Source organism: Lysinibacillus sp. BPa_S21, assembly GCF_023337795.1.
Taxonomy (GTDB): Bacteria; Bacillota; Bacilli; order Bacillales_A; family Planococcaceae; genus Lysinibacillus.
Window position 1 is genome coordinate 1 of the sequence record NZ_JALIRS010000010.1, and the last position, 57,671, is coordinate 57,671.

The 57,671-nt window shown below is 36.4% G+C and carries 54 protein-coding genes; 40 read left to right on the top strand and 14 right to left on the bottom strand.

Translation table 11 applies throughout. From position 1 onward, the window contains the following. Nucleotides 1–430 precede the first annotated feature (430 nt). The 7 genes from MOK21_RS17615 to dnaA all read right to left on the bottom strand — a co-directional run bounded on the left by MOK21_RS17615 (nucleotide 431) and on the right by dnaA (nucleotide 10,386). A complete protein-coding gene (locus tag MOK21_RS17615; protein WP_249075294.1) occupies nucleotides 431–1,513 on the bottom strand; it encodes an HD-GYP domain-containing protein in 1,083 nt (360 codons plus the stop codon). A 146-nt stretch (nucleotides 1,514–1,659) separates the two neighbouring features. Further along, nucleotides 1,660–4,137 (bottom strand): DNA gyrase subunit A, encoded by a 2,478-nt coding sequence (gene gyrA, locus MOK21_RS17620; protein ID WP_249075295.1) that lies wholly within the window; start codon nucleotides 4,135–4,137, stop codon nucleotides 1,660–1,662. 25 nt (nucleotides 4,138–4,162) lie between these two features. After that, nucleotides 4,163–6,097 carry a DNA topoisomerase (ATP-hydrolyzing) subunit B gene (gene gyrB / locus MOK21_RS17625; protein ID WP_249075296.1) on the bottom strand — a complete coding sequence of 645 codons (1,935 nt, stop codon included), beginning with the start codon at nucleotides 6,095–6,097 and terminating at the stop codon, nucleotides 4,163–4,165. A gap of 92 nt (nucleotides 6,098–6,189) precedes the next feature. Beyond that, on the bottom strand, nucleotides 6,190–7,305 hold the full coding sequence (gene recF / locus MOK21_RS17630) for a DNA replication/repair protein RecF (protein WP_249075297.1): 1,116 nt from the start codon (nucleotides 7,303–7,305) through the stop codon (nucleotides 6,190–6,192). A 3-nt stretch (nucleotides 7,306–7,308) separates the two neighbouring features. Continuing rightward, entirely contained in the window at nucleotides 7,309–7,533 is a 225-nt protein-coding gene (yaaA, locus tag MOK21_RS17635) for a S4 domain-containing protein YaaA (RefSeq protein ID WP_249075298.1), read from the bottom strand. A 197-nt stretch (nucleotides 7,534–7,730) separates the two neighbouring features. Continuing rightward, nucleotides 7,731–8,867: a DNA polymerase III subunit beta gene (gene dnaN / locus MOK21_RS17640; RefSeq protein ID WP_249075299.1), complete on the bottom strand. Its 1,137-nt coding sequence runs from the start codon at nucleotides 8,865–8,867 to the stop codon at nucleotides 7,731–7,733. A gap of 169 nt (nucleotides 8,868–9,036) precedes the next feature. Continuing rightward, nucleotides 9,037–10,386: a chromosomal replication initiator protein DnaA gene (dnaA, locus tag MOK21_RS17645; RefSeq protein WP_068985823.1), complete on the bottom strand. Its 1,350-nt coding sequence runs from the start codon at nucleotides 10,384–10,386 to the stop codon at nucleotides 9,037–9,039. A 558-nt stretch (nucleotides 10,387–10,944) separates the two neighbouring features. Here dnaA and rpmH point away from each other — a divergent pair. From rpmH to MOK21_RS17700, 11 genes are all read left to right on the top strand, one after another. Further along, nucleotides 10,945–11,079 carry a 50S ribosomal protein L34 gene (gene rpmH / locus MOK21_RS17650; protein WP_004233310.1) on the top strand — a complete coding sequence of 45 codons (135 nt, stop codon included), beginning with the start codon at nucleotides 10,945–10,947 and terminating at the stop codon, nucleotides 11,077–11,079. Between the two features lie 101 nt (nucleotides 11,080–11,180). Then, nucleotides 11,181–11,525 (top strand): ribonuclease P protein component, encoded by a 345-nt coding sequence (rnpA, locus tag MOK21_RS17655; protein WP_249075300.1) that lies wholly within the window; start codon nucleotides 11,181–11,183, stop codon nucleotides 11,523–11,525. 387 nt (nucleotides 11,526–11,912) lie between these two features. After that, nucleotides 11,913–12,683 carry a membrane protein insertase YidC gene (gene yidC, locus MOK21_RS17660; protein WP_249075301.1) on the top strand — a complete coding sequence of 257 codons (771 nt, stop codon included), beginning with the start codon at nucleotides 11,913–11,915 and terminating at the stop codon, nucleotides 12,681–12,683. After that, on the top strand, nucleotides 12,680–13,489 hold the full coding sequence (gene jag, locus MOK21_RS17665) for an RNA-binding cell elongation regulator Jag/EloR (protein ID WP_249075302.1): 810 nt from the start codon (nucleotides 12,680–12,682) through the stop codon (nucleotides 13,487–13,489). Before yidC ends, jag begins: the two co-directional genes overlap by 4 nt. Before the next feature lie 666 nt (nucleotides 13,490–14,155). Next, on the top strand, nucleotides 14,156–15,541 hold the full coding sequence (gene mnmE / locus MOK21_RS17670; protein ID WP_249075303.1) for a tRNA uridine-5-carboxymethylaminomethyl(34) synthesis GTPase MnmE: 1,386 nt from the start codon (nucleotides 14,156–14,158) through the stop codon (nucleotides 15,539–15,541). 28 nt (nucleotides 15,542–15,569) lie between these two features. Next, nucleotides 15,570–17,465: a tRNA uridine-5-carboxymethylaminomethyl(34) synthesis enzyme MnmG gene (gene mnmG, locus MOK21_RS17675; protein ID WP_249075304.1), complete on the top strand. Its 1,896-nt coding sequence runs from the start codon at nucleotides 15,570–15,572 to the stop codon at nucleotides 17,463–17,465. 291 nt (nucleotides 17,466–17,756) lie between these two features. Beyond that, the gene (gene rsmG / locus MOK21_RS17680; RefSeq protein WP_249075305.1) at nucleotides 17,757–18,473 is read left to right on the top strand and encodes a 16S rRNA (guanine(527)-N(7))-methyltransferase RsmG; all 717 of its coding nucleotides are present in this window, start codon (nucleotides 17,757–17,759) and stop codon (nucleotides 18,471–18,473) included. A 179-nt stretch (nucleotides 18,474–18,652) separates the two neighbouring features. Then, on the top strand, nucleotides 18,653–19,552 hold the full coding sequence (noc, locus tag MOK21_RS17685) for a nucleoid occlusion protein (RefSeq protein WP_249075306.1): 900 nt from the start codon (nucleotides 18,653–18,655) through the stop codon (nucleotides 19,550–19,552). A 727-nt stretch (nucleotides 19,553–20,279) separates the two neighbouring features. After that, a complete protein-coding gene (locus MOK21_RS17690; RefSeq protein ID WP_249075307.1) occupies nucleotides 20,280–21,041 on the top strand; it encodes a ParA family protein in 762 nt (253 codons plus the stop codon). Further along, the gene (locus MOK21_RS17695) at nucleotides 21,034–21,882 is read left to right on the top strand and encodes a ParB/RepB/Spo0J family partition protein (RefSeq protein WP_249075308.1); all 849 of its coding nucleotides are present in this window, start codon (nucleotides 21,034–21,036) and stop codon (nucleotides 21,880–21,882) included. Before MOK21_RS17690 ends, MOK21_RS17695 begins: the two co-directional genes overlap by 8 nt. Before the next feature lie 78 nt (nucleotides 21,883–21,960). Next, a complete protein-coding gene (locus MOK21_RS17700; RefSeq protein ID WP_249075309.1) occupies nucleotides 21,961–22,677 on the top strand; it encodes a DUF554 domain-containing protein in 717 nt (238 codons plus the stop codon). On the opposite strand, the gene yyaC is transcribed toward MOK21_RS17700, so the two are convergent. Next, complete coding sequence (gene yyaC / locus MOK21_RS17705; RefSeq protein WP_249075310.1) at nucleotides 22,594–23,226, bottom strand: spore protease YyaC; 633 nt, start codon at nucleotides 23,224–23,226, stop codon at nucleotides 22,594–22,596. The genes MOK21_RS17700 and yyaC overlap by 84 nt on opposite strands. Before the next feature lie 93 nt (nucleotides 23,227–23,319). Here yyaC and MOK21_RS17710 point away from each other — a divergent pair, with 93 nt between their 5' ends. From MOK21_RS17710 to MOK21_RS17725, 4 genes are all read left to right on the top strand, one after another. After that, nucleotides 23,320–24,204, top strand: a complete 885-nt coding sequence (locus MOK21_RS17710) for a mechanosensitive ion channel family protein (RefSeq protein WP_249075311.1) — start codon at nucleotides 23,320–23,322, stop codon at nucleotides 24,202–24,204. Nucleotide 24,205: 1 nt separating this feature from the next. Continuing rightward, nucleotides 24,206–24,406 carry a DUF951 domain-containing protein gene (locus MOK21_RS17715; protein WP_249075436.1) on the top strand — a complete coding sequence of 67 codons (201 nt, stop codon included), beginning with the start codon at nucleotides 24,206–24,208 and terminating at the stop codon, nucleotides 24,404–24,406. A gap of 154 nt (nucleotides 24,407–24,560) precedes the next feature. After that, on the top strand, nucleotides 24,561–25,661 hold the full coding sequence (ychF, locus tag MOK21_RS17720) for a redox-regulated ATPase YchF (protein ID WP_249075312.1): 1,101 nt from the start codon (nucleotides 24,561–24,563) through the stop codon (nucleotides 25,659–25,661). A gap of 76 nt (nucleotides 25,662–25,737) precedes the next feature. Beyond that, the gene (locus MOK21_RS17725; protein ID WP_249075313.1) at nucleotides 25,738–26,778 is read left to right on the top strand and encodes an acyl-CoA dehydrogenase family protein; all 1,041 of its coding nucleotides are present in this window, start codon (nucleotides 25,738–25,740) and stop codon (nucleotides 26,776–26,778) included. Nucleotides 26,779–26,834: 56 nt separating this feature from the next. Here the strand turns inward: MOK21_RS17725 and MOK21_RS17730 are convergent, their stop codons facing one another. Then, complete coding sequence (locus tag MOK21_RS17730) at nucleotides 26,835–27,401, bottom strand: DUF3267 domain-containing protein (RefSeq protein WP_249075314.1); 567 nt, start codon at nucleotides 27,399–27,401, stop codon at nucleotides 26,835–26,837. Nucleotides 27,402–27,569: 168 nt separating this feature from the next. On the opposite strand from MOK21_RS17730, the gene rpsF reads away from it, so the two are divergent. From rpsF to MOK21_RS17770, 8 genes are all read left to right on the top strand, one after another. Next, complete coding sequence (gene rpsF / locus MOK21_RS17735; protein WP_249075315.1) at nucleotides 27,570–27,857, top strand: 30S ribosomal protein S6; 288 nt, start codon at nucleotides 27,570–27,572, stop codon at nucleotides 27,855–27,857. Nucleotides 27,858–27,902: 45 nt separating this feature from the next. Then, nucleotides 27,903–28,472, top strand: a complete 570-nt coding sequence (gene ssb / locus MOK21_RS17740; RefSeq protein ID WP_249075316.1) for a single-stranded DNA-binding protein — start codon at nucleotides 27,903–27,905, stop codon at nucleotides 28,470–28,472. 38 nt (nucleotides 28,473–28,510) lie between these two features. Further along, nucleotides 28,511–28,747, top strand: coding sequence for a 30S ribosomal protein S18 (gene rpsR, locus MOK21_RS17745; protein WP_004233359.1), 237 nt, complete (start codon nucleotides 28,511–28,513; stop codon nucleotides 28,745–28,747). 706 nt (nucleotides 28,748–29,453) lie between these two features. Next, nucleotides 29,454–30,395 carry a YybS family protein gene (locus MOK21_RS17750; RefSeq protein WP_249075317.1) on the top strand — a complete coding sequence of 314 codons (942 nt, stop codon included), beginning with the start codon at nucleotides 29,454–29,456 and terminating at the stop codon, nucleotides 30,393–30,395. A 12-nt stretch (nucleotides 30,396–30,407) separates the two neighbouring features. Further along, a complete protein-coding gene (locus MOK21_RS17755; RefSeq protein ID WP_249075318.1) occupies nucleotides 30,408–32,381 on the top strand; it encodes a DHH family phosphoesterase in 1,974 nt (657 codons plus the stop codon). Continuing rightward, complete coding sequence (gene rplI / locus MOK21_RS17760) at nucleotides 32,378–32,824, top strand: 50S ribosomal protein L9 (protein ID WP_249075319.1); 447 nt, start codon at nucleotides 32,378–32,380, stop codon at nucleotides 32,822–32,824. Before MOK21_RS17755 ends, rplI begins: the two co-directional genes overlap by 4 nt. Nucleotides 32,825–32,837: 13 nt before the next feature. Continuing rightward, on the top strand, nucleotides 32,838–34,199 hold the full coding sequence (gene dnaB / locus MOK21_RS17765; RefSeq protein ID WP_249075320.1) for a replicative DNA helicase: 1,362 nt from the start codon (nucleotides 32,838–32,840) through the stop codon (nucleotides 34,197–34,199). 342 nt (nucleotides 34,200–34,541) lie between these two features. Beyond that, nucleotides 34,542–35,831 carry an adenylosuccinate synthase gene (locus MOK21_RS17770; RefSeq protein ID WP_249075321.1) on the top strand — a complete coding sequence of 430 codons (1,290 nt, stop codon included), beginning with the start codon at nucleotides 34,542–34,544 and terminating at the stop codon, nucleotides 35,829–35,831. Nucleotides 35,832–36,472: 641 nt separating this feature from the next. Here the strand turns inward: MOK21_RS17770 and MOK21_RS17775 are convergent. Further along, nucleotides 36,473–37,285, bottom strand: a complete 813-nt coding sequence (locus tag MOK21_RS17775; RefSeq protein ID WP_249075437.1) for a YitT family protein — start codon at nucleotides 37,283–37,285, stop codon at nucleotides 36,473–36,475. Nucleotides 37,286–38,283: 998 nt separating this feature from the next. On the opposite strand from MOK21_RS17775, the gene yycF reads away from it, so the two are divergent. The 9 genes from yycF to MOK21_RS17820 all read left to right on the top strand — a co-directional run bounded on the left by yycF (nucleotide 38,284) and on the right by MOK21_RS17820 (nucleotide 47,259). Next, complete coding sequence (gene yycF / locus MOK21_RS17780; RefSeq protein ID WP_053482923.1) at nucleotides 38,284–38,997, top strand: response regulator YycF; 714 nt, start codon at nucleotides 38,284–38,286, stop codon at nucleotides 38,995–38,997. Between the two features lie 6 nt (nucleotides 38,998–39,003). Beyond that, nucleotides 39,004–40,869 (top strand): cell wall metabolism sensor histidine kinase WalK, encoded by a 1,866-nt coding sequence (gene walK / locus MOK21_RS17785; RefSeq protein WP_249075322.1) that lies wholly within the window; start codon nucleotides 39,004–39,006, stop codon nucleotides 40,867–40,869. After that, the gene (locus MOK21_RS17790) at nucleotides 40,866–42,182 is read left to right on the top strand and encodes a YycH family regulatory protein (RefSeq protein ID WP_249075323.1); all 1,317 of its coding nucleotides are present in this window, start codon (nucleotides 40,866–40,868) and stop codon (nucleotides 42,180–42,182) included. Before walK ends, MOK21_RS17790 begins: the two co-directional genes overlap by 4 nt. After that, nucleotides 42,169–43,002, top strand: a complete 834-nt coding sequence (locus MOK21_RS17795; protein WP_249075324.1) for a two-component system regulatory protein YycI — start codon at nucleotides 42,169–42,171, stop codon at nucleotides 43,000–43,002. Before MOK21_RS17790 ends, MOK21_RS17795 begins: the two co-directional genes overlap by 14 nt. Then, nucleotides 43,002–43,790 carry an MBL fold metallo-hydrolase gene (locus MOK21_RS17800; RefSeq protein WP_249075325.1) on the top strand — a complete coding sequence of 263 codons (789 nt, stop codon included), beginning with the start codon at nucleotides 43,002–43,004 and terminating at the stop codon, nucleotides 43,788–43,790. Before MOK21_RS17795 ends, MOK21_RS17800 begins: the two co-directional genes overlap by 1 nt. A gap of 245 nt (nucleotides 43,791–44,035) precedes the next feature. Further along, nucleotides 44,036–45,337: a S1C family serine protease gene (locus MOK21_RS17805; RefSeq protein ID WP_249075326.1), complete on the top strand. Its 1,302-nt coding sequence runs from the start codon at nucleotides 44,036–44,038 to the stop codon at nucleotides 45,335–45,337. 342 nt (nucleotides 45,338–45,679) lie between these two features. Next, nucleotides 45,680–45,844, top strand: coding sequence for a CxxH/CxxC protein (locus MOK21_RS17810; RefSeq protein WP_249075327.1), 165 nt, complete (start codon nucleotides 45,680–45,682; stop codon nucleotides 45,842–45,844). Between the two features lie 90 nt (nucleotides 45,845–45,934). After that, nucleotides 45,935–46,414, top strand: a complete 480-nt coding sequence (gene rlmH, locus MOK21_RS17815; protein ID WP_249075328.1) for a 23S rRNA (pseudouridine(1915)-N(3))-methyltransferase RlmH — start codon at nucleotides 45,935–45,937, stop codon at nucleotides 46,412–46,414. A gap of 191 nt (nucleotides 46,415–46,605) precedes the next feature. Then, complete coding sequence (locus MOK21_RS17820) at nucleotides 46,606–47,259, top strand: PD-(D/E)XK nuclease family protein (RefSeq protein WP_249075329.1); 654 nt, start codon at nucleotides 46,606–46,608, stop codon at nucleotides 47,257–47,259. Nucleotides 47,260–47,500: 241 nt separating this feature from the next. Here MOK21_RS17820 and MOK21_RS17825 read toward each other — a convergent pair whose 3' ends face one another. Continuing rightward, nucleotides 47,501–48,016 (bottom strand): hypothetical protein, encoded by a 516-nt coding sequence (locus tag MOK21_RS17825; RefSeq protein WP_249075330.1) that lies wholly within the window; start codon nucleotides 48,014–48,016, stop codon nucleotides 47,501–47,503. A 267-nt stretch (nucleotides 48,017–48,283) separates the two neighbouring features. Between MOK21_RS17825 and MOK21_RS17830 the strand changes: the two genes are divergently transcribed. Continuing rightward, complete coding sequence (locus MOK21_RS17830; RefSeq protein WP_249075331.1) at nucleotides 48,284–50,158, top strand: leucine-rich repeat domain-containing protein; 1,875 nt, start codon at nucleotides 48,284–48,286, stop codon at nucleotides 50,156–50,158. 199 nt (nucleotides 50,159–50,357) lie between these two features. Here the strand turns inward: MOK21_RS17830 and MOK21_RS17835 are convergent, their stop codons facing one another. Beyond that, entirely contained in the window at nucleotides 50,358–50,780 is a 423-nt protein-coding gene (locus MOK21_RS17835) for an exosporium protein C (RefSeq protein WP_249075332.1), read from the bottom strand. 193 nt (nucleotides 50,781–50,973) lie between these two features. Then, entirely contained in the window at nucleotides 50,974–51,300 is a 327-nt protein-coding gene (locus tag MOK21_RS17840) for a BRCT domain-containing protein (protein ID WP_249075333.1), read from the bottom strand. Between the two features lie 239 nt (nucleotides 51,301–51,539). Here MOK21_RS17840 and MOK21_RS17845 point away from each other — a divergent pair, with 239 nt between their 5' ends. Next, nucleotides 51,540–52,337: an MBL fold metallo-hydrolase gene (locus tag MOK21_RS17845; RefSeq protein ID WP_249075334.1), complete on the top strand. Its 798-nt coding sequence runs from the start codon at nucleotides 51,540–51,542 to the stop codon at nucleotides 52,335–52,337. Between the two features lie 210 nt (nucleotides 52,338–52,547). Continuing rightward, the gene (locus MOK21_RS17850; RefSeq protein ID WP_249075335.1) at nucleotides 52,548–52,817 is read left to right on the top strand and encodes a hypothetical protein; all 270 of its coding nucleotides are present in this window, start codon (nucleotides 52,548–52,550) and stop codon (nucleotides 52,815–52,817) included. Between the two features lie 157 nt (nucleotides 52,818–52,974). Here MOK21_RS17850 and MOK21_RS17855 read toward each other — a convergent pair whose 3' ends face one another. Further along, nucleotides 52,975–53,466: a hypothetical protein gene (locus tag MOK21_RS17855; RefSeq protein ID WP_249075336.1), complete on the bottom strand. Its 492-nt coding sequence runs from the start codon at nucleotides 53,464–53,466 to the stop codon at nucleotides 52,975–52,977. A 210-nt stretch (nucleotides 53,467–53,676) separates the two neighbouring features. Between MOK21_RS17855 and MOK21_RS17860 the strand changes: the two genes are divergently transcribed. From MOK21_RS17860 to MOK21_RS17880, 5 genes are all read left to right on the top strand, one after another. Further along, entirely contained in the window at nucleotides 53,677–53,826 is a 150-nt protein-coding gene (locus MOK21_RS17860) for a hypothetical protein (RefSeq protein ID WP_249075337.1), read from the top strand. 146 nt (nucleotides 53,827–53,972) lie between these two features. Beyond that, on the top strand, nucleotides 53,973–54,287 hold the full coding sequence (locus MOK21_RS17865) for a hypothetical protein (RefSeq protein ID WP_249075338.1): 315 nt from the start codon (nucleotides 53,973–53,975) through the stop codon (nucleotides 54,285–54,287). A 9-nt stretch (nucleotides 54,288–54,296) separates the two neighbouring features. Beyond that, nucleotides 54,297–54,701 carry a MerR family transcriptional regulator gene (locus MOK21_RS17870; RefSeq protein ID WP_249075339.1) on the top strand — a complete coding sequence of 135 codons (405 nt, stop codon included), beginning with the start codon at nucleotides 54,297–54,299 and terminating at the stop codon, nucleotides 54,699–54,701. Nucleotides 54,702–54,915: 214 nt separating this feature from the next. Next, nucleotides 54,916–55,683 (top strand): nucleotidyltransferase domain-containing protein, encoded by a 768-nt coding sequence (locus MOK21_RS17875; RefSeq protein WP_249075340.1) that lies wholly within the window; start codon nucleotides 54,916–54,918, stop codon nucleotides 55,681–55,683. 448 nt (nucleotides 55,684–56,131) lie between these two features. Further along, a complete protein-coding gene (locus MOK21_RS17880; protein WP_249075341.1) occupies nucleotides 56,132–57,613 on the top strand; it encodes a malate:quinone oxidoreductase in 1,482 nt (493 codons plus the stop codon). The last annotated feature ends 58 nt before the right edge of the window (nucleotides 57,614–57,671 follow it).

Consider the following 57,671-nt stretch of genomic DNA (forward strand, 5'->3'; position numbering starts at 1 on the left):
AGCCAGGATCAAACTCTCCATAAAAAGAAATTTGATTAGCTCAAATTGTTTTGCTGGCATCATGTTTGATGTCCAAAATTTTGTTTTGTTCACTAACTCAAAGTTAGCTACTAAAAACTTTATTGATTACGTTTTGCTTGTTCAGTTTTCAAGGTTCATTACTTTGTTTTAAGTGTCACCTCTTGGCGACTCATTAATAATATCAAGAATACGAAACTATGTCAACACTTTCTCAAAAAAAATCGATAGTTTTTATAAACTTATTATTCTCCTCCTCATCCATTATATTTAGAGGATTTAGTTAAGTAGTTTTTGTACCTAGCTTATTACATCAATCATTGGACTCTTTGCTAATGCCTTGATTTTGTAACTTAAATTTTTTTCAATTAAAAAAGGCAACTACCAATGTTAATGGGTTGCCTTTTAACTATTATAAATTTGTTATAATACGTGAAATATAGAAGGTACGATTTTTACCTAAATCAAATATCTCCCCTGAGTGGCTTAATTTGATAAGTGGTCGAGTTGGTGCAAACTTATTTACAAACATCACTTCGCCTTGTTCCAGATTAGATAGTTCAACAATTGTCCCTATAGGAAGATCGGCAACAATATCTATCAGAGCACGAACTACTTTAATATCAAACTTACCAAATTCAGATTCATTAATCATCTCTATAACCTTAAAGGAAGATTGTTTTGCTCTATACACTCGCTCACATGTCATAGCATGGAATACATCTGCAACAGCGATAATTTGTGCGAAAGTGGAAATATTCGCTATTCCTTCCCCTTTCGGATAACCACTACCATTTAAACGTTCATGATGCTGGAAAATAGCCTCTTTCATTGTATCCTTTAATATAGTTAAGTCTTTAACCATATTATAGCTATAAATTGGATGCTTATAAATTTCATCAAACTCTAGCTCTGTTAAGGTTGTTTTTTTATCGCGGATACGTGGATGAATTTTCGCCATCCCACAATCAGCTAATAATCCTCCAATTGCAATTTGAATTGTAATTCCTTTGTCATAACCTAATTTTTGTGCAATCACGGAAGAAATCAATGCTGTTGCTACGCAATGATGGTACAAATAGTCTTTAGGATTTGAATACTCATTTAAATCAAAAATTATTGTACGATCTTCTAAAACCATTTCTACTAATGGCAAAATAATTTTACGTGCTTTCGTAATATCTACCTTTGCACCAGCTTCCCAATTTTTAAATTCCTTTTTGAATTGTTCAATAGAATGATCATACATTCTTTTAAAGGTTGGGACAGCCTCTATTGGAACAACTACTCCTGTTTCTTTTATCTCTGGTTGAGCCTCTGTATCATCTTTATAAATTGGGGCTCTCGAAATATTAAAAGCAAAAAAAACTTGTAAATGCTCATGGGAAATTACCGTATTTTTCAAAATGATTGGATATTGTGTATTAGCAAAAATATCTTCAGAAATTACTTTACCAACGCGTAACTCTGAAATTGGGACATGTATAGTTTCCACGCAATTAACTCCTCTTCACTATTTCACTTGCTAAAATATAAGGCTTAAGTTTATTTTAGCACGGAATTCAAAATAATTACTTATTTTTCATGATTTATGCTAAAAAACCGATGAACGGCAAACTAGCTGTCGTCATCGGTTTTTTGTTATTCTTCTACTTGATCATTTTCTTCGTTAGATTCTTCATTAGATTCTTCTTCTTTTTCAACCTTCGCTACAGTTGCAACAAGCTCTTCATCGCCTAAACGAATTAAACGAACTCCCTGTGTACTACGGCCAATTAACGAAATATCATTGACATCCATACGGATTAGCATGCCGTTAATTGTAATAAGCATTAAATCTTCAGAACCATCTACAGTTTTTACAGCTACCATTGGACCGTTTTTATCAGTAATTTGAATTGTTTTTAATCCTACACCACCACGGCTCTGTAAACGATATTCTTCTTCAGAAGTACGTTTACCATAACCTTTTGCAGTAACAACTAAAATTTCCTGTCCTGGTTCTATGATTTCCATACCAACTACTTCATCACCATCACGTAGTTTGATACCTCTTACACCACCTGCAGTACGACCCATTGAACGAATATCGTCCTCTTGGAAACGTACAAGCATTCCATCACGAGTACCGATAATCACTTGTTTATCGCCATCAGTTAAACGAACAGAAATGAGATCGTCATCTTCTCGTAAGCTTATAGCTATTAAACCGTTTGTGCGGATGTTAGCAAATTGAGATACTGGTGTACGCTTCGAAATACCTGTTTTAGTAGTGAAGATAAAGTATGCATCTTCATCGAATGAACCAACACGGATCATAGCTGTTACTTTCTCACCTTTTTCAATATTGAGTAAGTTAACTATCGGTAAGCCTTTCGCTGTACGACCAAATTCCGGAATCTCATAGCCTTTTGCTCTAAATACTTTCCCTTTTGAAGTGAAGAATAAAATTGTATCGTGTGTAGATGTATTCATAAGATGCTCTACAAAATCATCTTCATTTGTGCCCATACCTTGTACACCACGACCACCACGTTTTTGACTGCGATATGTATTAGCAGCTAAACGTTTGATATAGCCATTGTGCGTTAAAGTTACGACCGAATTTTCAACTGGGATCAAATCCTCGTCCTCAATCATTTCTATACCGCCAGAAGTAATTTCAGTACGACGTGTATCATTAAAACGTTCTTTTAGTTCTAATATTTCAGTACGAATAATATCAACAATTTTAGCCTCATCTGCCAAAATTGCTTTTAATTCAGCAATTAAAATTTGAAGCTCTTGATATTCTGCTTCAATTTTTTCACGCTCTAATCCACTTAAACGAACTAAACGCATATCTAAAATCGCTTGCGCTTGACGTTCAGATAAATTGAATCGTTCCATTAATTGAGGCTTCGCTTCATCACCACTACGTGAACCACGAATAATCGCAATAATTTCATCGATATGATCGAGGGCAATACGTAAGCCTTCTAAAATATGTGCACGATCTTCAGCTTTCCTTAAGTCAAATTCCGTACGACGACGGATAATAACTTTTTGGTGCTCTAAATAATGATGCAACATTTCTTTTAAGCCCATTACTTTAGGTTGACCATTTACTAAGGACAGCATATTAATACCGAAACTCGATTGCATTGCTGTTTGTTTATATAAATTATTTAAAACCACATTGGCATTTGCATCTTTACGAACTTCAATAACTACTCGCATACCACGGCGGTCAGATTCATCACGTAGGTTTGTAATACCATCAATTTTTTTATCGCGTACAAGCTCTGCTATTTTTTCAATAAGCTTAGCTTTATTTACTTGGTATGGTAATTCATGAATAAGTATTGTTTCTTTACCATTTGATTTTTGTTCAATCTCTACCTTTGCGCGAATAATGATGGAGCCACGACCTGTTTCATAAGCACGGCGAATACCGCTACGTCCTAAAATTAATCCCCCTGTTGGGAAATCAGGTCCTGGAATAATTTCCATCAATTCTTCTGTTGTGATAGCAGGATTTTCTGAAAGTGCTATCACTGCATCTATCGTTTCCCCAAGTTGATGTGGCGGAATATTCGTCGCCATACCAACCGCAATTCCTGCCGCTCCATTTACTAATAAGTTTGGATAGCGACTAGGAAGGACAATAGGCTCTTTTTCTGAACCATCATAGTTATCCGTATAGTCAATTGTGTCTTTATTGATATCACGAAGCATTTCCATTGCAATACGGGACATACGTGATTCTGTATAACGCATTGCTGCCGCTCCATCGCCATCGACAGATCCAAAGTTACCATGACCATCGACTAGCATGTAACGATAGCTGAAATCTTGCGCCATACGTACCATTGCATCATAAATAGATGAGTCACCATGTGGGTGGTATTTACCCATTACATCCCCAACAATACGCGCTGATTTTTTGTACGCTTTATCTGCTGTATTTCCTAGCTCTTGCATGCCATATAAAATACGGCGATGTACAGGCTTTAATCCATCCCGCACGTCTGGTAATGCACGAGAAACGATTACACTCATCGCATAATCGAGGAAGGATGTTTCAATTTCTTTTGTTATATTAACTCCTTTAACACCGGAGCGTTCTTGTTCTGACAAAGTGTAGACCTCCTCTCAAGAAAAATTAAATATCTAAATTAGCGTATACTGCATTTTCTTCGATAAATTGACGACGAGGTTCAACTTCATCGCCCATTAAACGTTCAAATGCTTGGTTTGCTTTAATTGCATCATCTAATTCTACTTGTAACAATGTGCGGTGCTCAGGATCCATTGTAGTTTCCCAAAGCTGCTCTGCATTCATTTCCCCAAGACCTTTGTATCGTTGTACATTTGGTTTTGGCATTTTCGGTAACCGTTCTAAAATTGCTTGAAGAGTAAGATCATCATAGCAATACTCAACATGTTTACCTTGCTTAACTTGATAAAGAGGCGGCTGGGCAATATAAATATAACCTGCCTCTACAAGTGGTCGAAGGAAACGGAAGAAGAATGTTAATAGTAATGTGCGGATGTGGGCACCATCAACATCGGCATCTGTCATAATAACGATTTTATGATAACGAGCCTTTTCTAAAGTAAACTCTTCACCAATACCTGTACCAAACGCTGTAATCATTGCACGAATTTCTGCATTCGATAAAATTTTATCTAAACGTGCTTTTTCAACGTTAAGGATTTTACCACGTAACGGTAAAATTGCTTGGAAGTGTCGGTCACGACCCGATTTCGCAGATCCTCCGGCAGAGTCACCCTCAACGATATAAATTTCACATTCAGATGGATTTGTTGATGAACAGTCAGCTAATTTACCTGGTAAGCTTGATACCTCAAGTGCGTTTTTACGACGTGTAAATTCACGTGCTTTTTTAGCTGCGACACGTGCACGAGCAGCCATTAAACCTTTTTCAACAATCTTACGAGCGGTAGTTGGATTTTCTAACATAAATCGTTCAAAACCATCTGAGAATAAGGAGTTAGTAATTTGGCTAACTTCAGAGTTACCTAGCTTTGTTTTTGTTTGTCCTTCAAATTGTGGATCAGGATGCTTAACCGAAACAATAGCTGTTAAACCTTCTCGAACATCTTCACCAGTAAGATTTGTATCAGATTCTTTCAATAGCCCATTTTTTCGCGCGTAATCATTAATAACACGTGTTAGAGCCGTTTTAAAACCAGACTCATGTGTACCGCCTTCATACGTATTAATGTTATTAGCAAATGAAAAAATATTTGATGAGAATCCAGCATTATATTGCATAGCAATTTCAACTGAAATACCATCTTTTTCTCCAAGAACATCTATTGGATCATGGATGGGCTCTTTAGATTGATTCAAATGCTCTACGTAAGAACGAATACCACCTTCATAATGATACGTAGTAGAACGTTCCTCACCTTCGCGTTCATCAGCAATTGTAATTCTGATACCACGATTCAAATAGGCTAATTCACGAATACGATGTGCTAAAATATCATATTCATAAACCGTTGTTTCTTTAAATATTTCAGGGTCTGCTTTAAAACGCGTAGTTGTTCCATTATGATCTGAATCGCCGATAACCGTTAGTTCTTGAACAGTTTTTCCACGTTCAAATTTAATTTCATGAATATGACCCTCACGATGAACTTGAACAATCGTCTCAACTGATAGAGCATTTACAACAGATGCCCCTACACCATGAAGACCACCTGAAACTTTGTATCCTCCACCGCCGAACTTACCACCAGCATGGAGCACAGTCATAATAACTTCAACAGCAGGCTTACCCATTTTCTCTTGAATACTTACCGGAATACCACGACCATTATCCTCTACACGAATCCAATTGTCTTTTTCTATCGTTACGTTTATATCTGTACAAAATCCTGCAAGCGCTTCGTCAATACTATTATCAACAATTTCCCATACTAAATGGTGCAGCCCTTTAGAGCTTGTTGAACCGATATACATCCCTGGTCTCTTACGTACTGCTTCTAAACCTTCTAATACCTGTATCTGATCGGCTTCATAAGCTTGATTTTGTAAACCTTCGTTCTCTATAGCCACGGCTTTCATCTACTCCTTCATAACATCATTGTGTGTAAATGAATGAACAGTCAACCGAGCTGACTATTACCATTCTTTTATAATCTAAAAAACTCCCCGGGCTAACTTTCTTCAATCGCTCCTTGTTTCACGTGAAACAGCTGTGCATGCTCCATCGTTTCATGGTGAATTCCATCAACACTTGTAGTCGTAACAAAGGTTTGCACTTCACCTTGAATGGTATTTAATAAATGCGATTGGCGATAATCGTCGAGTTCCGACAATACATCATCTAAAAGTAGTATGGGTGTTTCATTTGTTTCTTGTTTAATTAACTCGATTTCAGCAAGTTTTAATGAAAGAGCGGTTGTACGTTGCTGTCCTTGTGAACCGTATGTCTGAACATCATAGCCATTGACTAAAAACTGCAAATCATCACGATGTGGACCAACTAGTGTTACGCCTCGATCAAATTCACGCGCCTTAGCTTCTAATAGCTTTTTATGCAAGAAGCTTTCAATTTCACTGGAAGTATGTTCTTTTTCAATACCAGCTACTGTGCGGTATTTAATAACTAACGTTTCTTTCCCTTGTGAAATACCTGCGTGAATTGGCTCTGCCCACTCCTGCAATAAATCCATAAATTGAAATCTTTTTCGAATAATTTGGGTAGCTGCGTGAATATATTGTTCATTATAAACTTCATACATCACGTCATCTGGCATTGTTTTACCTTGATTCATTTTTAAAAAGTGGTTACGTTGCTTTAATATTTTTTGAAAGGTTAATAAATCATGTAAATAGACAGGCGAAATTTGCCCAATCTCCATATCAATAAAACGTCGCCGTATTTGCGGACTTCCCTTTACAACATTTAAATCTTCGGGTGCAAACATCACGACATTCACTTGGCCAATATAATGACTGAGGCGACTTTGTTCTATGTGATTTATCTTACCTTTTTTACCTTTTTTCGTAATCGAAAGCTCGATTGGTAAAATACCATGCCTTTTTTGAACGGCCCCTTCTATTTTACCATAGTCTGAATCCCAACGTATTAATTCTTTATCGTTCGTTGTGCGGTGAGATTTAGCCATCGCTAATACGTAAATAGATTCCATAACATTTGTTTTTCCTTGAGCATTTTCACCAATGAAAACATTAATTTTTGGAGAGAAGTTTAAAGCTAAGGCATCATAGTTACGGTAATTTGTAAGTTTTAATTGCTCTATATGCATAATCTACTGTCCAGCGGTACCAACGATACGAAATCGACCACACCCAGGAATATTTATAATGTCACCATCACGTAATTTACGACCGCGGCGATCATCTACTTCTCCATTTACATATACATCATTTTCGTGTAAAAACCACTTGGCCATGCCACCAGAGCTAATAGCATCGGTCATTTTTAAAAGCTGCCCTAACGTGACAAACTCTACATCAATTTCAATGTCCTTCATAGCTGAGTTCCCCTCCAAATACAGACTGTCTATCTCTCTATCATACCTAATAATTCACCATAAGTAAAAAAAGATAGCCGCAATTAGCGACTATCAGTATTATTTTGAGTTTAAATTATGGAGTTTGTACTCTCCATCAAAAATTGTTTATTTTTCAGCCAATTTTTAACGTATTAGGCAGCAGCATAATTGATTTCTTAATACGTACGTACTGGTAATATTAACTGTAAAATAGCATCGTCATGAACAGAACGTAAAATAAACGGTCTCATTGCTCCTGTAAATTGAATGACTACCTCTTGACCATCAATTGCTTTTAATGCTTCCATCATGTATTTCGCACTGAATGAAATTTTCAAGTTCTCCCCTTCTAATGACTCAACAGGAATTTCCTCTTGGACTTTACCGATTTCTGGAGAATTAGAAGAAACTTCGACAGCTTGATTATCTAAAATCTCAAAACGAACAACATTATTTCGATCACCACGAGCAACAAGAGATGCACGATCAATTGCTTGTAATAATGATTTACCATTAATCGTTAGATTTGTTTGGTACTCTTCTGGAATTAAACGTGATGTATCTGGGTAGTTACCTTCCAGTAAACGAGAGAAGAATAATACTTCACCAGTTTTAAATAACACTTGCTGACTTGTAATAACAATTTGCACAAGATTTGTAGAATCCTCTAAAACTTTATTTAACTCATTTAAGCTTTTACCAGGAATGACAACACTATGTTCAACTTCAGGTAAATTTTCCAGTTGAACTTTACGTCTTGCCAAACGATGGCTATCTGTTGCAACACAGATTAAAGTTTCGTTTTTTATCTGCCAGTTTACACCTGTCAACACGGGTCTACTTTCTGAAGTGGCAACAGCAAATACTGTTTCACGGATAATTGACTTTAATAAATCTGCAGGAATAGTAAATTTTTGATCCTCTGTTAATTCAGGTAACAAAGGATATTCAGCAGCATCAGAGCCAATTAAGTGGAATTCAGATTTACCTGAACGGATATGAGTTTGGAAACCAGTTGTTACTTGAATTTCAACCTCATTTGTTGGTAACTTACGTACAATTTCATTAAACATACGAGCTTGTACTACAATTGATCCTGTTTCTGTAATATGAATTATTTGTTGGCCATCTTCTTCAACTGGAATAAATGTTTGGATTGTAATATCAGCATCACTACCTGTTAAGCGAATACCCTCATCTGTTACATCAATTTTAATCCCCGTTAAAATCGGAATAGTTGTTTTTGAACTTACGGCTTTCATGACATCATTTAAACCTTCTAATAAACGGTCACGTAAAATATCAAATTTCATTCGTTTTCCCTCACATATTTATATTATTTATTTATATAAAATAAAAAAGATATAGTAATAGGCCCTGTGGATTTGTGGATAAGTGGTTTTAGGTGAATAAAATCAGTCTATCCACATGTAGATAGACTGTGTATAAGTTTGTGTTTAAATCTTTGTGTTGTCCACAGAGTTATTTCCCTAGCATGCTTCGAATTTGTTTAATATCTTGCTGTAGTTGAACGTCATTTTTCAACATAGAAGATATTTTTTCGTGTGCATGAATAACAGTAGTATGGTCACGTCCACCAAATTCTTCGCCAATTTTCGGCAGCGAAAAATCTGTTAATTCGCGCGATAAAAACATGGCGATTTGACGTGGAAAGGCAATTAACTTAGTACGTTTTTTCGCGGCAAAATCCTCTAAACGAATGTTAAAGTGCTCTCCTACTGCATTTTGAATGTCTAATATCGTGACAGTTCGTGGCTTTGAATTAGGAATAATATCCTTTAATGCTTCAGCAGCCAAAGTCGCATTAATATCCTTGTTAACAAGTGATGAATAGGCTACGACGCGAATAAGCGCACCTTCAAGCTCCCGAATATTGGAGTCAATCTGGTTCGCAATATAGAGCATGACTTCATTTGGCACTTCTAGACCATCAGCCTTTGCTTTTTTTCGAAGAATGGCGATACGAGTTTCCAAATCAGGAGGCGCAATATCTGTAATTAGTCCCCATTCGAATCGAGAACGTAAACGATCTTCCAATGTCGGTATTTCCTTAGGAGGACGGTCACTGGAAATAACAATTTGTTTCGATTCTTCATGCAATGTATTAAAAGTGTGGAAAAATTCTTCCTGAGTTGATTCTTTTCCAGCTAGAAATTGAATATCATCAATTAGCAGTACATCTACATTGCGATATTTATTGCGGAAATCAAGTGCCTTGTTATCTCGAATTGAGTTAATAAATTCATTTGTAAATTTTTCAGATGATAAATAGACCACTTTTGCATTCGGATTATGTTCCAGTACATAATGCCCAATCGCATGCATTAAGTGTGTTTTACCAAGCCCTACTCCCCCATAGATAAAAAATGGGTTATAAGCCTTTGCAGGGGCTTCTGCGACTGCTAGCGAGGCAGCATGTGCAAAGCGGTTACCAGAGCCAATAACAAACGTATCAAAAGTATACTTCGGGTTTAACATACCTGGTGAAATATCATGGTGATCGTTATTTTTTGCTTGGATAATCGGCGCTGGCAAATCAAAATCGTCCGAATCCTGGTTTTTTTGAACAACAAACTTAATAAGCAAGTCTTCGCCTGTAAGCTCCGTTAATATACCTGTAATCAAATGAATATAATGATTTTCAAGCCAGTCTCGAGCAAACGAATTTGGCGCAGCAATTGTCACAGTAGAACCACTACCATTGTAGGAAAGTAGTTTAGTAGACTTTAGCCACGTTTCGAAGCTTGGTTTAGAAATTTTTTGTTCAACTTGAGCCAGGACATTATTCCATAGTTCTTCTAAATGTTCCAAGCTGCTAATCTCCTTTACAGTTCAATACAATAAAAAACAGCGAATTTATAGAAACGGTAAATACGTTCATTTTACAACTAGTCCACAAACTCACAAGTTGTGGATAAAAGTTAACCAAAGGCTGTGATAAAAATTATCCACAGCATATCAACAGTTGTGGATAAAATAAAAGTTCATTTCAGTTTTCAACAAAGTGAAGCACAGATATCGTATCAGAAAAACAACGCTATTTCAATAGTTTATGAAACTTATCCACACACCTTTTATTTATGCACTTCCAAGTTGTCCACAAGGTCTGCTTATGTGAAAAAGGTGTAGATAAATGTTGTGGATAAAAAATAATGCAAAAAATACTATACACAACTCTGTGTAAAAAAAACAAGCATTCTGTGGATAATTTATTTTTATTCAATAGATGATGATAGTAGTAAATAATAGACATAGATTTGCAAGCAGAAAGAAATTTATAAAACTCATTGACAAAATAACTAGTTACTTTATATAATATTCAAGTCTGTATGTTGAAAAATTCAACTCATTCAGGAGGTGTCTATATAAATGAAACGTACTTACCAACCAAAAAAACGTAAGCACAGCAAAGTTCACGGTTTCCGCGCACGTATGAGCACGAAAAACGGTCGCAAAGTTCTTGCTGCTCGTCGTCGTAAAGGAAGAAAAGTATTATCAGCATAAAATAAGTCCACTGAGACACATCAGTGGTCTTTTTTTTCTTTATTTTTGGTAAACCTAGAAATAAGGATCGAATGATAATAATCGAGTAGCAGGTGAAAGTAATGAAAAAACGCCAACGAGTGAAAAAAAACGATGATTTTCAAAAGGTGTTTAAAAAGGGGAAATCTTTCGCTAACCGTCAGTTTGTCGTATATTTTTTGGAAAAAGAGGGACAAACAGAATTTCGTGTAGGATTATCGGTTAGTAAGAAGCTTGGGAATGCGGTAACACGCAACCAGATCAAACGCTATATTCGACAAAGTATTCATGAATTAAAGGATGAACTTAAGCCGAATATGGACTATGTTATTATCGCCAGACAACCGGCGGCCACTATGGATTTTCAAGAAGTAAAACAAAGTTTGCAGCATGTACTACGAATCGCAAAAGTATTGAAGAAAGCGTAATATGGATGGCAACCAAAGTGGTGAAATAGAAGCGTTTCTGTGCGAAAGTGAAACAATATAAAATACGTGCAGGGGTATTTTAACTTCTTTCAGCAACTGAAAAAAGTTAAAGCCTCAGGCGTATGTCACCGAAATCGGAGTGGAGTGCGTTGTGCAAGCACAAAGCCAATTCCGATTGGATGATGAAGTTTCACTGCAATATATGAATAATTAGTAACATTACTTAGCAAATATGTGCGCAATGTTAGAATATTTAGTAGAGTGAAACGATATATACATGATAAAATAACTCATAACTTTATTCAGTAGCAGGAAACTGTAAATGTATAAAGAAGAGAACGCATATAGTTTTAGAAAAAGTGAATAGTATTTGTAGGGGGAAAAAGGTTGAAGAAACAACTTTGGGTAATTTTGTCGCTAGTATCAGTAGTATTACTACTATCTGGTTGTACAGAATTCAAAGAACCAATCTCCAAAGAAAGCACAGGCTTCTGGAATGAATTCATTGTTTGGCCGTTAGTATCAGCGATTAAATACTTTGCTGATTTACTTGGTTCATATGCATGGGGGATCATTGTTGTAACGATTATTATTCGTTTAGCTATTCTTCCATTGATGATTAAACAAACAAAGAGCTCTAAAAAAATGCAAGAAATTCAGCCGAAATTGAAGGAATTGCAAAAGAAGTATGCTTCTAAGGATGCACAGACACAGCAACAGTATCAAAAAGAGATGATGCAGCTTATGAGTGAGTCTGGTGTTAATCCACTTGCTGGATGTTTACCTGTATTCATTCAAATGCCAATTTTAATGGGTTTCTACCATGCGATTAATCGTATGAATGCTACACCTGCTTTTGATTTAGGGAATTTCTTTATTTTCCCGTTAGCTGAAGTTGCACCAGCACTAGCAATCACTGCTGGTTTAATGCAATTTATCGTTTTACGTACGGGCCCAGCGATGGATAACCCTCAAATGAAAATAATGATGTACATTATGCCATTTATGATTATTGCTTTCGGTATGGCATTACCAGCAGCACTATCATTATACTGGGTAATCGGTAACATTATTTCGATTATTCAAAACCTGCTTATTTACAAACCTTGGGAAAAAAATAAAACACAACCTGCTCAAAATGGAGGGGCTAAAAAGTGAAACAACTTACGCAAATAGGCGCAACAGAACAAGAAGCGATCTCATTGGCGTTACAGAAACTTGGCAAAACCCGTGAACAAGTAGATGTTGAAGTTTTACAAAAAGGTAAAAAAGGATTTTTAGGTTTTGGGGCACGATCTGCAGAAGTTCGTGTAACAGTAAAGGAAGTACTGGTTCAATCAACAATTGAAGTAGAAAAAGCGGCACAGCAAAATGCGACTCAATTTGTCGAACCAACAGTAATAGATGATGTTGAAACAATAAGTTCACAAGTTTCTGAACAACCAAGTGATATCGAAGCTGTTCAACAAATCGTAGAGGAACAAAAAGAGGAAGAAGAAACCTCGGTAAACCCAATTGAAGATGCAAAGAATTATTTAAACAATATAGCTGAACAATTGGGTATTCAGGATCTTGAGATTGAAACGACACGTGAAGGGAAAAACGTATTATTTCAACTGAAAAGCGAGAAAGCTGCACTGCTTATAGGGAAGCGTGGACAAACATTGAATTCCTTGCAGCAATTAACACAACTTGTGTTAAATAAAAGTGCCAAGCAGTTCTTAATGGTGAAATTAGACGTAGAAAACTATCGTGAGCGGCGTCAAGTAGCATTGGAGTTACTGGCAGATCGTATGGCGGATAAAGCACTTCGCTTAAATCAGCGTGTAACATTTGAACCGATGCAGTCGTACGAAAGAAAAGTTATTCATAATCAATTGGCAAATCGCCTTGATATTGAAACATACTCAGAAGGAACGGAGCCTAATCGTTATTTAGTCATTGAACCTGTAAAAAACGACTAAACTTCGTAAAAACATACAGACAAAGCTAAAAGTCATTTTATCGTCATGATAAAATGACTTTTTTATGTTGTTGAAAAACAATTATGCTAATGAAATTAAGGTGTCCTATTAAATAAAGTATGGTTCTTCGGCAAAATGAGTGGTTGATTTCCGTTCCGACTGGGCGCTTTCCTAGGGGCGTCCGATGAGCCGCTTCACTCGCGTTGCTCGCTCCAGGGTCTCATCTGTGACGCAAATCCCCAAGGAGTCGCCCAGCCTCCACTCCAATCAACCATTTTACACTTGCATATATCTTCTGGCATGTCACTGAAACTTCAGCAACAATGTTTTATCTATGCGGAAGGAGAGTGCCTGGAACGGAAATCACCCTCATTTAAAGCGCCACAATATTTACAAAGATTTCAATGACCATTTTAATTTTATATATGTTAAAGCAACTAACTATAAGATTTTAACTGTGGACAACAAAGGTATAGTTTTCGTCTACGTCCAAGCATTTGCAATTTTTGTCGAAGTCCGTGCTATAATGTAAAACTTTCTTATTATCCACAATTGGAAATTATCCTTACTTTAGATTTTGCAAAAAATATGTTAGTCTAAGGTGTTAGTAAGTATTGGTCGGTTTTTTAATTATCCACATGTGGATAACGTTAAGGAGGTCATTAAATGGAGTTCGATACAATTGCTGCAATATCCACACCTATGGGTGAAGGAGCTATTGCTATTGTTCGTTTAAGTGGGGACGAAGCAGTCGCAATTGCAGATAAAATATTCAGATCGCCTGGTGGAAAAAGTTTAACAACAAAGGCTTCTCATACAATTCATTATGGACATTTGGTCGATCCAAAAACTAATGAGGTTGTAGAGGAAGTAATGCTATCGTTAATGCGCGGACCTAAAACATTCACTCGTGAGGATGTAATAGAAATTAACTGCCACGGGGGACTAGTTTCAGTGAACCGTGTATTAAAGCTAGTATTAACAAATGGCGCAAGACTCGCGGAGCCAGGTGAATTTACAAAACGCGCATTCTTAAATGGACGTATTGATTTATCACAGGCTGAAGCAGTCATGGATTTAATAAGAGCAAAAACTGATAGAGCGATGAATGTTGCGTTGGGACAAATGGATGGGAAATTATCGCGTTTAATTGGTGACTTACGCCAAGCATTACTAGAGACATTAGCGCAAGTAGAGGTTAATATAGATTATCCGGAGTACGATGATGTAGAAGAGATGACAGTACCAGTATTAGTAGAAAAATGTACATGGGTACGAAATGAAATTATTAAACTTCTGCAAACATCTTCTCAGGGAAAAATATTACGAGAGGGTCTATCAACTGTTATTTTAGGCCGTCCAAACGTTGGGAAATCTTCACTTTTAAATAGTTTAGTACAGGAGAACAAGGCTATTGTGACAGATATAGCAGGTACAACTCGTGATATTATAGAAGAGTACGTGAATGTACGTGGTGTTCCGCTTCGTTTAGTCGATACAGCTGGTATTCGAGAGACAGAGGATATCGTTGAACGAATTGGTGTTGAACGCTCACGTGAGGCGTTGCGTGGCGCAGATTTAATTTTATTTGTTTTAAACTACGCAGAGGAATTGACTGCCGAAGATGAGCGTCTATTCGAAACAATCCAAGCGATGGATTACATCGTTATTGTCAATAAAACAGATTTACCGCAAAAAATTGATGTCGCTCGCGTCAAAGAGCTAGCAGGCAATCGTCGCGTTGTGACAACATCTCTTTTACAAGAAGAGGGTATCGCAGAGCTAGAGGAAGCAATTGCAGCGTTATTCTTTGAAGGGCAAATTGAAGCGGGCGATTTAACATATGTTTCAAATGCAAGACATATTGCATTACTTCATCAAGCACAGGCAACAGTTGAGGATGCATTAGCTGGAGCACAAGCTGGTGTACCTGTTGATATGGTGCAAATTGATGTCACTAGAACTTGGGAAATACTTGGTGAAATTATCGGCGACACAGTACAAGAAAGCCTAATCAATCAGTTATTTTCACAATTCTGCTTAGGAAAATAATTTTACTAAAGAAAGGAAGATACGAGCTATGCCAACAAATTATGAGGCAGGCACGTTTGATGTTATCGTAATTGGCGCAGGTCACGCAGGGTCTGAAGCTGCACATGCTGCTGCCAAAATGGGTGCTAACACACTGATGCTAACAATCAATTTAGATATGATTGCATTTATGCCATGCAATCCTTCCATTGGTGGTCCTGCCAAAGGAATCGTAGTACGAGAAATTGACGCATTAGGTGGCGTCATGGGGAAAGTTATTGATAAAACGCATATTCAAATGCGTATGTTAAATACAGGGAAAGGTCCTGCTGTGCGTGCATTACGTGCACAAGCGGACAAAGTTTTATACCAACAAGAAATGAAACGCGTGTTGGAGGAAACTGAAAATTTAACAATTCACCAAGGAATGGTGGAAGAGCTAATAATTGAAGACGGGGAAGTAAAAGGTGTTATTACACAAATTGGTGCTATTTACCGCGCCAAAACAGTTGTTATCACAACAGGTACATTCCTTCGCGGTGAAATTATTATTGGCGACGTGAAATATTCAAGTGGTCCTAATAACCAACAGCCGTCTATTCGTTTAGCAGATAACTTAAAAGAGCTTGGTTTTGATCTTGTGCGTTTTAAAACAGGTACACCACCACGAGTGAATAACCGTACCATTGATTATGATAAAACAGAGATCCAACCAGGAGATGATGTTCCTCGTGCATTCAGCTTTGAAACAACTGAATATATCATGGATCAGCTACCTTGCTGGTTAACTTATACAAGCCTAGAAACACATGAAATTATCGAGGCAAACCTACATCTTTCACCGATGTACTCAGGGATGATTAAAGGTACAGGTCCACGTTATTGTCCTTCTATTGAAGACAAGGTTGTGCGATTTAACGATAAACCACGCCACCAAATTTTCTTAGAGCCAGAAGGTCGCAATACACGTGAAGTATATGTACAAGGTTTATCAACTAGCTTACCAGAGCATGTTCAAACAAGATTACTAAAATCAATCCCAGGCTTAGAAAAAGCAGAAATGATGCGTGCTGGCTATGCCATTGAGTACGATGCGATCGTGCCAACACAATTATGGCCAACTTTAGAAACAAAACGTATTAAAGGCTTATATACAGCTGGTCAAATCAACGGAACATCTGGTTACGAGGAAGCGGCTGCTCAAGGTTTAATGGCAGGGATGAACGCTGCTGCTAACGTGCTTGGTAAACAAGAATTAATCTTAAGTCGTTCAGATGCTTATATTGGTGTATTAATTGATGATTTGGTAACAAAAGGAACAAATGAACCGTATCGCTTACTAACATCTCGTGCGGAATATCGTTTACTACTTCGTCATGATAACGCTGATTTACGTTTGGTAGAGCAAGGTTATAATATGGGAATGATTACTGAAGAAAGATATGCAAAATTCAATGAGAAAAAAGAGCTGATTGATAACGAAATTGCACGTCTTCGTGAAGTTATTATTAAACCAAATGAAACAACACAAGCTGCGATTCGATCTGTAGGTGGCAGTGAGTTAAAAGATGGTATTCGTGGAGCGGATTTATTAAAACGTCCAGAAATGCATTATGAATTAATTTCTTCGTTAATTCCAGCAGACATAGAGCTTTCAGATGAAGTGAAGGAACAAATTGAAATTCAACTTAAGTATGAAGGCTATATTGAAAAAGCATTGCAACAAGTTGAAAAGCTTCATAAAATGGAGAATAAAAAAATCCCTGAAAACATTGATTATGATGCTATTTCAGGTCTAGCAACAGAAGCTCGACAAAAATTAAAACAAGTTACACCACTTTCTATTGCCCAAGCATCGCGAATCTCTGGTGTTAACCCAGCAGATATTTCAATATTACTTGTTTATATTGAGCAAGGTAAAATCGCACGCGTCAGCGGGGAATAATTAAGGGTAAAGTGAATAAGAGGCGGGCATACCATTGTGCCCGCTTCCTATTTTTAACTTCTTGTCGCTACGCTTTCGCACAAAAAACATCTGTTGGCCTAAAGTTCGGCGGATGGCAAAGAATCGGAAAGGAGTTCTTTGTGCTTGCACAAAGCTGATTCCGGACGCAATTATGCTGAGGTATAATTGGTGGCTATGCTATTTTTACAAAGTTGATTTTAGGAGAGAGTAAATAGTTGCTTACAAATCAATATAGGGATAGTAAAGCCATATAGAAAAAGGAGACTTTACATGAACGAACAACAATTTATAGAGGCTCTAAAGAAAAAGGGCATTGAACTTTCTGAAAAGCAGATTGCTCAATTTAAAAAATACTTTGAGTTACTTGTTGAGTGGAATGAAAAGATGAACTTAACGGCTATTACGGATTTAGAAGGTGTTTATTTAAAGCACTTTTATGATTCGATAAGTGCCTCTTTCTATTTTGATTTTTCAAAAGTGACGACAGTTTGCGATGTTGGAGCAGGTGCTGGTTTCCCAAGTATTCCAATTAAAATCTGCTTCCCGCATTTACATGTAACAATTGTCGATTCATTAAATAAAAGAATTACATTTTTAAATCATTTAAGTAATGAGTTACAATTAGAAAATATGCATTTTGTACATGCTCGTGCAGAGGAATTTGCACAAAATGTGAAATATCGTGAACAGTTTGATGTTGTAACAGCTCGCGCGGTAGCCAGATTATCAGTTTTATCGGAGTTATGTGTACCACTTGCAAAGCAAGGTGGCTATTTTGTTGCTTTAAAAGCAGCAGCTGGCGCGGAAGAATTAAAAGATGCCAAAAAAGCATTAACGACATTAGGGGTTGCACTAAAAGAAGAGTTTTCTTTCCTACTACCAGTTGAAGAAAGTGACCGCATTTTATATATCTTTGATAAAATAAAAGGAACACCAAAAAAATACCCGCGTAAACCAGGTGTACCAAATAAATCACCGATTCAATAATTAGTGTTCCATGTGAAACTTCTCAAAGTAGAAAATATTTTTTCTATTTTGAGCATACATACTAGTTATGGATGGTTCACGCAAATGACATCTACGAACTATATACATTTTAAGAAATATAATAAATAATAATAGAATGAGACAGAGCAAGATAGTTACTTAAAGGTGGTGCCACTTGGATGAAAAGTCCTTTTTCACGTTTTTTTGGAGGCGGAAATAAAACTGTGCCTATTGTGAAAAATGAAGTAGAACAAGCAGAGACGGTTCATGCAGCAGAAGAAGTTATAAAGCTGCCTATTGATCAAATTGTGCCTAACCGTTTTCAGCCACGTACTATTTTTGATGATGAAAAAATTGAAGAATTATCAAGAACCATTCATACGCATGGTGTAATTCAGCCAATTGTTGTACGTAAAACAGCAGAAAATCAATATGAAATCATTGCTGGTGAGCGTCGTTATCGAGCAATGAAAAAGCTACAATGGACAGAAGTTCCGGCAATTATAAGAAATTTAACTGATAAGGAAACAGCCTCTATCGCGTTAATTGAGAACTTACAGCGTGAGGAGTTAACAGCAATTGAAGAAGCTGTTGCCTATCAAAAATTATTGGAGCTTCACGAGCTGACACAAGAAGCTCTGGCCCAACGACTTGGAAAAGGACAATCCACGGTAGCCAATAAATTACGTTTATTAAAGCTTCCTGAAGAAGTGCAGCAAGCTATTTTGAAGCGTGAAATCTCGGAACGACATGCACGTGCATTAATTGCAATTAAAGATCAGCCATTACAGCTAGAAGTTTTACAACAAACGATTGAAAATGATTGGAATGTTCGTCAGTTAGAAGAGCAGATTTATTCTCTATTGCATCCGGAGGCAGAAGCTGAAGAAGAAGCGGAGCCGAAGAAAGCAAAGCCGAAGCGTAAGGCCATTAGTAAAGACGTTCGCATTGCTTTAAATACCATTAAACAATCGTTATCTATGGTAACAAAGAGCGGTATAACAGTTAAGACTGAAGAAGAAGATACAGAGGAATATTATCAAATTACAGTGAAAATACCTAAAAAGAAAAAGTCTTAAGTCATGATTGAAGTTATTTTAGAAAAATAAAAAATGACCTACGTTATGATGATGAGCCACTTTTAAAGCTCTGTACGAAGGAGGCATCTCAGTAATATTTCTGAGATGTCTCCTTTTTTGCATATATTCTAAATATTTTATACAACTATTTTCTGTTTTTTTGATAGAATAAAAGTAAGATAGAGGTATTTAACTTCTTTTAGTAATTATTTTCTGTAGCGAAAGCAAAGTGTCAGCTACAAGTTTTTCAAAGTGAAACGGCAGTTACAAGTGTTTTTTGTACCAAAAGCGTAGCGACAGGTACAGAAGTCTGGTAATGAATGCGGGTTTAAGTTACTTTTCGGCGGGTGTCCAAACATCCGCTGAAATAGAGGAACTCAGTCTAAGAACGCCACGTCCTGTGGTAATGACTGAGTGACCAACATCAGTGCTGTTGCTGACGCTTCGCTTTAGCACAGACAGAACCAGTTGCTGGCGCTGCGTTAGCATTACGCTTTCGCGCAAAAAACATCTGTTGGCCTAAAGCCTCCGGCGGATGTCACGGATTCGGAAAGGAATTAATAAAAGGATGTTAGTTTAAAATCATCGCATTCATGTGATGACGGCTAACTGACCTGTATCCCACAAAGCCGAATCCGGACACAATTATGCCGAGGCATAATTGATCAGTGATTTTACAAATGATTTGTCAAAGTGAACTTTGGTAGATGAAAGCAGGTGCTTTTAAATGGGTAGAATTATAGCAATCGCCAATCAAAAGGGTGGCGTAGGAAAAACAACGACATCGGTCAATTTGAGCGCTTGTCTAGCATATCTAGGGAAGAAAGTGCTCCTTATCGATACGGATCCGCAAGGAAATACAACAAGTGGACTGGGTGTTAACAAAGGAGATCTTCAGGGCTGTATTTATGATGTGTTAATTGATGATGAAAACGTTGAAAATGTCATTCAACAAACAAATGTTGAAAACCTAGCAATTGTTCCAGCAACCATTTCACTAGCAGGAGCAGAGATTGAATTAGTTTCGACAATTTCCAGAGAAGTACGTTTAAAGCATGCACTTCAAGATGTAAAAGAAGAATATGATTATATTATTATTGATTGCCCACCTTCATTAGGGCTTCTAACAATTAATGCTTTAACTGCTTCGGATGCGCTTATTATTCCTGTGCAATGCGAATATTACGCATTAGAGGGGCTAAGTCAGTTGTTATCAACTGTCCGTTTAGTGCAAAAACATTTAAATCAGCAATTATATATTGATGGAGTATTGTTAACGATGCTTGATGCACGAACAAACCTAGGCCTACAAGTTATTGATGAAGTAAAAAAATATTTTCAAGATAAAGTATACAAAACAATTATTCCTCGTAATGTGCGATTAAGTGAGGCTCCAAGTCATGGGCAGCCAATTATCATTTATGACGCAAAATCAAGAGGTGCGGAAGTGTATTTAGAGATGGCGAGGGAAGTGATCAAAAATGGCTAAAGGTTTAGGAAGAGGCATAAGTGCGTTATTTCCTGGGGAGTCTTTAGAACAAAGTGGGCAAGTGGAAGAAATACAATTAGAACTTATCGTTGCAAACCCATTTCAGCCTCGTAAAATTTTCGATGAAGAAGCGTTGCAGGAATTGGCTGACTCTATACAGGAACATGGTATTTTACAACCAATTGCCGTACGGAAAAAAGGACGTAAATATGAAATCGTTGCTGGGGAACGCCGATATCGTGCAACTCAATTAGCAGGGTTAGAGGTTATTCCAGCTATTATAAAAGAGCTATCAGATGCGCAAATGATGGAACTAGCGATTTTAGAAAATCTACAGCGTGAAGATCTGACAGTTATTGAAGAGGCTGAGGCCTATCAAAGCTTGATGGAAAACTTACATTTAACACAAGAGGAGCTATCCAAAAGATTAGGGAAAAGCAGACCGCATATTGCTAATCATGTTCGTTTACTTGCACTACCTGAGGATGTTCGTGAGTTTATGAACGATGGAACATTATCGATGGGACAAGGACGAGCCTTACTTGGTTTGAAAAATAAAAGAAGAATATCCGAAGTGGCTAATAAGGTCATTCAACAAGGTTTAAATGTGCGGCAAGTCGAAATGTTAGTGCACAACTTAAATGAGGAAGTTTCACGTGAAACAACTCAACCAAAGAAAAAGGATATATATGTTGCAGCTAAGGAATCACAATTACGTGATTATTTCGGTACAAATGTACAAATTAGGAAAACGAATAATAAAGGGAAAATAGAAATTGAATTTTACTCTGAAGATGATTTAGAACGTATTTTAGAAATACTAAATTTGCAGGAAGAGTAAGAGAAATATCGATAATATAATCTGAGCGCCGAATTGCAGGGCGCTCTCTATTTTTATAGAGAGAAGGAAGGTTGGGACGTGGTATTACTAGGAGCATTCATTAACGCCTTGCTTATTATGGCTGGTGCATTGGTAGGACGCATTTTTAAAAATATTCCTGAATCGATGAAGACCACTGTATTATCGATTATCGGTTTAGCAGTTGCACTTTTAGGGATTAAAATGGGCTTTGAAAGTGATAATTTTATTATTTTAATGATAAGTTTAGTCATAGGTACTGTAATTGGTGAGTGGTTAGATTTAGATAAGCAAATGAATAGAGTTGGAAAATGGGTAGAATCTCTATTCAGTAAAAATCGTACTAATAACAATCAAATTGGCATAGCAGAAGGTTTTGTATCAGCTTCTTTAATATTTGTAGTTGGCTCGATGGGCGTCATTGGTGCACTCGATAGTGGTCTGCGTAACGATCATAATGTACTGATTACGAAAGGATTAATCGATGGATTTATATCGATCATATTAGCATCTACCTTAGGGATTGGCGTGCTATTATCTGCATTACCTGTATTCGTCTATCAAGGATTAATTGCACTTTTTGCAGGTGTTATCAGCTCTTTTATACCAGATGACGCATTACAAATGTTTATTCATGAAATGACTGCAGTGGGTGGTGTTATGATTTTTGCTATTGGTTTAAATATAGCAGGCTTAACTAAGATCAAAGCTGCTAACTTGTTGCCAGGTATCATCGTTGTCGGTATTGTGGTTGCTATCTTCTATACTTTTCAGTGAGTAACGATGTGCAGCGAGCAAAAGAGCTCTTGAAAGTTTTTCAGCCATTGCATAGGAAATATGCAGTCTTGTATTTTGTAAAACGAGCATTTCCATAAAGCCTCCAACATTGACGATCCCCTTAATGGAAATGTCACCGATTGGGGGTAATTGTTTTTTTACAGCTTTTCCTGGAAAAATAGGTCCATTCTGTACAGAAATATGTCCAACATTTTGTTCACTACCAAGACATGCATCAATCGCAATAATGAAAGGTTTTATAGTATGATTGTGTAGCTGTTGCATTGTAGTGTCTAAATTAAGAGCATGCAAAGGATTGTCTAAAGAGCCTACAATCTCATATGGAAAACTAACTGACTTTTTTAGAAAGCTACCTGTTAACGGCCCAAGCGTATCACCTGTACAACGGTCACTTCCAATACAACAGAAAATAAGGCGTTTATGATGAAAGGGTATATGTTCTAAAAATAATGTACTTAATTGCCAAACGGTATTTTTACTTTCATGATGAAGAGAATAAGGAAGTAACAATTTTGGTATAGTATTCATAAAAAAACTCGCTTTCCTTTTTATTTGTAAGAAGTGCTCGATTTTTATGCAGTATACGCAAATTTTTAGCAAGTTATTCAAGAGGTGGTAATAATGGATTGGTTTAGTGAAAGAGTATTAAAAAACAGTTGGAACAAGCTAATGTCAGAGGAGCTTTGGATAAATGTAACAATAGTTTCTGTTAAGATTATTATTATCTTGATTGCATCGTGGCTAGCTGTACGATTAGGAAAAAAGTTTATTAAAAAAGTGTTTTTAATGCGTATGCGTTCACCTTTAGACCATTCGGAACGTCGACAAAAAACAATTTCGAAATTATTACAAAGCGTCATTACCTATGTGGTTTATTTTTCAGCAATTGTTGCTATTCTCTCGCTCTTAGAGATTAGGATAGCAGGGTTATTAGCTGGAGCAGGGATTGTTGGTTTAGCAATTGGTTTTGGTGCACAAAGCTTAGTGAAGGATGTCATTACTGGATTCTTTATTATTTTTGAAGATCAATTTGGTGTTGGCGATTATATAAAAATAAATGCAGCTGAAGGAACGGTTGTAGAAATTGGTTTACGTACGACAAAGATTAATGGTTCTACAGGAGAGCAGTTTATTATTCCGAATGGTTCGATTGGTGATGTTGTCAATTACTCTGTTAACAACTCTAAAATTTATATAGATTTACAAATGACGACGGATGCCAATTTTGAAAGAGCGGAATCTATTATTAAAAAGTATTTAGAAACTTTACCTGATATTCATAAGGAACTTGTAGCAGTACCTGTCTTTTTAGGTGTACAAAATGTTAAGGGTACAGAGGTAACGATTCGTATAGCCGCAGAAACATTACCACAACAACAACATGGAGTGGGCCGTACTATTCGTCGTGATGTTACAAAACTCTTTGAAGAAAATAATATACCAATGGCTCAGCCGAAAATGATGTTCTACGGTGTTAATGGAAAAGACGAGGGGAATGGTGAATAAAATGGAAGCGAAGCAATTTGGTCTAAATGATATTGTTGAAATGAAAAAGCAACATCCATGTGGCACAAATAAGTGGAAAATTATTCGAATGGGTGCAGATGTGCGTATTAAATGTGAAGGCTGTCAGCATAGCGTCATGATTCCACGCCGAGAATTTGAGAAAAAAATGAAAAAGGTTTTAATGTCGGCTAGTGAAGACTAGTTTCATGTGTATTAGACTTTTTATGAGTGAATCAATATAATAGATAGGGTTATACAGTGATTCATCAGTGAGGGCGTTCTGAAACCTCACAGTATCCGTTAGTACGGGAAATAAGAGCAAATTTGAACAGATCATAGAAAGGTTGTGTCCATTCATGGCATTAACAGCTGGAATCGTTGGTTTACCTAACGTCGGAAAATCAACATTATTTAACGCAATTACAAAAGCGGGCGCATTGGCTGCAAACTATCCATTCGCAACAATCGATCCGAACGTCGGTATTGTTGAAGTACCAGATGCACGTTTAGATAAATTAACAGAATTAGTAACACCTAAAAAAACAGTACCTACAGCATTTGAGTTCACAGATATTGCTGGGATCGTAAAAGGCGCTTCAAAGGGTGAAGGGTTAGGGAACAAATTCCTTGCGCATATTCGTGAAGTAGATGCAATTTGCCAAGTTGTACGTTGTTTTGTTGATGAAAACATTACGCACGTATCAGATGAAGTGGATCCGATTGATGATATTGAGGTTATTAACTTAGAGCTTGCACTAGCCGATTTAGAATCTGTTGATAAGCGATTACAACGTGTCGGCAAAATGGCAAAGCAAAAAGACAAAGAAGCAATGATTGAAGAACCAATTCTTTTAAAAGTTAAAGAACAATTAGAAAACGGTCGACCAGCACGTGCTGCAGAGCTTTCTGATGACGAGCTAAAGGTTATTAAAGGACTTCATCTTTTAACAATTAAACCTATGCTTTATGTGGCAAACGTTTCAGAAGATGAAGTAGCTGACGCAGATAATAACGAATTTGTGCAAAAGGTACGTGAGTATGCAGCTGCTGAAGGAGCTCAAGTTATCACAATTTGTGCAAAAATCGAAGAAGAAATTTCTGAGCTTGATGATGAAGAAAAAGCAATGTTCTTAGAAGAACTAGGCATTAAAGAATCTGGTTTAGATCAATTAATCCGTACGTCATATGATTTACTAGGACTAGCAACTTATTTCACTGCTGGAGTACAAGAGGTACGTGCATGGACGTTCCGTAAAGGTATGAAGGCACCACAATGTGCTGGAGTTATTCATACAGACTTTGAACGTGGATTTATTCGTGCAGAAACAGTTGCTTTCGATGATTTAGTTGAAGCTGGTTCTCAACCTGCTGCTAAAGAAGCTGGTAAAGTACGTCTTGAAGGTAAAGAGTATGTTGTACAAGACGGCGATATTATGTTATTCCGTTTTAATGTGTAAAATACAAAAAGGCAATCTTTATGGGATTGCCTTTTTTGTATATATACTTATCTGAATTTTCGATCAGGAGGTTAGTATGAGCATATTACAAATAAAAGAGCGTGGTTTAGAAATTGAGCAGCTAGGTAGACTACCGGAAGATATATTAGAGCTTATTTATGAGCATCAATTGTTTAAGTTATTCACAGCCAAGGAATTAGGCGGCCAAGATTTAGATTTACTAAAGGGCATGAAAGTATTCCAAGAGATGTCTGCACTTGATGGTAACTTTGGTTGGCTTGTCACAATAGGGACAGGGGGGAACGCGTTTATTCCAACATTGAACAAAGAGGTTTGTGAAAAAATATTTTCACCAAGAAATGCAGTCATAGCAGGTAGTGGATATCCTACAGGTATAGCCATACAAATAGATGAGGGATATAGCGTAACAGGTCAATGGAAGTATTGTAGTGGGGCAGATTATGCTACAACTTTTACGATGAATTGCTTTGTTGAGAAAGAGGGTATTAGAACAGATGAAATAATTAGTTGCTCCGTAAATAGTGATCATGTAGAAGTTTTAAATGATTGGCGAGCAATGGGTTTAAAAGCGACTGCTAGTCATACGATCCGAGTGCAAAATGTTTGGGTGCCTCAAGAGGATACGTTCCAATTGGGTACAATGAAAAACACGTATGGGAATGCGGTACATAGTTTTCCGTTTGGTGCATTTGCAGAAGCTTCTTTTTTAAGTGTTTGCCTTGGAATAACAGAAAATTTCTTAGAAGAGGCGTCTATTTTAGTGAAGCAAAGAAGCCTTGATTCAAGTCGTGCCGAACATATGGGGGCAATACAATTTTTATTGATGCAGCAACAAAAGAACTTTAGACAGCTTGAAGAGCGGTTTTATGCAATGTTGCATGAATACTGGCAAAAACATCAAGAAGGTCATGAGTTGGCGGATGAAGAACTACAGCAATTTTCACTCATGAGTAAAGACGTTGCAGCAGCTTGTGTAGATATTGCTAATAGCTTAATCCGTAGGCTTGGTATGGATGCAATTACAGAGACCTCTTCGATAAATCGTATTTGGAGAAATTTATATACAGCTGCACAGCATGGTTTTATAACACCTTAAAATTGTATAAAAATTAGAATCTGCTTGGAGCTAAGCAGATTCTATATGTATGTGACTCAAAGCTTTTTCTTTTCCTCGGGCATATATACATAAAGCTTAGGTAAATGAGGATCATCCTGTATGAACGCATTCTTTGGATATTTGCGCAATTCTTTATACATGGAGAAATCCCCTACTGCCCCAGCTATTAAAAAAGCTCCCACCAATATTAAAACAGTACTATTAAAGTAGAAACCAGCCAGTGTCGGAAGAACTCCAGTTGTCCAGAATGGCAGTAATAAAGCCTTTTTCATGGCATGATTCGGTAAACGTTGGTCGGTTGTTGCGTACGCAATGCCAAGCTCTAAATTCAAGCCATATTTTAACGATTTAGCGGGCACGCCTCCAAAGACCATAAAGCCAATTAAATGAAAGGCCTCATGTAAGACAATGAAAACAATATACAGAATGGCAAAAAGAATGGACCCAACAATCATATTCCAAAATGAATAATCAAAATCTTTAAAGCAAATATATTGGATAGCCACAAATAATATGACAAGACCACTTGTGATAACAATATTGTCCATCATTAGTTTTTTTATATCTAACTCTATGACGATTGGTTCTTGATCAGGTAGCATGGAGATCCTCCTTTCATGAATTAAGTTCATTATATAGAATGAATTGTTAGTTTGCGACTTGAAAGACATGTATCTATATGTTACAATTCATTGATGTGAGTAATAATTATTACTTGCTCCTTGCTCCCTATTATAGGAGAGCCTAAGTCCATAAGGAGGTGTAAACAGATGAGAAAATACGAATTAATGTACATCGTACGTCCGAACATTGAAGACGAAGCGAAGAAAGCTTTAGTTGAACGTTTCAACGAAATCTTAACTTCTAACGGTGCAGAAGTCATCGAATCAAAAGAGTGGGGCAAACGCCGCTTAGCTTATGAAATTCAAGACTTCCGCGAAGGTTTCTACCAAATCGTGAAAGTAAACGCTCCTTCAGAAGCAATCAACGAATACACTCGTCTTGCTAACATTAGCGAAGATATCATTCGTCACATTGCAGTTCGCGAAGAAGCATAATCATTTATTTTTAACAAAATGCTGAAAAAGGAGGTTGCATTTCTGATGATAAACCGTGTCGTATTAGTTGGAAGACTAACAAAGGATCCTGAGCTACGCTATACGCCTAATGGTATTGCGTCTACAAGATTTACAGTTGCTGTGAATCGAACATTCTCAAACCAACAAGGTGATCGCGAAGCTGATTTCATTAGCTGTGTTGCTTGGCGCAAACAGGCTGAAAACTTAGCGAACTTCATGCGAAAAGGAAGTTTGATTGGAGTGGAAGGTCGCATCCAAACAGGTAGCTATGAAGGACAAGATGGTAAACGAGTATACACAACAGATGTAGTGGCAGATAGCGTACAGTTTTTAGAGCCTCGTAATTCTAGCGGTGCTCCTGCTCCTCAATATGGTGGGCAGAATACTTACGGTAATAATCAACCGTCATATGGCGGTGGACAACCACAGCAACAGTTTGGTGGTGCTATGCCAGGGCAGGGTTCATTTGGCGGCGATGCTTATCAGCAAAATCAACCACCTATGAATCAGCCGAATTATACACGTGTAGATGAGGATCCATTTGCTAATAGCAAAGGACCAATAGAAGTATCTGAGGATGATTTACCATTCTAATACTTCTAAAATAAAAAATGATAAGGAGGAGACATACTATGGCACCACGTCGCGGAGGCCGCAAACGCCGTAAAGTTTGCTACTTCACTTCAAACAACATTACGCATATCGATTATAAAGATGTGGATTTATTAAAAAAATTCATCTCTGAGCGCGGTAAAATCTTACCACGTCGCGTAACTGGCACAAGTGCAAAGTACCAACGTAAATTAACTTCTGCTATCAAAGTATCTCGTATCATGGGATTACTTCCATTCGTTGCAGAAGATAAATAAGATATAAATAAAGGCACAACAAGGTTTAATCGCTTTGGTTGTGCTTTTTTTATTTGTAAAAATGGAATTACTAATCTTGTAACCGCAATATGGAGATTTTATAAGGGGGGACTCTTGTAAATAACATAGGTAGGGGAATCGAGAGTGGATATCCCAACTATGGTAATATTGTTTGTTTTATAGCTCACATCACAAAAGATGAGTATGGTTAAAATACATGTCAGGTTGATTGGAGTGCGAGACCAGATGCCCCATGGTGAGCTTGGTTGATCTCAGTAATTGCTCTATAAATTACCGTTTGCTATTATGATGAGAATTTATTACACTCTAGATAGACATGAATAAAGAAAAGATGAAATGTTAGAGATTGAGAAACAATCGACTATGGACATTTTTAAAAACAAAACGGCTTATAATCATTTGGATTAAAAGCCTTTTTTCATGTATTAGTAACTGTTGTAAGTTGCTTTTTTTATTGTTGGAAAAATTTTAAAAAAATATATAGAAGAACATAATTAATGATGAATTTGTTATGATTTTTCGGTAAAAAATCTCCTATATAGTAATGTATTTTACGCCTTTAGTCATTGGATCTACAAAATTAATGGCAAAGCATTTCAGTTGTTCTAGCGTTTTTTGTTCAATAACCTGAAAAAATGGTACAATAAAGGTCAGTAAGTTTGACTGAAAAAAAGGAAGGTTTTCAATGCCGAATAATCAAACAAAGGCGCTTGTACAAGGCTCAATGATGGTCGCAATCTTTACGATTCTAATGCTTATTTCTGCATATATACCATTCATATTTATAGTAAGTCTAATATTTGCTCCACTACCGATTGCTTGGTATAGCGCAAATTACAAGCGTGCATCATCAATATTTGTAGCAATAGTAGGGTGTATCTTAACCACTTTAACGAGTGGCATAACTATGTTACCATTTGCCTTTATTTTGGCATTACTTGGTGTCGTTATAGGAAGTGCAATTAATCAAAAGAAGAGCAAACTTTACCTATTCATGTCATCTGGGATTGCTGTTCTTCTGTCAATGGCGGTTGTCTATGTAGCCTATGTTCAATTTGCTGGTATCAATATCATTAACATGAGCACAGAGCTTTTACGCGATAGTTATGAGCAATCAAATGAACTTGCAAAAACGATGACAGGTCAAGAAGCGTTTCAGCCAGAGCTAATTGAGGCTCTGTTAAAAACAGTTGAGCTGACAATACCTGCAACAGTAACACTTTCTGCATTTATGACAGCATTTATTATCATAACGTTAAATTTACCTGTATTAAAACGTCTTGGTTTAGACGTACCGAGATTTGCATCATTCCAAAATATGCGTCTACCCCGATCTATTTTATGGTATTACATGATTGTTTTATGCGTAAATTTATTTATGCGTCCAGAATCTGGATCTACAGTAGATATGATTGTGTTAAATGTTTCTTATATTTTATGGATGTTATTAATCCTGCAGGGTATTTCCTTTTTACATTACTTTATTTCTAAAAAGGAGCTGCCTAATGGTGTCAAATGGATCGCTACTTTGTTAGCCTTACCACTATCATCCTTTATGATATTGCTAGGTATCGTAGATTTAGGTTTCGACGTACGTTCACTTGTGAAGGGGAAAACTAAAGAATAAGGGGCTGATGTAATGGGGACTTTTAGAAAACGACCAATCCGCTATCCGCTTTTTGTTCTTTCCATTTTTGGCATTGTAACGTTCGTGCTTCTATGTATTTGGAATATCGGGATAGGTATTGGTTATGGAATAGGTTTTGTTCTATTAATGGCCTATACGTGGAAGGTAGAAAAGATTACCTTTGATGAGACAGAAAAACATATTGAATCTATCTCTTTCCGTATGAAAAAAGTGGGGGAAGAGGCATTACTAGAAATGCCAATTGGGATTTTACTTGTCAATGATCAATATGAAATAGAATGGTCGAATCCATATATGCAGGGCGTTTTAAATATGGAGAATTTAGTAGGTGAAGGAATCGTTAATATATCTGATGACATTTACGTGCTAATGAAGACCGAGGAGACAAACGAAGATACGATTACGCTTCGTGATCGTAAATATCGAGTTTATTATAAAAAAGAAGAGAATTTACTATATTTCTTTGATATCACTGAGCAGATAGCTATTGAAAAACAATACTATGCAGATCGTACAGTTATTGCAATTTTATTTGTTGATAATTATGACGAAATTACGCAAGCAATGGATGACCAACCACGTAGTTTAACGAATACGATGGTGACCTCAATTGTCAATGATTGGGCTGCTGAGCAAGGGATATTTGTGAAACGAATATCATCCGACCGTTTTTTAGCTGTCTTAAACGAATCCATTTTAATGGAGCTTGAGAAGAAGAAATTTGCCATTTTAGATACAATTCGAGAAAAAACAGCGCAAAAAAATATGTCATTAACATTAAGTATTGGTGTTGGCGCAGGATCATCTTCATTAATGGAGCTTGGTGAACTAGCACAATCAAGTCTAGATCTTGTTTTAGGTCGTGGCGGTGATCAGGTAGCCATCAAGCAACCTACAGGAAAACTAAAATTCTATGGCGGGAAAACGAATCCTGTCGAGAAACGTACACGCGTTAGAGCACGTGTTATTTCCCACGCTCTACGAGACCTAATTCAGGATAGTGACCAAGTATTTGTTATGGGACATAAAAATCCTGATATGGACTCAATTGGTGCCTCTGTTGGTGTACGTAAAATGGCACAAATGAATGATGTGAAGGGCTATGTGATCATAAATTATGACGAATTAAACGGAAGTGTAACACGTTTAATGAACGAAATTGAGAGTAAATCGGATTTCTATGAAAATTTCCTAACACCAGAGGAAGCTGCGGCAAGAATGACAGAAAAATCATTGCTTGTTATAGTCGATACGCATAAACCAGATTTAGTCATTGAGTCACAGCTTTTGAAGTTGGCTGAAAAAGTTGTGGTAATTGATCACCATCGTCGAAGTGAGGATTTTATAGAAAATCCAACGCTTGTTTATATGGAGCCATATGCATCATCTACAGCAGAGCTTGTAACAGAGTTACTCGAGTATCAACCAAAACGTGCGAAGATTAATATGCTAGAGGCTACGGCATTGCTGGCAGGAATTATTGTTGATACGAAGAGTTTTACTTTGCGGACAGGAGCCCGTACGTTTGAAGCGGCGTCTTATTTACGGACAAATGGTGCCGATACAGTGTTAGTACAACGATTATTAAAAGAAGATGTCGATACGTATATCGAGCGTTCTAAAATAGTGCAAACTGTTAAGTTCGTGAAGCCTGGTATTGCTATTGCTGTAGGTGAGGAAGCGAAAGTGTATGACTCGGTACTTATTGCGCAAACAGCAGACATTTTACTAACAATGAAGGATGTTGGTGCTTCCTTTGTCATTGCACATCGTTCAGATGGCAAAATCGGCATAAGTGCAAGATCACTTGGCGAGGTAAACGTGCAGCTTGTGATGGAAAAGCTAGGCGGCGGCGGGCATTTAACGAATGCAGCTTGCCAAGTCGAATCAAATTCCATTGCTGGAGTAAAAAAATATTTAGAAGAGGCCATAAATGAGGTACTCGAGGGGAGTTCTGAATCATGAAAGTAGTATTTTTAAAAGATGTTAAAGGAAAAGGGAAAAAAGGAGAAATAAAAAATGTAGCGGACGGCTACGCACAAAACTTCTTAATTAAAAATGGCTATGCTGCTGAAGCAAATGCACAAGCATTAAGTCAATTAGAAGGTCAAAAAAAATTAGAAGCTAAAAATGCTGCTGCAGAATTAGCTGAAGCGAAAGCATTAAAAGAAAAATTAGAAGCTTTAACAGTAGAACTAAAAGCAAAATCAGGTGAAGGTGGTCGCCTATTTGGTTCAGTATCTTCAAAGCAAGTTGCCGATGCACTTCAAAAAACGCATGGCATAAAAATTGATAAACGTAAAATGACTTTAAGTGATGGAATTCGTGCGCTAGGCTTTACAAATGTACCTGTAAAACTACATCATGAAGTATCTGCAACATTAAAAGTTCATGTAACGGAAGAATAAGGGGCGACGATCCATGAACGAACCGATGATGGACCGCGTTCCACCGCATAACCGGGAAGCGGAGCAATCGGTTATCGGTGCAATTTTTCTTGATCCTCAATCGTTAATCACTGCGTCTGAAATTTTACTAGCAGATGATTTTTATCATAATGCACATAAGCAAATTTTCGAAACGATGCTACGTTTGAGTGATCAAGGAAAAGCGATAGATGTCGTAACAGTTACTGAAGAATTATCAGCTAAAAAAGAAATTGAGGATGTTGGCGGGCTATCGTATTTACTAGAGCTCGCCAATGCTGTCCCTACAGCTGCTAACGTCGCACACTATGCGAAAATTGTCGAAGAAAAGGCCTTATTGCGTCGTTTAATTCGCGTCGCTACTAAAATAGTAGAAGATGGCTATACTCGTGAAGATGAGGTAGAGGCATTACTAGGTGAAGCAGAGAAGAAAATGATGGAGGTAGCCAATCGTAAAAATGCGGGTGACTTTAAGCATGTAAAAGACGTATTGGTGGAAACCTTTGATAACATCGAAAAGCTTCAATCCCAAAAGGGTGATGTTACAGGTATTCCGACAGGCTTCCGTGACTTAGACAATATAACAGCTGGCTTCCAGCGTAACGATTTGATTATTGTTGCTGCACGTCCATCTGTAGGGAAAACAGCCTTTGCATTGAATGTTGCACAAAGTGTTGCCGTTCAAGCAAGGGAAAATGTTGCAATCTTCTCCTTAGAGATGGGTGCTGAGCAGCTAGTTATGCGTATGCTTTGTGCCGAGGGAAATATAGATGCACAAGTTTTACGTACAGGTGCTTTAACAACGGAAGATTGGGGTAAACTAACTATGGCAATGGGGAGTTTATCGAATTCAGGGATTTTCATTGATGATACACCAGGTGTACGTATCAATGAAATTCGCGCAAAATGCCGACGTTTAGCACAGGAGCACGGGCTCGGTATGATTTTGATCGACTATTTACAGCTTATTCAGGGTAGTGGTAAGCCAGGGGAGAACCGTCAGCAAGAAGTATCTGAGATTTCACGTTCATTAAAAGGATTAGCGCGTGAATTAAAGGTCCCAGTCATTGCATTATCACAGCTATCTCGTGGTGTTGAGCAACGTCAAGATAAACGACCTATGATGAGTGACTTGCGTGAATCGGGAAGTATTGAGCAAGATGCTGATATTGTTGCCTTCTTATATCGTGATGATTATTACGATAAAGAGTCCGAGAGTAAAAATATGATTGAAATTATTATTGCTAAACAACGTAACGGTCCAACAGGTACAGTTACACTCGCTTTTAAAAAAGAATTCAATAAATTCATTAATGTGGACTGGTCGCAAATGCCACCACCGCCTCCACGTGATTAAATATGTATTTGGTTCATCATCAATAGTGAGAGATGACATTAGTTAAAACGTATGCCATGTAGGAGTGCCTAGTTTGAACGGAAATCGACCTCACGCTATGTTGACCAAAATACTGATTAAAAAAGAGGAACATAACGTTTGCGAGTATACCAAGACAGAATAAATCTGAATGTTAGATAATATTCATACCATTCTGTTATTAAACACGAACGTTGAATCATATTTTTTGATTTTACGTTCGTGTTTTTAAGTATTTTTGTTGACTAGGCGTTTCTATCATTGTTACAATAATTAACGGCTTAAAAATTGAGATACAAATCGTATCTAACGGAGGTGCTGACTATGACATCAGTTGTAGTTGTAGGAACACAGTGGGGAGACGAAGGAAAAGGTAAAATTACGGATTTCCTTTCACAAAAAGCCGATGCAATCGCTCGTTTTGCAGGCGGTGATAATGCTGGACATACTATTAAATTTGATGGCGAAACTTATAAGTTACATTTAATTCCATCAGGTATTTTCTATAAAGAAAAAACTTCAGTAATCGGAAATGGCCTAGTTGTTAATCCAAAGTCATTAGTGACTGAACTTAGAGGTTTACAAGAGCGTGGCATTGATACAGATAATTTACGAATTTCTAATCGTGCACATGTTATTTTGCCATATCATATAAAACAAGATATCGCTGATGAGGAAAGCCGTGGCGATCAAAAAATTGGTACGACTTGTAAAGGGATTGGACCATGTTATCAGGATAAAGTAGCACGTATCGGTATCCGTATGGCTGATTTACTAGACAAGGATGTATTTGAAGAAAAACTACGTCAAAATTTAGCAATTAAAAATAAGTTATTTGAGAAATTTTACGAAGTTGAAGGCGTAACATTCGAAGAAATTTTCGAAGAATATTACAACTATGGACAAGAAATCGCAAAATATGTAACAGACACATCGAAAATCCTAAATGATGTATTAGATGAAGGCGGCAAAGTGTTATTTGAAGGAGCACAAGGTATTTTACTTGATGTCGATCAAGGTACGTACCCATTTGTAACATCTTCAAATCCTGTTGCCGGTGGAGTAGCAATCGGCGCTGGCGTTGGTCCATCACGAGTTACAAGTGTTATTGGTGTCTCTAAAGCCTATACATCTCGTGTTGGTGATGGTCCGTTCCCAACTGAATTATTCGATGAAGTGGGCCAACAAATTCGCGAAGTTGGTCGTGAATACGGTACAACAACTGGCCGTCCACGTCGTGTAGGTTGGTTTGATACGGTAGTAGTACGTCACTCACGCCGAGTAAGTGGTATTACGCATCTTGCGCTTAACTCAATTGATGTTTTATCTGGCTTAGAAACAGTTAAAATTTGTACAGCGTATAAATATAAAGATGAAACGATTACTGAATATCCAGCAAATCTTCATATTATTGAACAATGTGAACCAATCTATGAAGAGCTTCCAGGCTGGTCAGAAGATGTTACAGGCTGCAAAACATTAGAAGAGCTACCTGAGAATGCACGTCGCTATGTAGAACGCGTGAGTGAATTAACTGGTATTGAAATTGCTACTTTCTCTGTTGGTCCTGCACGTGAACAAACGAACGTTTTAGTGGACGTTTGGGAAGCATAATAATTGAAATTAAAAAAGGACGTGCCATACGGTACGTCCTTTTTTTATACCAAATCTCTTTGCTGTTGCTGAATTTTTAGGTGAGAGATGACTTATTGCCCGTTAATGCAGGATATATTTTATGTATTCGAAAGTAGATGTTATGTTACATTTGAAGAAGCTATACTTTGCAAAGACATCTGTTACTGTCGCTTCGCTTTCGTACAAAGACAACTGTTACAACCTCTATTATTTCGCATATTAGAGTGATATGCAGAAGATACGCTAAGTGAAATAGGTGATAGGAGTGAAGACTGAGCGACTCCTTGGGGATCAGCGATATAGAGGAACGAAGGCTAAAAGCATCACGTCCTGTGATAACGCCTTCGTGACCAACATCCTATTGGCCCGAGACCCTGCAGCGAGCAACGCGAGTGAAGTGGCTCATCGGACGCCCCCAGGAGGCTTTGCTCTGTGCGAAAGCGAAGCGGCAGCAACAATGTTTTATCTGTAGCGAAAGCGAAGCGCCAGCTACAAAGCGCTCAGTCGGAACGGAGATCACCCCCATTTTGTGCAAAAAAGCCAAATTTAATGTCGTAGAGGTTATAGTTTTTTAGTAATATTAAAGAGGCGTGCCATATGCGGTACGCCCTTTTTTGTCATTAGTGAATATCTCTCTTCTTGAAGCGACCACCTTTAACCTCTGCTATATTACCGATTGCTAGGAATGCATGATCATCAATTTCAGCGACAATTGTTTTAAGCTTGGATTCCTCTAATCGGGTAATGACGGTAAAAATAACTTTTTTATCGTTACCTGTATAAGCACCCTCACCATATAGGAAGGTTACGCCACGACCAAGTCTATCCATAATGGTCTGCCCAATTTCATCAATTTCATCACTAATGATATAAACGGATTTTGATTCCTCCATCCCTTGAATAACAATGTCAATGGTTTTATAGGCGATATAGTATGCCAAGATAGAGTACATGGCTTGTTCCCATGTGAATACAAACCCCGCTACCGCAAAGATGAGTAAATTAAAGAACATAATAATTTCACCAACGGAGAACGGTGTTTTTCTATTAAATAAAATAGCTAAAATTTCTGTCCCATCTAATGAACCACCATAACGAATGACGATACCGACACCAATACCTAAAATCATGCCTCCAAAAACTGTGGCCAATAGCGTATCTTGAGTAAATGAGTTTAGATTATGTAAAAAAAGCGTTGTTAATGAGAGAACTGTAATTCCGAGTCCTGTGGAAAGTGCAAAGGTTTTACCGATTTGTTTATAACCTAAAAAGATAAAAGGTAAGTTTAAAATGAAGATGAAAATACCAAGAGGTAAATTTAATAAATGAGAAGTGATAATGGAAACACCTACGATTCCACCATCCATAATGTGGTTTGGTACTAAAAATAGCTCTAGCCCCAGTGCCATAATAACAGCACCTAATGCTACCATAATGGTCCTAATTATAAGTTTACGAACGGTATTCTTACTTTGGGGTTTCCTTCCTTTAGGGGTTATTTCAGAGGTTTGCTTTTGCAAATCATTCAAATTAATCACTCCATTCAACTAGTACTTCTTACCTCTATTTTATCAGAATATTAAAAAAGCAAAAAGTCTAAAATTATATTGTCCAATATTTTATTTATAGCCTCGAAAATGGGAAATATGTAACAATCAGTAGAGGATTAATACATTTACATTACAAAAAGGTGAAAAAAGTCGAACCTTATTTTCTTTATGGTACAGTATAGAAGTGAAAAAATTCTATGCGTGTAAATATACTACCATAGATTAAAATTGGAATGGGATTTACGGTAAGCGTACGAGGATTAATCATACCATCGATTTATGGACGCCTATCATCAATTAATGTGCAAGTAGTGAAAAGGGTTCTGTAATAGATATAATGGGCTCTACTGGAGATTCAACAGAACTTTGAAGTGTATAAAAATAGTTCATTAGAAAATCCATGATCTTATGTAGGGCATTAATTAGTTCAAGTAGAAGGCAGTCCAAAATAGGGCTGTCTTTTTGTATATTTTGTATATACAACTATGTTATTTCCCGAGAAATATTTGTCGAAATGTAGTTTAATATAATATCTATAATGTCATAGGATTTAGAATAATGCATAGAAGCTAAAAGCATGGTAGAGTTAGAGTAGTGACTTTAACTAATTTCAGCAAGTGTTTTGGTAGCGAAAGGAAGAGCCTGCTACAAATGTTTTATGTAGCGAAAGTGCAACGGCAGTTACAAAAGCCTCCCACCATAAAGATGGGAGTTGAATGCGAATTGAAGTTATTTTTCAGCAGGTGTCTGCTGAAATAGAGGAACTTAGTTTAAGAACGTCACGTTGGCCCAAAGCTGAATCTGGATGAAATTATGCTAAGGCAAAATGGATAAATACACAATCGTTTAAAAATAGATAAATAGCGAAAGGGAGAGAAAATATGGACAAAACCATTTTAGTTGTTGACGATGAAAAACCAATCGCAGATATTTTACAGTTTAATTTAATAAAAGAAGGTTACAAAGTTATTTGTGCTTATGATGGAGATGAAGCACTAGAGAAGGTTGAGGAAGAGCAACCAGATTTAATGCTTTTAGATATAATGTTACCTAAGCGTGATGGGATGGAAGTTTGTAGAGAAATACGGAAAAAATATGACTTTCCTATCATTATGTTAACCGCAAAAGGCTCTGAGATTGATAAAGTATTAGGATTAGAAATGGGCGCAGATGATTATGTGACAAAGCCATTTAGTACACGTGAGCTTATTGCGCGTGTAAAGGCAAATATGCGTCGCTTACAGGTAGTAGCTCCTACTGCTGAAGAGGTTGAAGAAGAATCCAATGAAATTGTAGTAGGATCCCTTGTTATTCAGCCAGATGCTTACTTAGTATTGAAGCGTGATGAGGCAATTGAATTAACACATAGGGAGTTTGAGCTGTTACATTACTTAGGTAAGCATATTGGTCAAGTAATGACGCGTGAACATTTATTACAAACTGTGTGGGGCTATGACTATTTCGGAGATGTACGAACAGTAGATGTAACAATTCGACGTTTACGGGAAAAAATAGAGGACAATCCTAGTCATCCAGCTTGGATTGTAACACGCCGTGGTGTAGGGTATTATTTACGAAATCCTGAACAGGAGTAAAAAGGAATGCAGAAAGTTAGCTTCTTTAAATCAATTCATGTCAAGCTGGTACTAATTTACATTTTACTAATCCTACTTGCTTTGCAAATAATAGGAATCTATTTCGCACGTGAATTAGAACAAAATTTAAAAGACAACTTCCGACAATCCATTTTTCAACGTGTTGATTTAATGCAATATAGCATTCGTGAAGAAATGTTAAAAGAGCGCGATGAAAGTATGCCATCTCTTGAAGAGAGCTTGAAAACGATTGTCATGGAATTTTCCACAGGGTTGAAGGAACTTTCTAAAGGAGATATTTTAGAAATTCGTGTCATCGATAATAGGCAGCGTATTCGTGCCACATCTGAGATAGACAATCAAAGTTTGATTGGACAGCGCTCGAATAATGACCTCGTACGCCGTGCTATCTCTGCAGAAACATTATTTGAAAACATTAAACTTGATAATAAAACAAGAAATCGAGTTTGGGTGTTAGCTTCGCCAATTCGAGATGGCGCAGGACCTGATGATGAAATCATAGGGGTACTCTATATTGAGGCAAATATTGAATCTGTTTTTGAACAAGTGAATGACATTAATCGTATTTTCCTCGGTGGTACAGCCGTGTCCTTAGTGATTACGATCTTTTTAGGAATCTTAGTGGCACGAACAATTACACAGCCAATTTCAGATATGCGTAAGCAAGCTCAGGCGATGGCAAAGGGTAACTATTCTCGAAAAGTGCGGGTTTATGGTACAGATGAGATAGGGCAGCTTGCTATAACCTTTAATCATTTAACGAATCGCTTACAAGAGGCACAGTCTACTACAGAGGCAGAGCGGCGAAAGCTCGATTCGGTCCTTAGTAATATGACGGATGGTGTTATTGCAACAGATCGAAAAGGCCGTATCATTCTTATTAATGATCCTGCACTAGAGCTGCTGCATATTTCGAGGGATATTACATTAGGTCGTCCGATTGCATCTGTTTTAGGTATTGACCAAGAGTATAGTTTTGAGGATTTAATTCACATGAATGATGCGGTGAATTTAAATTTCAGTACAGCAGACGCACCGTATATTTTACGTGCGAATTTCTCTGTTATTCAAAAAGAAACAGGCTTTATTAATGGTCTAATTACCGTACTGCATGATATTACGGAGCAGGAAAAAATAGAGATGGATCGTAGGGAGTTTGTTTCAAATGTATCACATGAGTTACGGACACCTTTAACGACGATGCGTAGTTATTTAGAGGCGTTAGCAGATGGTGCATGGAAAGATGAAAATATTGCTCCAACATTTTTGAATGTCACTCAAACAGAGACCGAGCGTATGATCCGCTTAGTGAATGACTTATTACAGTTATCACGAATGGATAGTTCAGATTATGAGTTGAATCAAGATATTGTTTTATTCAATTCATTCTTTAACCGTATTATCGATCGTTTTGAAATGTCTAAGTCTGACAAAGTGATGTTTGAACGTTTATTCCCAGAGGCATCTTATTATGTAGAAATTGATACAGATAAGGTGACACAAGTCATCGATAATATCATTTCCAATGCTATTAAGTATTCACCAGATGGAGGTAATATTCGCTTTGGATTTACAGCACAAGGGGATATGCTGAAGGTTATGATTTCTGATGATGGTATGGGTATTCCTAAGGAAAATGTAGGACGTATTTTTGAGCGTTTCTATCGTGTAGATCGTGCTCGGGCCCGCTCTATGGGAGGCACTGGTCTAGGACTAGCTATTGCCAGGGAAATGATTGAAGCTCATGGCGGTAAAATATGGGCTGAAAGTGAAGAAGGACATGGAACAACGGTTTTCTTCACATTACCACTTAATTTAGATGATTTTGACGAGGCAGGTGAGTGGGAATGAAATATATAGAGCCAGTTAAATCAGTTGTTTTATTCCTACTCGTTATTCTAAGTGTAGTTTTAACGTTTATCATTTGGACATACACGCCAGATTATAAATTTATTGAACAGACTGAAGGAAAAGAAGTTCTCATTGGACCACAAAAAAGAATGGAAGATGTTATTCGTCCTTATAAAGCTATTTACCGTTTTGATAAGGAATTTACCGGAACAGTATCTAATGGTGCAATGGTAGATCTTATGGAGGCATTTCAGGGGTGGAATGTCCTAGATTTAGAGCCTATTGACAATAATCTTAAGGCCGACACTGTAAACGAGATGATTCGTACTAATAAATACATGACTGTCTTTTTCCCTGGTGAGATTCCTTACTCTGCCTTTAACTCCATTTTTCAGTTCGCTGATAAGGAGCTACCTGAAACGACCTTTAACCGTATGATTATAGATTGGAGTAATTTTAACAATAAAGTGTTACAGGTGTTTTTCATTAGTGGCAATAATGAATTATTAATGCGTTCACGTGTAAGTCTAGAAAATGCTAATCAATTTGTAAGAACTATTATTGAGCCAGCGAAAACATACGGCACATTTAAAGAAGTAGAGCGAGATGGCTTTACCTCACTATATATTGCAAATGATAAAATTGAATCGGCAAAATATACGTATTTTAACGAAGAAAAGCCTGAAGTATTTAAAAATGTGTTATTTACAAATCCAAATAATGTCCTGCGTACTGATGAAAGTGAAACTACTGAAAAATATCAGGATGGTATGTCGCGGATGCTCATTGATTCGAATGTGAAATCATTGGCCTATGTAAATCCGGCTGCAGAAAGTAGTGTAAGAATAGAGCCTTCCAAGCTCTTGACGGATAGCTTTGAATTTATCAATGAACACGGAGGTTTTACAGATGATTATCGCTTAGTATCAACAAGTACAAGTAATAATCAATTAGAGTATCAGCTCTATTTACATGGATTACCGATTTATAGTGATCAGGCTATAAATCGAATTACAACTGTTTGGGGAGATAATCGAATTTTCCGCTACAAACGTCCATACTTTTCTTTTGAGAAAGATATTGAACAAGAGATGAAAGAACTTCCGTCAGGACCGGAAATCATCGAAAAGATTAAAAAGCTAAATAACATTGATTTATCAGATGTAGATGACATTGTTGAGGGTTTCTATTTAACTCATAATAATCAAAGTACAATAGTGACATTAGAGCCATGCTGGTTCGTTATTCGTAACGGTGTATCGACGAAACTGACACCTGACTTATTAGGGGGTGTCAACAATGGATTGGAATAGAACAAAATCTATTTTTATATTCGTTTTTTTAATCTTAGATATCTTCTTATATTCAATGTATGTAAATCGCTATAAAGAAGCCCAGAGTGTAGAAATACTAGGTGAAAAAACAATAGAAGCCCGTTTAAAAGATGATAATATTACGTATGGACCACTGCCGAATAGTAATGAAACAGCTACTTACATTATAGGCAAAGCGCATCATTTTAAAAATAATGCTATCAATGACAATCAGCGAGTAAGTTTTCTTGATGATAAACAAGCGCATTTAAAAGCTATTTTTATCAATCCTGTAAAATTACGAAATATTAATGATGATGCAAGCCTTACCGATTTTGTCCATACAAACGTTAAAGATGGAGATTCTTATGCATTATGGAAGGTAGATCGTGAGGAACGAGTCGCAATCTTCTTCCAAAGGAAAAATAATCGAATTTTTTATTACAATGAAAGTGCTCTATTAAAAGTACAGTGGAATTTAGATAATGAAGTGGTCATGTATGAGCAGACAATGATTGATAATATCGAAGAAATGGAACAACAGGAAACGGTCATACCACCACTTCAAATTTTCCAGACACTTTATAATAAAGGGCTATTAAAATCAGAATCACGTATTAAGCAAGTAAAGTTAGGTTACTCGACATTTAGTAATTTAACACAAACACAAACACAAGTGTTGATACCAACATGGGAAGTACAAGTGGAGTTACCGGACGAAGAAATAGAAGAGTATTTTGTTGATGCTATCGATGGAAAAATCATTGAAATCCAAGGAGACAATCAACTAGGTGAAGAGGAAGACTGGGGAGTTGAATAATGCAATTTAGTGTTTTAGCAAGTGGCAGTACAGGAAATTCGATTTATGTAGAGAATGATGATCATGCATTTATTGTTGATGCAGGTCTTAGTGGTAAAAAAATGGAGCAACTATTTACAAAAATCGATCGCGATATGAAACAGCTAAGTGGCATTTTCGTTACACATGAGCATAGTGATCATATTAAGGGAATAGGTGTATTGGCACGAAAATATAATGTACCTGTTTATGCTAACGCCAAAACCTGGCAGGCGATGGATGGGCTAGTAGGGGATATACCTTTAGAACAACGATTTGAATTTGAAATGGATAGTGTTAAGCACTTTGGTTCATTAGCGGTTGAATCCTTTGCCGTATCACATGATGCAGTAGATCCAATGTTTTATAGCTTTCATGAAAATGGGCGAAAGCTTGTTGTAATTACAGATACAGGCTATGTTAGCGACCGTATGAAGGGAATCATTCGAGGTGCAGATTCCTTTGTATTTGAAAGTAACCACGATGTGAATATGCTACAAATGGGGCGTTACCCATGGTCTATAAAACGTCGTATTTTAAGTGATGTAGGGCACGTTTCAAATGAGGATGCAGCTATAGCAATGAGTGACGTAGTATTTGAAAAACCAACAAATATTTATTTATCGCATTTAAGTATGGATAATAATATGAAAGAGCTTGCGCGCATGAGTGTTACACAAACTTTGCAATCCTGCGGCATAATTGTCGGTGAGTATTTAAATTTATTTGATACAGATGCAGAAGAGCCGACAAAATTAGTTACCGTTTAAAAGCATTGTTTTCTGTAGCGAAAGCGAAGCATCAGCACAAAACCTATTACGAACGTGATTACGCCGAGGCACGTATACAATAAAAAAATAAAGCTTTAATGAGGCTGTTCAATCACATTTTATAGAAAATGCGTTGAGCAGCCATTTTTATGTCCATTTTATTTATTTTTCATCTGATTTTAATGTTTGAATTGTAATATTAGGGTAACAACTAACAAATACTAATAAGGGAAAGGATGAGGAAAATGGGCTATTTTCAAGATGATGATAAAAACGATGATCGTATAAACAATGATGAAGTACAGAAGACACCTCTTCAGGAGCGACTCGAACAAGAGGAGCGAGAAACGCAGGAGAAGCGTCATAAAAAGAGAGGCGGTGGCGGAGGAAAAGGTGGCTATTTATTTACCGGTCTTATCGGCGTTATCATAGGTGCTTTACTCGTCTGGCTCATGCTACCTGGACTTGTCAATCAAATGCCAGGTACAACGACAAGTAGCGCAGGTCATAAAAATGAAACAACCATTAATCAAGTTGCAACTGAAGTGACAACTGATGTAACGAAAGCAGTAGATAAAGCTTCAGGGGCAGTTGTAGGAATTACGAATATTCAAGAAGTGACAAGTGGAGGATTCTGGAGTCCACCATCTTCATCAGAACAGCCTGCAGGAAGCGGTTCAGGTGTTATTTATAAAGTTCAAGGTGATAAAGCCTTTATCGTGACAAATAACCATGTTATTGAAGGGGCAAAACAGTTAGAAGTAACAATGCCAGATGGAACAAAAGAAGTAGCACAATTAGTTGGTCGCGATGTTTGGACAGACCTAGCTGTTATTTCAATCAGCTCTAAAGATGTTAAGACAGTAGCGAAATTTGGTAGCTCAGATGTATTAAAACAAGGTGAAACAGTAATTGCGATTGGTAACCCACTGGGCTTAGAATTCTATGGCTCTGTTACTACAGGTGTTGTTTCTGGTAAGGATCGTTCTGTACCAGTTGACATAAATGGTGATGGCAATATAGATTGGCAGCAAGAAGTATTACAAACAGACGCAGCCATCAACCCAGGTAACAGTGGTGGTGCACTTGTAAACCTTGCTGGTGAATTAGTCGGCATTAACTCCATGAAAATTGCACAATCTTCTGTTGAAGGTTTAGGCTTTTCGATTCCAATTAACTCAGCAATTCCAATTATTGAGGAATTAGAGAAAAATGGTGAAATGAAACGTCCAACAATGGGTATTTCATTATTAGACTTAACAGATGTTCCGTCATTCTATCAACAACAAACGTTAAGATTGCCAAAAGACTTAACAACAGGTGTAGTAATTACAGATGTTGTGACGAACTCTCCGGCTTCAAAAGCAGGCGTTAAACAATACGATGTAATTGTTGAAATGGATGGGCAAAAAATCGAAACAGCAATCGATTTACGTAAACATCTATATAACGACAAAAAAATTGGTGATAAATTAACGATGAAAGTATATCGTCAAGGGAAATTAGTGGATCTATCACTAACATTAACAAATAGCGATTCTTTATAAATAAAAAATCAGTGGGGATGATATGATCTCCACTGATTTTTTTTTGGGGAATCTAAGTTTGAGCTAATGTTAATTAGTTTATACTGGGTGACTCTTTAGGGATCAGCGGATATCCCTTATCAGAACGTAAATTAATCCTACGATGATTGAATTATTAAGAATGATTTAGAAAATATTGTGGATAACTAGAAAATTGTGAATAATAACATTAACATAGCGAGTGGCGGTAGGAAGCCTATTCTTCCATACTCGCTTGTCCTTTGTTACAATAGATTGTGGATAACATAGACTGAATTGTGAATAAGTTTGTGGAAATTTCGGAAAATAAAAAGAGGTGCAAAAATGGAAAAATACAGCTGTGAAAACCATATAGAACACGCTTTAGACATGTTTGTGGCAGAGCAAAAAGAGTTCCCAATTATGGATAAAATAGAAGAGGGTAAAAAGTTATCCACAAAATGTAGCTACTGTGAACTACCTGCGGAATATCTTGTATCAAGTAAATAACTTTACACAAGATATAGGAAACGCCTGTGGATATGTTGATAACTTTTGTGGATAATTTGTTTGTAAATGAATTGTAAAGGTGGATAACGTGTGAATATAACGATTGTATCAGTCGGAAAACTAAAAGAAAAGTACTTAAAAATGGGAATAGATGAATACGTAAAACGTCTCGGTGGCTATGCAAAAATGGATTTAATGGAAGTACCAGATGAAAAAGCACCCGAGCAGCTAAGCGAAGCAGAAATGGAAATCGTAAAGAAAAAAGAGGGTGAACGTATTCTATCTAAAATTAATCCAGATACATACGTTATCGCCTTAGCTATTAACGGCAAAATGAAAACCTCTGAACAAATGTCGGCAGATCTTGAATCCCTTATGACTTACGGTAAAAGTAAAATCGCGTTTGTCATTGGTGGCTCCCTTGGTTTACACGATGACGTGTTGAACCGAGCTGATGAGCTACAATCCTTTGGAAAGATGACATTACCACATCAGCTAATGAAGCTTGTTTTGGTAGAGCAAATTTATAGAAGTTTTAGGATTATGAAGGGTGAACCGTACCATAAGTAAGTGCTTTATCTATTAATAATAGCGTAAACTTTTTTGTCAATATCTTTGATTAGTACGTAACAACAGCTATAGTAAACTGATTCATAAGGAAGTCCTTTTTTCTGCGAATTGTGTGTAGTAACTTAATTCCATAAAAAGGGCTTTTTTTATGTTTTCTATTTACAATAAAAATTAGTAGGAGGAAAAATGTGATGAAATCCCTTAAACGGATGCTTTATGAACTTACGATGGATAAAGATTTTGTTGCGTTAAAATTTTTAATTGATCGGCCGAATGTGTTTCATGTTGTCGGAGCGACTCATCTTGAAACTTGGCATTCGAGGTTTTTATCGTGGCTTTTAAATCCGACAGAGAGACATATGTTAGGCTATTATCCTTTTCAAAGATTTTTAATGGTCGTAGCAGAGTCGGCTGATGATAATATTGATGATATTACCGATATTGCTATGCTAAATGTAAATAAATTTCGTAGTCCTGAGGTAATTGCAGAAAAGGATATAAATAAACTAGATATATATGAAGCAGAGGAAGAATCGGAGAAAAATGATGAAAAAGGAAGGCTTGATGTCTTTTTCAAAGTAAATATCGTTGATGAAAAAGAGAAAAATACTGAACAAAAATTAATCCTCGCTGTAGAACAAAAGGTATATGCAAGAGTGGACGTAAATCAATGCGATAAATACTTACGAAAATTTGAGGAGACTTTTAAAGATGATAAGTTTCTACTTGTGGGGTTAGTCCCAAAAAGCCAAATGAAAGAATCGAATGAAGCGACTTTTGGGAGTTCTAGATGGATTGGAATTGATTATCAGCAACTAGTAGACATTGTAAAAGCTGGGTGTTGAGGTTGAAACACCGCTGTTAGAGAGCAGTGGGATGTTCGTCAATATTTAAGTGAACTAATTAATTTTAATAAGTAAAAAAAGAACCACCTAGAACGTTGGAGTGTCAGCGTTTTAGGTGGTTTTCATTTATCCAAATTCAATAATGTCAGTTTTAATAAATGAGGGTAGTAACTTTTGTACATCTTCTAATGTTGAAAAGCGATTTTCGTTTGAAAAAATATCTGTACCTTTGAAGTCATGACTAAATAAAAAAAGCAGTTGTTGGTTCGTTAAAATGAATGCAAATGGTCTCCTCTATCGAAGCATCTATCCCATCTGTACATTTCGCGTCCCAAATTTTGCTCTCTATTATAAACGTGTCTTTTCGATTTGACCAAATAGAGCTCATATTATAATTATGCTGCCAAATCATGATAGGAATTAGGCGTATTAGTTCTTGATGATTTATGACAGTAATCATTAAATACGTGCTCTTTTTTGATTGATAAAATACTTCAAATGGTAGCTGTGCATCATGTAATTCTTGTTTTATCTCTTCAATAATTTTTCTATCACTCTGCTCGAATAAATAATAAAGTGGAAATGGGGCTAAGCTTTCTGTAAATAGAGCAAGTTGTTCGTCTGTATAGTCTGGATAATACATCTCGCCAATATTAATGGCATATTGAATGCCTTCATTTATAAAAAAGTGATAGCCGCCAGTTGAAGGTTCATTTTCATAATACTTTTTGGGTAAAAAGCCAATCTTTAAATTCATTACAATCACATCCTTAGATTATAGTATAAATCTGATTGAAAAAAACCGCATTTATCCATGTTACGGAGAACCGTGTCACAAGAGATAGTAAAGCAGAAATTTGAACCTATTGTTTGAAAGAATGAATAAACACAATAAAAGTCGCCTTTTGGGTGACTTTTTGTTTAGGTCTAAAGATGGGAAATAATATGTATTTCATAGAAATATTGACATTCATTTTTCGGACAACTAAGCTTAATTGAAAATAGAGCTGGGGAGGGACTGCCAGTGGAATTCATTAAATTAAATTGTCCGAATTGTAATGGGAAAATTGACTATAAAGAGGATCAATCAATGAAATGTCCTTTTTGTGGAACTGAAATCATGTTGAAAGAGAACAAAGTCTATTATGTTGATCAGACGATAAATAATTATTATGGTACAACTTCTTCGAATAAGGCTACACAACCAAAACCGAATTTAAAAGCGCTTTTAGTGATACCGATTGTTTTCCTTTGCGCAGTCCTCGGTTATTTTCTTTTGAGTGGCAATCATACAGAATACGGTAACAATGAGAATGTACCTGTTCGGAAAATGCCTGAAAGTGAAGTTCTTTTATTCTTTTTAAAAGATATTTTTGATAAAGGTGAAGCAATGCCGACTAAAGAAGAACTCGCAAGTATCCGTTATTTGAAGGCTTACTTTTCTGAAGATCAATGGCATTTTGATTACAGTCTTGAGGATCCGTTTACGAATAAGCAAGCCGAAATTTCTAACTATATCATTAAGGATAAGTTATTAAATACACAAAAAATCGAACAAAAGGATTTTGAGGCCTTTACTGGTCTGACGGTGTTGAATTTGATGGGTGATTATGAAATATCACAAAGTGAAGAAGTAAGCTTCCGACATCTGGAAGGTTTAAAAAGCTATACAGGTAGATTTAATGAATCATTTAGTAAAATTGCTGAATATTTTAGCGATAAGTCTAATGTTTTAGAGCTCTCTGTCCAAATTCGAAGTAATGATGAATTGGCTTTATTATTATCGTTTCCTAATCTTCAATCTCTTGAAATCTCGTATCACACGGAGACGGTTACAGACTTCCCTCTTCTGAACAAGCTGCCATTAAAATCATTGACTTTAAGATCTGCCAATGATTTGAAGTGGTTATCTTCATTAACTGATTTAGAGTCGTTAACACTAGATATGAGTGAAGCGACAGATTTTAGCTCGTTCTATTCATTGAATCAATTACAAGAATTGAAGCTTACAGCGGTAAAAAATTTAAAAACGCTTGATTTTATACAAAACATGCCCAACCTGCAATCACTTGATCTTGAAAATATGGCTATTACGAATTTAGAACGCCTTAGAGATAAGTCTTCGTTAACAAAGCTGCGTTTATCTTTTCTTTCTAAATTAGAATTGCTTGATATTGTGAACAGCCTAACTTCACTGACCGATTTATCGATAACTGGTTATCATGGCGAAATATCATCGATTGTAGCACCCCATTTAAAAAAAGCAGAAATAACAAGTTCTTTCATTCCTAAGTTAGAGGCACCTGCTTTAAAAGGTTTGACTGTTTATATAAGTGGGGCGAAGTCGTATTTGAATGGCGCAGAATTGTTAAAATACCCGCAGCTAGAACAACTTACAGTGATGGAGTCCGGCGATTTTACAGGTATTCGTTCTTTAAATCGTTTACCAAAACTACAAACGATAAATTTAAATGAAACAGATTTTTATGAAGAGACGAGTGAAATATTTAATTTACAGCATGTAAAAATATTAAATTGTAATAAGTGTAAGTTTCAAATGAATAGCAAAAATTCGTTGAACAACAATATACTGGAACATTTAACGTTGAATGATGCATACTTCCGAATAGATAATGGTGACTGGGTGCATGAAGTTGATAAGATTATGCCTTACTTTGCTGGCTTTTCAGCTCTGCGTTCATTCACATTACAGGACAGTTCACTACAGTCATTAAGTTTTATGGAAAAATGGCAACAAATCGAGGTACTTCATTTAGAAAATAACGCTATTTCCAATGTAGAGCCTTTAGTGAATTTGCCCAATTTGAAAAAGCTCTATATTTTAGGGAATCAGGTGCAAAATAAATCGGTTCTAGACAAAGGAATTGTGATTTATTGAGAATGATTTTTGCGAAGTGAATATAAATTAAAATAAGCTGTATAGAAGTTATTCATACCTTCTATACAGCTTATTATTTTTATTCTTTATAACAAGCATCCTATTCTATCCATCAACACGCTTAAAAAATCGATCATGTTTGCCACAAATTTGTATGGGGCATAAACATGGCCGAGGTGCATAGAAAGAGCTATTATCGTTAACTTTTAATAGCTAGGCCACTAAAAGAAACTGGTCCAACAATGTTTGCTTGTGTATTGGGTGTAATATTTTCAGCGAAAACCTGATAGAAGTTAGCGCCAGCTGTTAAATTGGAATCAATAGCTTGGAATGTAAAGACGTAATTTTGCTCTGAACCAGCTGATTCTACTCCATCTTGAGTATTAAAAATTTCCTTCCCGTTACGGAAGACTCTAAATACAATTTGTGAAATACTTGTAACTCCTGACACACCAATGCTTGAAAGTAGCTCAACGCTGTTATTCCTTGAAGCCGTGCCTGGGATGTTTATTTGAATCGAAGCTAAAAGAACTCTAAATGGAGCCTGCGGAATGGGAAAAGAATTATTTGGGTTAAAACTACTTAGAGGTTCAGTTGCCTGGTAATCAAGAATTTGCACCATTTGATCACCTCCTTTTGCTAGGATACTATAAGATATTTTCTTTATGAGTACTTGATTGTGTAGTAAACTAAGCTGTTTTATTTTTAAACTTTGCTTCATTAAACGATTCTAGCTATTCCTTCAAACTAAAATTATTTAGATATGTGAAAAGGTATGTAAACATAGTTGTTTTACATACCTTTTTATATAATAGCTATTCATTTTTCATCGAAATGAGCCACATAAAATCATCTTCAATAATAATTTGAATATCTTGGCCGAGGCTAATCAATTTCTCAGCTTTTAATTGTTTCGAACTTATGCCGCGACGTTTGTCCCCAAGAATAAGGAAATCTGTATCCTGTGTAATGGCCCCTTGCAAAATCCCTCCACAAGCTCGTACTCTCTTCGCAGCTTCCGAACGTGTCATAGTAGAAAGGGCTCCTGTAAAGACGATTTGTTTATGATAAAACGGATGCATCAAGCATTCGGATGGGTCAGAAAGTAAGATGATTTCTGTGTTGTCCTTATTGTTGTTCATGTTGATTCTCCTTGATAGTATGGAAAGATTTCTACCTATACACATTATAGAAGGATATTCTTCTACATTAAACTAGTTATGGTGAATCGTATCATAGGTGAAGGTGTATTTTAGATGAAAGTTAGTTAAAAAATAGATCCTCACGAATACGTTTCGAACTAAAGAAGGATTTTATAAATATTGCTCGAACTATGCAATAGAGGGGACACACCAAAAATCAGGGGGAAGGATGGTTCACGTTGATTCAATTCCAAAAAAATAATATTACAGTTTTTCAAAGTGCATTATATATGACTACCTCGGCAATCATTCAAGCTAATGAAACAGTAATTATGACAGATCCGAATTGGTTACCTACTGAAATTGAAGAAATTAAGGGCTATATAAACAAGATTAAAGGTGATAAACAACTTTATATTATTTATACACATAGCGATTTTGATCATATTATTGGGTCTGGGGCATTCCCAGAAGCTAAGGTAATTGCATCTAAACAATTCGCTGACAATCCAAACAAAGAAGAAAGCATTCAAAAAATTAAACAATTTGACCAAGGATATTATTTGAAAAGAAGTTATGCACCGATATATCCAACTGTCGATATTGTTGTTTCAGAGGATGGGTATAAATTAGAATTAGACTCCCTAACCATGACATTTTATCAAGCGCCTGGTCATACGAATGATGGTTTATTTACAGTTATTGAGCCATACGGTCTGTTTCTTTCTGGTGATTATCTGTCAGATATTGAGTTTCCGTTTATTTTTAGCAGCTATAAAGATTATGTAAATACTATTCATACGGCTGAAAATATTTTGCTAAATCATCAAATAACGACCCACATACCTGGACATGGTACGACAACGCAAAATCAACAGGAAATTCGAAAAAGGGTAGATGGTTCAAAATATTACTTAGAGCAGCTTCTTCATGATAATGGAGAGTTAGAAAGATATTTAAGTGAAGAATATTCATTTTTTGAAGGGATGAAAAGCATCCACAATGACAATAAGAAGATAGCTAAAGAAAATTTGTAATGGTGCTCCTTTTTTACGTTTTTGAGTCGTAAGTGTTTGGATTCAAATGAATGAATATCTTGATTATGTGTTTAAAGTCAAAGCTGTATACAAGAATGCATTCATAAGATTATAGATATTCTCTACTTTATCCGTACATATTTTCTGCACATTTTCCAATACTATATCTAGGTTTATTATCAAATTGGCAGGAAGGGAAGAGGAGCAAGATTGGCTAAGCACTCAGATATGAGCTGGAAACAAGATCATCCAAGCACTTTGTTTGGGAACTCTGTTCAGAAGGCAGAGCGTTTGTTAAAGCATGCCAAGTCACATCCGGAGGAGATAGCGCTTGAGCATGCTTTCAATCAAATCGAACATGCAGAAAATGCATTTATGAATGCAAAGGAATATGGTGAGCATTTGGATACAGTCCAACAAAATAAAGAATACTTAGAGCAGATCAAGCAGCAATTGCACGAAATGCAAGGCAAACAGTAGACAGAAGAAATAAAAGGCGGCTTAAGACCTAGTTTAAAGGACTTAAGCCGCTTAATTTTATCGATTTTTTATGTGAAATATCTCGAAGATAAACGTAATAATCGATTACCTTTCCTGGGAAATATCCCTACTTTGTGATGGCGAGCCTATTTTTTTGTTAACACCAAACAATTATTTTATACGGTGTGGTTTGAGCAGGGATACTTCTTGTAGTAGGGCCATAGATCACAATTAAGTTTCGATTGGATGGGCTTTTTGAAAAAGGCTGCCCATTTTTGAGCAAGATTAATGTATATGGAGAAAGATTTAGTTGTAATTGGCCATCACTACTCACTAATTGATTATTAAAAAAGTCGACTTTAACATTTTGATTGTAATTGTCCTTTACAACAACAAGTGCTCGATATTGAGGTGGATATATTAACGGTACAGGTGCATTCCCATCATAATATCCGGTAACCTGATCGCCGGGATTCACAATTTCTTGATTTACAAAGTAAGTAGAAGGTGAAACGACAAAATTGACGATACCTTGAGTACGATCTTCTACCGTCATCAGTTTATAACAACCTTCCTTGTCTCCGTTTTGCCCGATTGGAAAATCATCAATTTGAGTAACGACTCCACGAAATGATTGAAAGTTTACCATGGCTATTCCTTTCCAATGTAGTATGGTTTACCCGAAGGAACTGATTTAAATTCAATTGCTAAAAGAAAACCAATCTTATAATCAGTACTTTTTAATGTATGTAACATCTCCAATTTGGGTGACAGGGAATGATTGTATATTCAAAAGGACAGTTTATATATACTTAATTAGCAGACTATAAACGTTATTTTTCTAGAGGAGGGGAGCCTATTGAAGTGGATTTCTAAAAATAAGAAACCCCTTTTATTCATTATCATTGTGATTATTTTGATTGCTGGGATACTCGATATTAAGTATGAAGGATTGTTCTTTCAACTATTGCCAGAGTCTATTCAAAATCGTTTAGCTGATATGTTCTAATAACTTGTCAATTCATAGTTGGAATTGGCTTATGACCGTTAGACCGCAGTATATTTCTTGAATTGTTCTCTTAGGGTTTAAAATCTGTTGACATGGAGTTAACTCCATCTTTTAAAGTGAAAGTATAAAAGAATGGAGTGATGTGAATGGATATTATTGCTTATGTATTGATAGGGGTATACGCATTACTAACGGGGATTGCCAGTTTGCATCAATTGAAGGAGAACGGATTTCAAGTACGAACATTCTTATTTATGGTCGTAGCTATCAGTATTCTTGTCACGATATTGATACCAAACAAAGCTCTGGTTCTGTTGTTGCTAATTTTTGAATTTGTTCTGTTACATGTATTAGCGATTGCTGAAGGGCTATTAACGAATAAACAGCTTAGATATAGTCACCATATCGTTCGCTTCATATTCCATTGTATATTGCTATTAATTGTTTATAAATTTATATAATAGTAGGTGATGATTATAAAAATCGGTGAATTCGCTACATGTACTAATCTTAGTAAAGACACTATCCGTTATTACGAAAAAATGGGTCTATTACATCCGGAAATAAAAAACAAACATCGCGAGTATAACGAAAATCATATCGAAATTATTAGTACAATTCTTAAACTAAAGCAATGTGGTTTTTCGCTTCAAGAGATAAAACTGCTTTTTGAATGGTCGCAAAATATGGATGAAAATGATGAATTGACAGAAGCAGAAATCCAAAACGTTCAACAGCTGAAAATATTATTTCAAAATAAGTATAAGCAGATGGTTCAAAGAGAAAAAGAGATTAAACAAATAAAACAAATAAAACAAGTTTTACAACGTGCTGATTATAAAATGGAGCAATTACTAGAAAAAAATAAAGATTAGATAATAACGGCATCATTTTAAAGACAATTGAGATAATCATCTAATTCATTTCCCTATAACCAAAGGGAACATCAATTAAAAAAATAATATTTTATCATTTAACACAGCGAATGGGCTGTGTTTTTTCATTTATAAAGTGAAAGGAATTTTTTTATACATATTGAAATGGAGATATTCCAAAGCTCAATTTTTAAGAAAGGTGATGATAAATTTTATGAAAGAATGGGAGAGAGCACTTGAAGAGTTTTTAAAAGATTGGAAGAACCGAAATGATGTTATCGGGGCGCTTGTATGTGGGAGCTATGTAACGGGAGATCCTTCAACGCGTTCCGATATAGATGTACATATTATTTTATCTGAAGATGTTGATTGGCGGGAGAGAGGGAATAGAATTGTTAATGGCTTTCTTATAGAGTATTTTGCGAATCCGCCAAAACAAATTCGGCAATACTTTCAAGGAGATTTTCAAATCCAAAGAACAATGTCCATGGTTCAATTTATGACAGGAAAGATTTTATTTGATAATACAGGAATACTTAATGAATTAAAAATTGAAGCGGAACATTGGCTAAACAATGAATATGATGAATTGAATAAAACAATATTAGAAATAAAAAAATATACACTATGGGATTCATTAGATAATTTAAAGGATTGCTTTGAACAACAAAGAGTGGATTTCCCCTTTGTGTATTTCAATTCATTAGCTAAGTTATTTTCTGAATACTGTCAGTTTTTAAGATTAGAAAGCATTCCATACCATCAAGTACATGCTTATCTTATAGACCCTGCATATATGAAAAAATATCTAAAAGATGTTTTTCCGGATTTAATCTTTAAGGAAATGTTTTTAAAAGCATTGCTAGAGGCGGACAAACAAAGGATGATGGATGCATATGAAGAGTTAGTAAACCATGTATTTAATCAGATGGGCGGTTTTAAGATAGATGGATGGAAACTAAAAAGTCCTGTCGAAGAGTAGGATGAGATGTGACTTCTTTGGTTAAACTGAAAAAAATAATTTTAAAATATCACTAGAAAATAGTTAGAAAATTCGATATATTTTTATATGGAGTGGAGCTGGTGTAAAAACAAGACTGGTTCCATGTTTTTATGTTATTATATAGATATAATAATTAAAAGAACCTCATTATTATATGAAAATGCTAGCCATTTTTAGGTCAATTATTCCATAAAACTTAAATGAAGGTTAGTTTTCTTAATGAGGGAATAGGAGGTTTTTCTCTTGATTTATTAAGAGGAAGACTCGAATAATGCACATAACTCTCATATAGATAGTTGATATTTTAATCTTTATGTAATTATGATACACTGCAATAAGGTAATAATTGATACAGAAAAGGTGTACTCATCTAAGCAGGAGAGCTTTACATCCTTTCTGCAAATCTTAATATATAAGGAAGGTAAAAATGAGTAACAGACAAATTAAATCAGATGTTATCTTAATTGGTGCCGGAATCATGAGTGCTACTTTGGGGACAATGCTCAAAGAATTAGCGCCAGATTGGAAAATTACAGTGTTTGAGCAGCTTGATAAAGCTGGTGAAGAAAGTTCTCACGAATTAAATAATGCGGGAACTGGACATGCTGCACTTTGTGAGCTTAACTACACTTCAGAGAAAAAAGACGGAACAATCGATATCAAGAAAGCGATTAACGTTAATGAACAGTTCCATGTTTCAAGACAATTTTGGTCTTATCTTGTGAACAATAAACTAATCAGCAATCCGCAAGACTTTATTATGCCTTTACCTCATATGAGTTTAGTACAAGGGAAAGACAATGTAGAGTTTCTAAAAAAACGTCATGAAACGATGACAAAAAACCCTTTATTCCAAGGTATGGAATTTTCTGATGACCCAGAAAAACTAAAGGAATGGATTCCTCTAATTATGCAAGATCGTCCAGCTGATGAAGCTATTGCTGCGACGAAAATTGACACTGGTACAGACGTTAACTTTGGTGCATTAACACGTATGTTATTCGACCATTTAAAAAATAAAGACGTTGATATCAACTACAATCATAGTGTTCAAAGCATGAAACGTACTAGCGATGGTTCATGGGAAGTACGAGTGCATGACAAAAACGGCTGTAAAATGGAATACCATACAGCAAAATTTGTCTTCCTTGGAGCTGGTGGAGGAAGCCTAGAATTACTACAAAAATCAGGTATTCCTGAAGGAAAACACATTGGTGGATTCCCAATCAGTGGATTATTCTTAGTATGTAAAAACCAAGAAGTTGCTGAACAACATCATGCGAAAGTATACGGAAAAGCTAAAGTTGGTGCTCCACCAATGTCTGTTCCGCATCTTGATACACGCTATATTGATAACAAAAAATCGTTACTTTTCGGACCGTTCGCAGGTTTCTCACCTAAGTTCTTAAAAACAGGTTCAAATATGGATTTATTTGCTTCTGTAAAACCGCATAATATTACAACGTTATTAGCGGCAGGAGTTAAAGAGATGGGATTAACAAAATATTTAATCCAACAACTTATGCTATCTAAAGAACAACGTATGGAAGAGCTACGTGAGTTCATCCCGAATGCTAAGAGCGATGATTGGGATATTATCGTAGCTGGTCAACGTGTACAAGTTATTAAAGATACTGAAGCTGGTGGTAAAGGAACACTTCAATTTGGTACGGAAGTTGTAAGTGCTTCTGATGGCTCAATCGCTGCATTACTTGGAGCTTCTCCAGGCGCATCCACTGCTGTACATGTTATGCTTGAGGTAATCAATAAATGCTTCCCTCAACATGTTAACGAATGGGAGTCAAAAATTAAAGAAATGATCCCATCTTACGGCAAGTCATTAGCAGAAAACCCAGAGCTTCTTAAAGAAATTAATGAATCGACAGACAAAGCGCTTCGTTTAAAATAACATTAAATGAAACTAGAACCTTTCGGATGGAAGGTTCTAGTTTTTTGGCTGCTTTTCC

What these genes read in the sequence shown, in the direction of transcription:
- gyrB (WP_249075296.1), bottom strand. Translation starts at nt 6,097, where the DNA reads ATGAAAGCCGTGGCTATAGAGAACGAAGGTTTACAAAATCAAGCTTAT.
- recF (WP_249075297.1), bottom strand. Translation starts at nt 7,305, where the DNA reads ATGCATATAGAGCAATTAAAACTTACAAATTACCGTAACTATGATGCC.
- yaaA (WP_249075298.1), bottom strand. Translation starts at nt 7,533, where the DNA reads ATGAAGGACATTGAAATTGATGTAGAGTTTGTCACGTTAGGGCAGCTT.
- dnaN (WP_249075299.1), bottom strand. Translation starts at nt 8,867, where the DNA reads ATGAAATTTGATATTTTACGTGACCGTTTATTAGAAGGTTTAAATGAT.
- rpmH (WP_004233310.1), top strand. Translation starts at nt 10,945, where the DNA reads ATGAAACGTACTTACCAACCAAAAAAACGTAAGCACAGCAAAGTTCAC.
- rnpA (WP_249075300.1), top strand. Translation starts at nt 11,181, where the DNA reads ATGAAAAAACGCCAACGAGTGAAAAAAAACGATGATTTTCAAAAGGTG.
- mnmE (WP_249075303.1), top strand. Translation starts at nt 14,156, where the DNA reads ATGGAGTTCGATACAATTGCTGCAATATCCACACCTATGGGTGAAGGA.
- mnmG (WP_249075304.1), top strand. Translation starts at nt 15,570, where the DNA reads ATGCCAACAAATTATGAGGCAGGCACGTTTGATGTTATCGTAATTGGC.
- rsmG (WP_249075305.1), top strand. Translation starts at nt 17,757, where the DNA reads ATGAACGAACAACAATTTATAGAGGCTCTAAAGAAAAAGGGCATTGAA.
- noc (WP_249075306.1), top strand. Translation starts at nt 18,653, where the DNA reads ATGAAAAGTCCTTTTTCACGTTTTTTTGGAGGCGGAAATAAAACTGTG.
- MOK21_RS17690 (WP_249075307.1), top strand. Translation starts at nt 20,280, where the DNA reads ATGGGTAGAATTATAGCAATCGCCAATCAAAAGGGTGGCGTAGGAAAA.
- MOK21_RS17695 (WP_249075308.1), top strand. Translation starts at nt 21,034, where the DNA reads ATGGCTAAAGGTTTAGGAAGAGGCATAAGTGCGTTATTTCCTGGGGAG.
- yyaC (WP_249075310.1), bottom strand. Translation starts at nt 23,226, where the DNA reads ATGAATACTATACCAAAATTGTTACTTCCTTATTCTCTTCATCATGAA.
- MOK21_RS17710 (WP_249075311.1), top strand. Translation starts at nt 23,320, where the DNA reads ATGGATTGGTTTAGTGAAAGAGTATTAAAAAACAGTTGGAACAAGCTA.
- MOK21_RS17715 (WP_249075436.1), top strand. Translation starts at nt 24,206, where the DNA reads ATGGAAGCGAAGCAATTTGGTCTAAATGATATTGTTGAAATGAAAAAG.
- ychF (WP_249075312.1), top strand. Translation starts at nt 24,561, where the DNA reads ATGGCATTAACAGCTGGAATCGTTGGTTTACCTAACGTCGGAAAATCA.
- MOK21_RS17725 (WP_249075313.1), top strand. Translation starts at nt 25,738, where the DNA reads ATGAGCATATTACAAATAAAAGAGCGTGGTTTAGAAATTGAGCAGCTA.
- MOK21_RS17730 (WP_249075314.1), bottom strand. Translation starts at nt 27,401, where the DNA reads ATGCTACCTGATCAAGAACCAATCGTCATAGAGTTAGATATAAAAAAA.
- rpsF (WP_249075315.1), top strand. Translation starts at nt 27,570, where the DNA reads ATGAGAAAATACGAATTAATGTACATCGTACGTCCGAACATTGAAGAC.
- ssb (WP_249075316.1), top strand. Translation starts at nt 27,903, where the DNA reads ATGATAAACCGTGTCGTATTAGTTGGAAGACTAACAAAGGATCCTGAG.
- rpsR (WP_004233359.1), top strand. Translation starts at nt 28,511, where the DNA reads ATGGCACCACGTCGCGGAGGCCGCAAACGCCGTAAAGTTTGCTACTTC.
- MOK21_RS17750 (WP_249075317.1), top strand. Translation starts at nt 29,454, where the DNA reads ATGCCGAATAATCAAACAAAGGCGCTTGTACAAGGCTCAATGATGGTC.
- MOK21_RS17755 (WP_249075318.1), top strand. Translation starts at nt 30,408, where the DNA reads ATGGGGACTTTTAGAAAACGACCAATCCGCTATCCGCTTTTTGTTCTT.
- rplI (WP_249075319.1), top strand. Translation starts at nt 32,378, where the DNA reads ATGAAAGTAGTATTTTTAAAAGATGTTAAAGGAAAAGGGAAAAAAGGA.
- dnaB (WP_249075320.1), top strand. Translation starts at nt 32,838, where the DNA reads ATGAACGAACCGATGATGGACCGCGTTCCACCGCATAACCGGGAAGCG.
- MOK21_RS17770 (WP_249075321.1), top strand. Translation starts at nt 34,542, where the DNA reads ATGACATCAGTTGTAGTTGTAGGAACACAGTGGGGAGACGAAGGAAAA.
- MOK21_RS17775 (WP_249075437.1), bottom strand. Translation starts at nt 37,285, where the DNA reads ATGGTAGCATTAGGTGCTGTTATTATGGCACTGGGGCTAGAGCTATTT.
- yycF (WP_053482923.1), top strand. Translation starts at nt 38,284, where the DNA reads ATGGACAAAACCATTTTAGTTGTTGACGATGAAAAACCAATCGCAGAT.
- walK (WP_249075322.1), top strand. Translation starts at nt 39,004, where the DNA reads ATGCAGAAAGTTAGCTTCTTTAAATCAATTCATGTCAAGCTGGTACTA.
- MOK21_RS17790 (WP_249075323.1), top strand. Translation starts at nt 40,866, where the DNA reads ATGAAATATATAGAGCCAGTTAAATCAGTTGTTTTATTCCTACTCGTT.
- MOK21_RS17795 (WP_249075324.1), top strand. Translation starts at nt 42,169, where the DNA reads ATGGATTGGAATAGAACAAAATCTATTTTTATATTCGTTTTTTTAATC.
- MOK21_RS17800 (WP_249075325.1), top strand. Translation starts at nt 43,002, where the DNA reads ATGCAATTTAGTGTTTTAGCAAGTGGCAGTACAGGAAATTCGATTTAT.
- MOK21_RS17805 (WP_249075326.1), top strand. Translation starts at nt 44,036, where the DNA reads ATGGGCTATTTTCAAGATGATGATAAAAACGATGATCGTATAAACAAT.
- MOK21_RS17810 (WP_249075327.1), top strand. Translation starts at nt 45,680, where the DNA reads ATGGAAAAATACAGCTGTGAAAACCATATAGAACACGCTTTAGACATG.
- MOK21_RS17820 (WP_249075329.1), top strand. Translation starts at nt 46,606, where the DNA reads ATGAAATCCCTTAAACGGATGCTTTATGAACTTACGATGGATAAAGAT.
- MOK21_RS17825 (WP_249075330.1), bottom strand. Translation starts at nt 48,016, where the DNA reads ATGAATTTAAAGATTGGCTTTTTACCCAAAAAGTATTATGAAAATGAA.
- MOK21_RS17835 (WP_249075332.1), bottom strand. Translation starts at nt 50,780, where the DNA reads ATGGTGCAAATTCTTGATTACCAGGCAACTGAACCTCTAAGTAGTTTT.
- MOK21_RS17840 (WP_249075333.1), bottom strand. Translation starts at nt 51,300, where the DNA reads ATGAACAACAATAAGGACAACACAGAAATCATCTTACTTTCTGACCCA.
- MOK21_RS17855 (WP_249075336.1), bottom strand. Translation starts at nt 53,466, where the DNA reads ATGGTAAACTTTCAATCATTTCGTGGAGTCGTTACTCAAATTGATGAT.
- MOK21_RS17865 (WP_249075338.1), top strand. Translation starts at nt 53,973, where the DNA reads ATGGATATTATTGCTTATGTATTGATAGGGGTATACGCATTACTAACG.
- MOK21_RS17870 (WP_249075339.1), top strand. Translation starts at nt 54,297, where the DNA reads ATGATTATAAAAATCGGTGAATTCGCTACATGTACTAATCTTAGTAAA.
- MOK21_RS17875 (WP_249075340.1), top strand. Translation starts at nt 54,916, where the DNA reads ATGAAAGAATGGGAGAGAGCACTTGAAGAGTTTTTAAAAGATTGGAAG.
- MOK21_RS17880 (WP_249075341.1), top strand. Translation starts at nt 56,132, where the DNA reads ATGAGTAACAGACAAATTAAATCAGATGTTATCTTAATTGGTGCCGGA.